Origin of the sequence: Gardnerella sp. DNF00497B (assembly GCF_049262725.1) — a bacterium.
Taxonomy (GTDB): Bacteria; Actinomycetota; Actinomycetes; order Actinomycetales; family Bifidobacteriaceae; genus Bifidobacterium; species Bifidobacterium leopoldii.
In genome coordinates this window covers 115,343-173,013 of sequence record NZ_CP058400.1, presented here as the reverse complement: position 1 = coordinate 173,013, position 57,671 = coordinate 115,343, and the positions used below count along the sequence as shown (strand labels likewise).

45 protein-coding genes, 1 other RNA gene and 1 riboswitch (2 of these 47 running past the window's edge) are annotated in these 57,671 nt (G+C 43.4%); of the genes, 11 read left to right on the top strand and 35 right to left on the bottom strand.

The features are described from left to right. From HXT26_RS00685 to HXT26_RS00665, 5 genes are all read right to left on the bottom strand, one after another. Positions 1 to 902 carry the beginning of an ABC transporter ATP-binding protein gene (locus tag HXT26_RS00685; protein ID WP_012914498.1) on the bottom strand. The gene continues 913 nt to the left of window position 1, outside the view, so only the first 902 of its 1,815 coding nucleotides appear in the window; its start codon is at positions 900 to 902; the stop codon falls past the left edge of the window. A 179-nt stretch (positions 903 to 1,081) separates the two neighbouring features. Beyond that, on the bottom strand, positions 1,082 to 2,824 hold the full coding sequence (locus HXT26_RS00680) for an ABC transporter family substrate-binding protein (protein WP_004104709.1): 1,743 nt from the start codon (positions 2,822 to 2,824) through the stop codon (positions 1,082 to 1,084). Positions 2,825 to 3,147: 323 nt separating this feature from the next. Beyond that, positions 3,148 to 5,037, bottom strand: coding sequence for an ABC transporter ATP-binding protein (locus HXT26_RS00675; RefSeq protein ID WP_012914499.1), 1,890 nt, complete (start codon positions 5,035 to 5,037; stop codon positions 3,148 to 3,150). Between the two features lie 21 nt (positions 5,038 to 5,058). Continuing rightward, positions 5,059 to 6,006, bottom strand: a complete 948-nt coding sequence (locus HXT26_RS00670) for an ABC transporter permease (protein ID WP_004104713.1) — start codon at positions 6,004 to 6,006, stop codon at positions 5,059 to 5,061. A 24-nt stretch (positions 6,007 to 6,030) separates the two neighbouring features. Then, a complete protein-coding gene (locus tag HXT26_RS00665) occupies positions 6,031 to 7,014 on the bottom strand; it encodes an ABC transporter permease (protein WP_012914500.1) in 984 nt (327 codons plus the stop codon). 561 nt (positions 7,015 to 7,575) lie between these two features. On the opposite strand from HXT26_RS00665, the gene HXT26_RS00660 reads away from it, so the two are divergent. Then, entirely contained in the window at positions 7,576 to 9,018 is a 1,443-nt protein-coding gene (locus HXT26_RS00660; RefSeq protein WP_012914501.1) for an aminopeptidase C, read from the top strand. Positions 9,019 to 9,362: 344 nt separating this feature from the next. On the opposite strand, the gene metG is transcribed toward HXT26_RS00660, so the two are convergent. After that, positions 9,363 to 11,234 (bottom strand): methionine--tRNA ligase, encoded by a 1,872-nt coding sequence (gene metG, locus HXT26_RS00655; RefSeq protein WP_422112008.1) that lies wholly within the window; start codon positions 11,232 to 11,234, stop codon positions 9,363 to 9,365. A 304-nt stretch (positions 11,235 to 11,538) separates the two neighbouring features. On the opposite strand from metG, the gene HXT26_RS00650 reads away from it, so the two are divergent. Beyond that, entirely contained in the window at positions 11,539 to 12,165 is a 627-nt protein-coding gene (locus tag HXT26_RS00650) for a hypothetical protein (RefSeq protein WP_064340685.1), read from the top strand. Next, positions 12,156 to 12,419: a hypothetical protein gene (locus HXT26_RS00645; protein WP_004104722.1), complete on the top strand. Its 264-nt coding sequence runs from the start codon at positions 12,156 to 12,158 to the stop codon at positions 12,417 to 12,419. The genes HXT26_RS00650 and HXT26_RS00645 overlap by 10 nt, the downstream gene beginning before the upstream one ends. Positions 12,420 to 12,450: 31 nt before the next feature. Here HXT26_RS00645 and rsmI read toward each other — a convergent pair whose 3' ends face one another. Next, complete coding sequence (gene rsmI / locus HXT26_RS00640) at positions 12,451 to 13,353, bottom strand: 16S rRNA (cytidine(1402)-2'-O)-methyltransferase (protein WP_004104736.1); 903 nt, start codon at positions 13,351 to 13,353, stop codon at positions 12,451 to 12,453. 129 nt (positions 13,354 to 13,482) lie between these two features. On the opposite strand from rsmI, the gene HXT26_RS00635 reads away from it, so the two are divergent. Further along, positions 13,483 to 14,325 carry an alpha/beta hydrolase gene (locus HXT26_RS00635; RefSeq protein WP_415688426.1) on the top strand — a complete coding sequence of 281 codons (843 nt, stop codon included), beginning with the start codon at positions 13,483 to 13,485 and terminating at the stop codon, positions 14,323 to 14,325. 215 nt (positions 14,326 to 14,540) lie between these two features. Here HXT26_RS00635 and HXT26_RS00630 read toward each other — a convergent pair whose 3' ends face one another. The 7 genes from HXT26_RS00630 to ptsP form a co-directional block, all read right to left on the bottom strand. Continuing rightward, positions 14,541 to 16,058 carry a formate--tetrahydrofolate ligase gene (locus tag HXT26_RS00630; RefSeq protein ID WP_415688464.1) on the bottom strand — a complete coding sequence of 506 codons (1,518 nt, stop codon included), beginning with the start codon at positions 16,056 to 16,058 and terminating at the stop codon, positions 14,541 to 14,543. A gap of 228 nt (positions 16,059 to 16,286) precedes the next feature. Then, complete coding sequence (locus tag HXT26_RS00625; protein WP_064340312.1) at positions 16,287 to 17,894, bottom strand: C69 family dipeptidase; 1,608 nt, start codon at positions 17,892 to 17,894, stop codon at positions 16,287 to 16,289. A 111-nt stretch (positions 17,895 to 18,005) separates the two neighbouring features. After that, positions 18,006 to 18,557: a YbhB/YbcL family Raf kinase inhibitor-like protein gene (locus HXT26_RS00620; RefSeq protein WP_004104740.1), complete on the bottom strand. Its 552-nt coding sequence runs from the start codon at positions 18,555 to 18,557 to the stop codon at positions 18,006 to 18,008. A gap of 223 nt (positions 18,558 to 18,780) precedes the next feature. After that, on the bottom strand, positions 18,781 to 20,313 hold the full coding sequence (locus HXT26_RS00615; RefSeq protein WP_004104741.1) for a PTS ascorbate transporter subunit IIC: 1,533 nt from the start codon (positions 20,311 to 20,313) through the stop codon (positions 18,781 to 18,783). A gap of 116 nt (positions 20,314 to 20,429) precedes the next feature. Next, on the bottom strand, positions 20,430 to 20,699 hold the full coding sequence (locus HXT26_RS00610) for a PTS sugar transporter subunit IIB (protein WP_422112007.1): 270 nt from the start codon (positions 20,697 to 20,699) through the stop codon (positions 20,430 to 20,432). A 63-nt stretch (positions 20,700 to 20,762) separates the two neighbouring features. Continuing rightward, on the bottom strand, positions 20,763 to 21,212 hold the full coding sequence (locus tag HXT26_RS00605) for a PTS sugar transporter subunit IIA (protein WP_422112006.1): 450 nt from the start codon (positions 21,210 to 21,212) through the stop codon (positions 20,763 to 20,765). A 104-nt stretch (positions 21,213 to 21,316) separates the two neighbouring features. Further along, on the bottom strand, positions 21,317 to 22,975 hold the full coding sequence (gene ptsP / locus HXT26_RS00600; RefSeq protein ID WP_422112005.1) for a phosphoenolpyruvate--protein phosphotransferase: 1,659 nt from the start codon (positions 22,973 to 22,975) through the stop codon (positions 21,317 to 21,319). Positions 22,976 to 23,248: 273 nt separating this feature from the next. Here ptsP and HXT26_RS00595 point away from each other — a divergent pair, with 273 nt between their 5' ends. Next, positions 23,249 to 23,515: an HPr family phosphocarrier protein gene (locus HXT26_RS00595; RefSeq protein WP_004104751.1), complete on the top strand. Its 267-nt coding sequence runs from the start codon at positions 23,249 to 23,251 to the stop codon at positions 23,513 to 23,515. Between the two features lie 99 nt (positions 23,516 to 23,614). After that, positions 23,615 to 24,694 (top strand): LacI family DNA-binding transcriptional regulator, encoded by a 1,080-nt coding sequence (locus HXT26_RS00590; protein WP_004108041.1) that lies wholly within the window; start codon positions 23,615 to 23,617, stop codon positions 24,692 to 24,694. A 12-nt stretch (positions 24,695 to 24,706) separates the two neighbouring features. On the opposite strand, the gene HXT26_RS00585 is transcribed toward HXT26_RS00590, so the two are convergent. The 6 genes from HXT26_RS00585 to HXT26_RS00560 all read right to left on the bottom strand — a co-directional run bounded on the left by HXT26_RS00585 (position 24,707) and on the right by HXT26_RS00560 (position 32,304). Further along, positions 24,707 to 25,885 carry a DNA polymerase III subunit delta' gene (locus tag HXT26_RS00585; protein ID WP_004118461.1) on the bottom strand — a complete coding sequence of 393 codons (1,179 nt, stop codon included), beginning with the start codon at positions 25,883 to 25,885 and terminating at the stop codon, positions 24,707 to 24,709. Between the two features lie 54 nt (positions 25,886 to 25,939). After that, positions 25,940 to 26,644, bottom strand: a complete 705-nt coding sequence (tmk, locus tag HXT26_RS00580; RefSeq protein ID WP_004118459.1) for a dTMP kinase — start codon at positions 26,642 to 26,644, stop codon at positions 25,940 to 25,942. A gap of 48 nt (positions 26,645 to 26,692) precedes the next feature. Next, a complete protein-coding gene (gene topA, locus HXT26_RS00575; RefSeq protein ID WP_422112004.1) occupies positions 26,693 to 29,548 on the bottom strand; it encodes a type I DNA topoisomerase in 2,856 nt (951 codons plus the stop codon). A gap of 131 nt (positions 29,549 to 29,679) precedes the next feature. Continuing rightward, the gene (locus HXT26_RS00570; protein WP_421789039.1) at positions 29,680 to 30,978 is read right to left on the bottom strand and encodes a phosphatase PAP2 family protein; all 1,299 of its coding nucleotides are present in this window, start codon (positions 30,976 to 30,978) and stop codon (positions 29,680 to 29,682) included. 45 nt (positions 30,979 to 31,023) lie between these two features. Then, positions 31,024 to 31,120, bottom strand: an RNA gene (gene ffs, locus HXT26_RS00565) — signal recognition particle sRNA small type. Between the two features lie 41 nt (positions 31,121 to 31,161). After that, positions 31,162 to 32,304, bottom strand: a complete 1,143-nt coding sequence (locus HXT26_RS00560; RefSeq protein WP_004118456.1) for an inositol-3-phosphate synthase — start codon at positions 32,302 to 32,304, stop codon at positions 31,162 to 31,164. Between the two features lie 172 nt (positions 32,305 to 32,476). Here HXT26_RS00560 and HXT26_RS00555 point away from each other — a divergent pair, with 172 nt between their 5' ends. After that, positions 32,477 to 34,801, top strand: a complete 2,325-nt coding sequence (locus tag HXT26_RS00555) for a transglycosylase domain-containing protein (RefSeq protein ID WP_422112003.1) — start codon at positions 32,477 to 32,479, stop codon at positions 34,799 to 34,801. 116 nt (positions 34,802 to 34,917) lie between these two features. On the opposite strand, the gene HXT26_RS00550 is transcribed toward HXT26_RS00555, so the two are convergent. The 13 genes from HXT26_RS00550 to HXT26_RS00490 form a co-directional block, all read right to left on the bottom strand. Further along, entirely contained in the window at positions 34,918 to 35,661 is a 744-nt protein-coding gene (locus HXT26_RS00550; protein WP_421789043.1) for an HAD family hydrolase, read from the bottom strand. Between the two features lie 150 nt (positions 35,662 to 35,811). Continuing rightward, positions 35,812 to 36,408, bottom strand: a complete 597-nt coding sequence (locus HXT26_RS00545; protein WP_004104765.1) for a heat shock protein transcriptional repressor HspR — start codon at positions 36,406 to 36,408, stop codon at positions 35,812 to 35,814. 87 nt (positions 36,409 to 36,495) lie between these two features. Further along, entirely contained in the window at positions 36,496 to 37,548 is a 1,053-nt protein-coding gene (locus HXT26_RS00540; protein ID WP_004118453.1) for a DnaJ C-terminal domain-containing protein, read from the bottom strand. Positions 37,549 to 37,674: 126 nt separating this feature from the next. Further along, a complete protein-coding gene (gene grpE, locus HXT26_RS00535) occupies positions 37,675 to 38,358 on the bottom strand; it encodes a nucleotide exchange factor GrpE (RefSeq protein ID WP_174191660.1) in 684 nt (227 codons plus the stop codon). Further along, positions 38,358 to 40,241, bottom strand: a complete 1,884-nt coding sequence (dnaK, locus tag HXT26_RS00530) for a molecular chaperone DnaK (RefSeq protein ID WP_004104772.1) — start codon at positions 40,239 to 40,241, stop codon at positions 38,358 to 38,360. The genes grpE and dnaK overlap by 1 nt, the downstream gene beginning before the upstream one ends. A gap of 267 nt (positions 40,242 to 40,508) precedes the next feature. Continuing rightward, positions 40,509 to 41,240 carry a HesA/MoeB/ThiF family protein gene (locus HXT26_RS00525; protein ID WP_422112002.1) on the bottom strand — a complete coding sequence of 244 codons (732 nt, stop codon included), beginning with the start codon at positions 41,238 to 41,240 and terminating at the stop codon, positions 40,509 to 40,511. Positions 41,241 to 41,276: 36 nt separating this feature from the next. Then, a complete protein-coding gene (locus HXT26_RS00520) occupies positions 41,277 to 42,089 on the bottom strand; it encodes a thiazole synthase (protein WP_004104776.1) in 813 nt (270 codons plus the stop codon). An 89-nt stretch (positions 42,090 to 42,178) separates the two neighbouring features. Beyond that, positions 42,179 to 42,385, bottom strand: a complete 207-nt coding sequence (gene thiS, locus HXT26_RS00515; protein WP_004104778.1) for a sulfur carrier protein ThiS — start codon at positions 42,383 to 42,385, stop codon at positions 42,179 to 42,181. Between the two features lie 122 nt (positions 42,386 to 42,507). After that, positions 42,508 to 43,578 (bottom strand): glycine oxidase ThiO, encoded by a 1,071-nt coding sequence (gene thiO / locus HXT26_RS00510; RefSeq protein WP_004104781.1) that lies wholly within the window; start codon positions 43,576 to 43,578, stop codon positions 42,508 to 42,510. Beyond that, positions 43,571 to 43,674, bottom strand: a riboswitch (TPP riboswitch). It overlaps the preceding gene by 8 nt. 202 nt (positions 43,675 to 43,876) lie before the next feature. After that, positions 43,877 to 46,624: a TIM-barrel domain-containing protein gene (locus tag HXT26_RS00505; RefSeq protein ID WP_217431411.1), complete on the bottom strand. Its 2,748-nt coding sequence runs from the start codon at positions 46,622 to 46,624 to the stop codon at positions 43,877 to 43,879. Between the two features lie 126 nt (positions 46,625 to 46,750). Continuing rightward, positions 46,751 to 47,557: a carbohydrate ABC transporter permease gene (locus tag HXT26_RS00500; RefSeq protein WP_032835185.1), complete on the bottom strand. Its 807-nt coding sequence runs from the start codon at positions 47,555 to 47,557 to the stop codon at positions 46,751 to 46,753. Between the two features lie 101 nt (positions 47,558 to 47,658). Then, positions 47,659 to 48,594: a carbohydrate ABC transporter permease gene (locus HXT26_RS00495; protein ID WP_004118448.1), complete on the bottom strand. Its 936-nt coding sequence runs from the start codon at positions 48,592 to 48,594 to the stop codon at positions 47,659 to 47,661. Positions 48,595 to 48,641: 47 nt separating this feature from the next. Continuing rightward, positions 48,642 to 50,027 carry an extracellular solute-binding protein gene (locus HXT26_RS00490; protein WP_004118447.1) on the bottom strand — a complete coding sequence of 462 codons (1,386 nt, stop codon included), beginning with the start codon at positions 50,025 to 50,027 and terminating at the stop codon, positions 48,642 to 48,644. A 273-nt stretch (positions 50,028 to 50,300) separates the two neighbouring features. Between HXT26_RS00490 and HXT26_RS00485 the strand changes: the two genes are divergently transcribed. Next, positions 50,301 to 51,326 carry a LacI family DNA-binding transcriptional regulator gene (locus tag HXT26_RS00485; RefSeq protein WP_004118431.1) on the top strand — a complete coding sequence of 342 codons (1,026 nt, stop codon included), beginning with the start codon at positions 50,301 to 50,303 and terminating at the stop codon, positions 51,324 to 51,326. A gap of 148 nt (positions 51,327 to 51,474) precedes the next feature. Here HXT26_RS00485 and HXT26_RS00480 read toward each other — a convergent pair whose 3' ends face one another. Together HXT26_RS00480 and HXT26_RS00475 are read right to left on the bottom strand one after the other, a co-directional pair. Continuing rightward, positions 51,475 to 52,311, bottom strand: a complete 837-nt coding sequence (locus HXT26_RS00480; protein WP_004119097.1) for a TraX family protein — start codon at positions 52,309 to 52,311, stop codon at positions 51,475 to 51,477. A gap of 77 nt (positions 52,312 to 52,388) precedes the next feature. Beyond that, positions 52,389 to 54,089 (bottom strand): alpha-amylase family glycosyl hydrolase, encoded by a 1,701-nt coding sequence (locus HXT26_RS00475; RefSeq protein ID WP_004104790.1) that lies wholly within the window; start codon positions 54,087 to 54,089, stop codon positions 52,389 to 52,391. Positions 54,090 to 54,347: 258 nt separating this feature from the next. Here HXT26_RS00475 and HXT26_RS00470 point away from each other — a divergent pair, with 258 nt between their 5' ends. The 3 genes from HXT26_RS00470 to HXT26_RS00460 all read left to right on the top strand — a co-directional run. Continuing rightward, a complete protein-coding gene (locus HXT26_RS00470) occupies positions 54,348 to 55,577 on the top strand; it encodes an extracellular solute-binding protein (protein WP_064340169.1) in 1,230 nt (409 codons plus the stop codon). A gap of 159 nt (positions 55,578 to 55,736) precedes the next feature. Continuing rightward, complete coding sequence (locus HXT26_RS00465) at positions 55,737 to 57,143, top strand: carbohydrate ABC transporter permease (RefSeq protein ID WP_004104794.1); 1,407 nt, start codon at positions 55,737 to 55,739, stop codon at positions 57,141 to 57,143. Beyond that, positions 57,140 to 57,671, top strand: the 5' portion of a protein-coding gene (locus HXT26_RS00460; protein ID WP_004104797.1) for a sugar ABC transporter permease. It continues 392 nt past the right edge of the window; the window shows 532 of its 924 coding nt (coding positions 1–532); it begins with the start codon at positions 57,140 to 57,142; its stop codon lies off the right edge, out of view. Before HXT26_RS00465 ends, HXT26_RS00460 begins: the two co-directional genes overlap by 4 nt.

Below are 57,671 nucleotides of genomic sequence, written 5' to 3'. Positions count from 1 at the left end.
ATTCTAACCGGCATATGAAGCATCCAAAGGAAGCTGTTAAAAGTAACGAATGTTCCTAAAGTCATGCTGCCATTTAGAACAAGCCATCCGCCGAAGCCAACTGTTATAAGCTCAAGCACAAAACCCATGCCATCAAGCCAAGGCATGTATTTTTGAGTATTTTTTGCAAGCGTAATATTGCGATTAAAGTAGTCTTCGTTGCACTTATCGAATTTCTTAGTTTCGTAATCCTCACGCACAAAAGCTTTTACTACGCGATTCCCTTCGATATTTTCTTCCACCATTGAATTCATGCGCGCAAAGGATTCACGAATTGCAAGGAATTTCGGTCTAGCTTTTTTGCCCATAATTTTTGCGAGCAGAAACAAAAATGGCGTAATTGACATAAGCGCTAAAGCGAGCTTCCACTGAATTGAAAACATTATAACCAGCGCTAACACGAACATTACTACACAATCTAACGCCATATACGAAACCCAACTTAAAATATGGCGAATCGCGTCAGTATCCGATGTCATACGACTCATAATGTCGCCTGTGCGAGTGTGATTAAAGTACGTAAAATCGAGAGAATGAAGTTTTTCGTACTCGTCGCTCACCAGGCGATACACGGCATTTTGACCAAACTTTTCCATTAAAAGCTGGTAAATATACCTTGAGCCAACGCGAACAATCATCATTGCTACCATCAAAACGCATACGCTTATAAGCAAATTATGCTGTTTGCCAATAATGATTTTGTCTACAATAAAGCCCGAAAGCAACGGCATTGCCATTGCCATCGTGTCATTGATAATAAATAGAAAAATAGCAAGCCAAACTTTCCACATATCCGGCTTACAGTATTGCAATACCCAGCGCACGTTACTCGCATCTTTGCATTTATTTGGATTCACATACATGCGCCAGCTTCTCCTTTGTTTCCGATTTTGCTTTTTGAGACTTAATTTTAAATTTATACTATTTTCTCACATTAGCATACACAAAAAGATGTGGCGTGTAGCCAAAAGACTACACGCCACATGCTATAAGTTAAGCAATCAGCTTAGTAAACTTGCGCGAATTATCGCTACAAATTTACTTACTTCTGCCAGCCCATATCCTCTGGGTAGGTGCTTGCGTAACCAGCAGGGCCGTTGTTAGCAAAGCCCTTCTTGAACACCTGGTAAATAGGAGGAGCAGAAACTGGAAGAGTTCCGTAGAGTGCGAGAGCTGCAGACTCTGCCTTGTTTGCATAATCAGTCTGTTCCTTGTAATCGTAGGTCTTGCCAATCTTGTTGAGCATAGCATCAATCTTCTTATTGCCAACGAGACCGAGGTTGGAATCGCTATCAGACTTGTAAACCTGGCTTGCTGCAGACAAGAAGCTCAATGGAGATGTGGACTGCCATGCCAATGGAAGCACCTGGTACTCGTGCGAAGCAACAACCTCGGAGAACTTAGCAACAGCATGGTTCACAGTCTTGCACTTAATTCCAGCCTTCTTCATCATGGCCTGGAATGCGTTAGCAAGAGCTGCCTGAGTAGAATCATCGCCGAAGAAGGTGAAGGAAATCTCAAGAGTCTTGCCATTCTTGGCGTAGTAGCCATCCTTGCCCATCTTGTAACCAGCAGCTTCAAGGGTCTTCTTAGCGTTTTCGGTGTTGTACTTGCCGTCAGCAGGAAGATTGTTCTTGTAGCCAGCCTGGAACATGGAGAGAAGCTCAGAACCTGGCTGCTCGCTCTTCCAGTTCATGCCCTGGAACTGAATCTTGTTGTAGGTAGCAACGTCGAATGCCTGAACAACAGCCTTACGAACTGCAAGCTCGTTAAGTGGCTTGGACTTAGCGTTGAAGTTAAGCACGCGAACCTTGGTGCTGTAGCCGTAACGCAGCTGAGCACCCTTAACGCTACGAGCAGACTTGATTGCGTCCTTAGCAGAAATGCTATCGGTTACAGCATCGATTTCACCGTTCTGGAAAGCGTTCAAAGCTGCAGTATCTTCCATACGCTTTACAACAACCTTATCGAGCTTTGCCTTCTTACCCCACCACTTTGGATTGCGGGTGAAAACAACCTGATTTTCGGTTGCGGATTCAATCTGGAATGGACCTGCACCCCACTCGTTGTGAGGATTGTTTACCCAACCCTGGTTGAAGGTCTTAACGTCACCGGCCTTTGGATGAACCAGTGGAGCGAAAAGCATTTCCCATGTTGCGCATGGCTTCTCATAAGTCACTACAACCTGCTTTGGAGTGGAACCTTGTTCAACACTCTTGATGCAGTCATAGCCTTCAGTACTTGGGACGGAGTAATCCTTGTTCTTTCCGTTCAAAGCCTGCCAAGTAGCCTTAAATGCAGTGTAGTCAAAATCAGTGCCATCATTCCACTTGGCCTTTGGGTTCAAGTTGTACTGAACAACAAGTGGCTTATCGCTAACCTTCTTAACGGAAGTGATGTAGTCAGGGTTGTACTTAAGCTTTTCACCCTTAACGGTGTCATAAGCCATAAGATTTGGCTGGTAGAAGCCCCACAAAGTATTCATGTAACCAGAGTTACCGTCGTTAGAAGCGTAATTCCAGTTTGGACCGAGAACAGGAAGAGCAACGGTGTAAGTGCCGCCGTCCTTAACGTTGTCACGTGACTGTGGATTATCGTAACGCTTGTTGACATCTGGCATTGGAAGTTCGCCAGTGTAAGAAGTGTCAACACCAGCAGCTGGCTCTTCAGTCATACCTGCTTTACCAGCATTGTTAGTAGCACCGCCGCAAGCGCCGAGCAGCATTGCAACAGAAAGTGCAGCTGCGGCAAATACAGTCAGTTTACCTGCATTTGTATTTTTCATGATTCCTCTCATTCCCCGGATGATGTCCGTCTTCCGGTATGTTGTATGAGTATATACAACTCTATGACATTCGACAAATCGTTTTCACAAAATATTGATTTTTTTCTTTTCAACTTTATGAAAATTAGGCAAAAAAGAATAATTTATTATCTATAATGAGCAAAACAGAAAATTTTTTAGTTTATTTTGGCTAAAAAACAAAATATATTACGTTTTTTAAATTTATGTTACACAATAAAAAATCGCGCATGTTGTAATAAACATGCGCGACTAAGTAATTTATTCAGATTGATGAAGATTAACTAAAATCAACAAGTCATGAATTACCTAACATCGTCAAAATTATCTTCTTCAGAAAGAATAATACGCTTACGGTTCTTCTCAATTGTAGGATCCGGAATTGGCACAGCGCTAATCAAAGCCTGAGTGTAAGGGTGCTTTGGATTATCAAACACCTCATCCGTTTCACCAGATTCAACAATTCGACCGTGATACATAACAGCAATTCGGCTAGAAATATGTCGAACAACAGCCATGTTATGCGCCACGAACAAGTAAGCAACACCCAACTTGTCTTGCAAATCTTCAAGCAAGTTAATAATTCCAGCCTGAATAGAAACATCCAAAGCCGAAACTGGCTCATCAAGAAGCAAAAGCTTAGGATTCACAGCCAAAGCGCGAGCAATAGCGATACGCTGACGCTGGCCGCCGGAGAACTGCGTTGGGAAGCGATCAACTTGATCAGGATTCAACTCAACCAATTGCATAAGCTCAGCAATACGCTGGCGAATTTCTTCCTTCGACTTCTTTTGCACAAGCAAAGGCTCGGCCAAAATATCGTAAACAAGCATACGAGGATCAAGAGAACTCATTGGATCCTGGAACACGTACTGAATCTTAGAACGAAGTTCGCGACGCTGCTCACGAGTCAACTTATCGTTCAACTCAGTACCAAAAACTGTAATAGAACCAGACTCAGGCTTCTTCAAGCCCATAATCTCCATCAAAGTCGTGGACTTACCAGAACCAGACTCGCCAACCAAAGCCACAGTTTCGCCTTCACGAACCTCAATACTCACACCATCAACCGCGCGAACTTCGCCAACCTTACGTCGCAAGAAGCCGCCGCTAGTAATTGGGAATGTTTTAACCAAGTTCTTAACATCCAAAACAACTTTTCGTTGCTCACGAGGAATGCCTTCAAACATTGGCTTAATTGGCTTTTCGGTTTCCGCATGAAGCAGCGAGCGAACAGTTTCGCTTTCCGCTTCAAGACCAATCATAGTGCTGTCGTCGCCGCTCTCTTCTTCAGCCATAAGCATATCCATAGTCGGCTTAGAAATTGGAGTCAAACGACGAGTGCGCTTTTGATCAACGCGAGGAACAGCGCCCAACAAGCCAATAGTGTACGGCTGAGTTGGGTGAGCAAAAATCTCCTCAACGCTATTATGCTCAACCAAATGGCCCGCGTACATAACAATAACTTCGTCTGCAACGCCAGCAATTACGCCCAAATCGTGAGTAATGAAAATCATTGCAGCGCCGGTTTCGCGCTGAGCTTTCTTCAAAACTTCCAAAACCTGAGCCTGAATAGTCACATCCAAAGCGGTAGTAGGCTCGTCTGCAATAATAATATCCGGATTGTTAGCAATTGCCATAGCAATCATCACGCGCTGGCGCATACCACCAGAAAACTCGTGAGGGAAAGCCTTCAAACGCTCAGCCGGCTTAGTAATACCAACCAAATCAAGCAATTCAATAGAACGCTCGCGAATCTGCTCTTCGCTCATGTCCGGGTTATGAATAACCAAAGCTTCCTTAAGCTGATCACCAATAGAGAAAACTGGAGTTAAAGCAGAAAGAGGATCCTGGAAAACCATGGCAATATTCTTGCCACGAATCTTACTCATCTCAAGATCAGTTTTAGTAAGAAGCTCCTCGCCCTTATACTTAACCGAACCTTTAACACTAGCATTCTTATCGAGTAAGCCCATCACAGCCAAAGAAGTAACCGACTTACCGGAACCGGACTCGCCAACGATACCAATAGTCTTTCCGCGGTACAAATCAAAATTCATTCCGCGCACAGCATGCACAGTACCAGCTTCAGAAGCGAAGCTAACTTGCAAGTCGCGTACTGAAAGCAACGGTTCGTTGTTTTGATCTTCCATCGTGGTTTCTTCCTTAATAGCGTTATTTGCAATATCAGTCATGTTTATCACTCCAAACGCTCGTTAGTCGGCCTTACCAACAGACCTAGAATATGGATCAATGGCATCACGCAAACCGTCACCAATAAGCTGCACGGAGAAGGTTAGCAAAACAAGCACTGCAGACGGCACCAAAAGCACCCACGGAGAAGTCTGCACAACGCTTTGGCCAGCATTAAGCAAAGTACCAAGAGAAGTATCCGGAGCCTTAATACCAAGGCCCAAGAAGCTCAAAGCAGTTTCGCCGTTAATCGCACCAATAACACCAAGAACCGTGTTAATAATCAATACAGAACCCAAGTTTGGAACCAAGTGGCGCACAATAATGCGGAACGAAGAAACGCCCTCGAACTTAGCTGCACGAACATACTCACGTTCGCGCAAGCTCAAAGTCAACGTACGAAGAGTACGAGCGTAACCAATCCAACCAAAAGCTGTTAAGCCAAATGCCAACCACAGCCAATCGCTACCACCACTAGAAGCACTAATGATTAAAGCAATCAGCAGGAAGGAAGGAACAATCAGCAGCATGTCCAAAAGCCACATACCAACCTGCTCAAACCATCCTTCGAAGTAAGAAATGGCAGTACCAACCAAAGCAGCAATAACTGTAATGGTAATAGAACTAACAATACCAATGGAAAGTGAACGGCCAAGTCCGCGCACAACCATTGCGTACATGTCTGAACCGCCTGGCGTAGTGCCAAGCCAATGCTCTGCAGAAGGAGGAGTTGCTAGAGAAGAAAAGTCTGGTTCGTCGTAGCTCCACTTTGAAATCTTTGAGCCAAACAAAGCAAAAAGAATCAAAATTACAAGCATAACCAAGCCCACAACTGCAGACGGGCGACGGAAGAATCGACGCGTATAAAGCGTCATCTTACCAGTGCGTTTAAAGTTGCCCCAGGCACCAGCAGTAGCTTTTCTATCTGCAGCAGACTCTTGAGGTTTTGAAGATACATCTTTTTTATTCATATCAAATTCACCTACACTGTTCTGCTAGTTCAAACGAATACGTGGGTCGAGCCAAGCAGAGAAGATATCTGCAAGCAGAGCACCAACTAAGGTACATACAGCACCAAACGCTGCAATAGCAACAGAACCGTTAATATCGTTCTGCATAATGGTCTGAACGAAGTAGCTACCAAGACCGTTAATAGCAAACACGGTTTCAGTAATCACAGCACCCGTAAACACGCCTGCAATAGAGAAGGCGACGTCAACAGCTGTTGGAATCAAAGAAGTACGCAAAGCGTGGCGGCGAATAGCCAAATTCAAAGGTAAGCCCTTAGCGCGAGCCGTACGAACGTAATCAGCATTCATAGTATCGAGAAGATACGTGCGCTGCGTTAAATGATACCCAACCATGCCAGGAATTGTCATAACAATCGTCGGCAAAATCAAATGCTGAAGGAAGTCAAGAAGGAACATGAACGGGTCAGAACCCTGGTAAGAGTGCAAACCAGTAACGTAGAAAAGTCGCACGCCTGTTGCGCGGTTAATGCTAATAGCAGCAAGCACAACCATCAAACCCAAAACTGCTGCAGGAACAACCAGCAGGAAGGTTGCGGTGGAATTAAGAACTCTATCTTGCCACTTGTACTGACGGATAGCAGTGTAAACACCAACGCTAACACCGAGAACAATGCCAAGAATTGTAGCGCCAGTAACCAGCTGAACAGATGCGCCAATACGAGACATAATTGCCGGACCAACTGGAGCCTGATCTGGGCTCAATCCCCAATCCCACTTAGTAAAAATGTTGTAAATCCAACGGCAATAACGAGTAAACACTGGAGTCTGGTCGTTAATATTTGCCAAATCCAAAGAACGGTTGATTGATGCAATAGGTGGATGCGGATGCCTAGACATGTAGTTCGAACGCGGTCTCATAAAAGCACTTGTCAAGAAATACGTCATGGATACGGCAACAAACAACATCACCACATAATTCAGGCATCGTTTAACGATGTATCGTATCATTGTGACTCTTTTCTACGACTAGCCATTTTTTACCTCCATTCGGCATCCATAAATCTTGTGATTTACAGTATTGCCGATCTAACACTCGACCTTGAAAAGGGCGTGTTTGAATCGACCCTTGTCAATCCGGACACATAATTAGTATATTTTTAGCCAAGCTATGTACAAAGAGACAAACAGAAAATATTTTTGCACAGCACTTTTCTCAATATCCAAGGGAAAAATTTCGTATATATAAGTTACATTATACATATCTAAACATGCAAAAAAGCGCAAAATATCAGTGATTTCTAGCTATATTTTTACACAAAGATATGTATTTTAAAATCAAAAAGTATTTTTATACATACAAAATACGTTTTATAAGCAAATATAATAAATTCAAAATTTAATTACAAAAACTGAATATTTACCGAAAAAATTGTAGTTTTACTAAAATAATTAATAGTATTCAAGCAAATGCCGAAAATAGGCATAGACAAGAAACACACGCGAGACATTGAGCAGTATACAATATTTTTTATTCGTACTTTCAACTCTAAAAGGAGAATGAATAAGCTCATGGCTGAAAACATCAAAGCCGTAACTCTGGAACATGTAAAAAATTATTCCAAACATTTTAACGAACAGCGCGCAAATCTTCTCGCCGCGAATGCAGCAGTAACAAATGGTGTGCTTAAAGCCGCAACAAGCTACCAAGGCAAGCGTGCTCTTCCTCGCGAATTCTCAATAGAATTAAAACAAGGCAGCATTACCAATCAGAAGCGCTCCGGACGCTGCTGGATGTTCGCCTCACTTAATACTTTGCGATACGAAGTAATGCATAAGTGGAATTTAGACGACTTTGAGTTTTCAGAAAGCTACCTATTCTTCTGGGACAAGATTGAAAAAGCAAACGCTTATTTGGAAAATGTGCTTTCAACACTTGATGAAGATGTTAATAGCCGACTTTTTGAGAGCATTAACTATGGTCCAATCGATGACGGCGGCTGGTGGCAAATGTTCGTCAACTTGGTAAACAAGTACGGACTTGTGCCAAAGAGTGCATATCCAGATTCACAGAACTCAGTCGACTCTGATGCATTCGTACAGTACATCAATACCAAGTTGCGCGAGTTTGCATACGAATTGCGTGAAGCTCATAAGAACGGAACTTCTTTGGAAGAATTGCGCGAAATGAAAGTTCGCGATTTGGAAACCGTTTATCGCATGACAACTATTGCCCTGGGTGAACCACCTGCACAGTTTGACTTCTTCGCACGAACTAAAGATGATGATGACGATAAGAAGGACGGCGAAAAAGACGAAACCAAGAAAGATGGCGAGAAAACCGGCAAAGATAACAAGCCAAAAACCGGCAAAGATGAGCGTCCAATGATTTGTGAATACGGAATTACTCCACTTGAGTTCGCAAAGAAGTACGTCCCAGTTGACGTAAACGACTTCGTAACAATATGCAATGCACCTATGGAACGCACACCATTCAACAAGCTCTACCAATTCAAGTACAGCACCAACGTAGCTGAAACAAAGGAAATGGAATTTGTTAATGTGCCTCTCGATGTATTCAAAAAAGCAGCTGTAGACCAATTAAAAGATGGTCATCCAATCTGGTTTGCATGCGATTGCACACAGTTCTCCTTGCGTGACAGTGGATTCTTCGATCCTGCAGTTGTGCGCGTAGATGAATTGTTTGATGTGAAGTTTACATTCGATAAAGCTCACGGTTTGGAATATATGGATTGCCCAGGAAATCACGCAATGACATTCACTGGCGTAAATCTTAATAAAGATGGCGATCCAGATCGCTGGAAGATCGAGAACAGCTGGGGCAAGGATGCTGGCGAAGACGGCTATTATGTTGGCTCAGCAGAGTGGTTCGATCGTTATGTGAACGAAATAATCATCAACAAAAAGTACCTTGACAAAGAAACTTTAGCTGTATTGGATCAAGAACCAGTAATGCTTGAACCATGGGCGCCACTTTCGAAGCGTTGCCGTTAAATAGTTACCATTAAAATTAAGTTTGGTAACCGTGTGAGCGCAGATTGCTTTTGCAGTCTGCGCTTTTATTTTTGTTTTACTTTTTATTTTTTATTTTTCACAAATTAAAAAGAAGCCCGGCGGGAAGAGAAACCCGCCGGGGCAGAGAGAAAGAGAGAAGAAGGTTTCAATTATGGGGTTCGAAAACGAACCTCGCTAATGGCGAACCATTAACACATGTTAGTATAGCTAAACATTCGTCCAAAGAAAAGAGTTTTTCCTTAAAATTTCCTTAAAATATTTTCTTTTAGAGAACCATTTGCTATGTTTTCTAATTTTATAATTTATTTATTGAAAATTTCAACCTATTTCTCACTATTTTCCAAAGATTTTTTTGCTGCAGCAAGTCTTTCTGCCTCGACACGCTGACGCTCGGACAAAGCAGATGCGAAACGCTCAAGCTCCTCCTCAACTGCTTCTTTTGGAATTTTGGCAAAAATAGGACTTGGCTTAGGCACAGGCGTACCTGCTACCAACTCCTCACTCTCCCAAGGATGAACAGTTTCCCCCAAGCGATAATCGCCCGTAATAATCGGATACTTGAAGTCTGGATTATCCAAATCTTCAACTTCTTCAATATGAGGCAAAGGCGAGAATACGCCAGTGCCACCAAGTGCTTCCCAAACTTTTTGAGCTGCATGAGGCAAGAATGGCGCAAGCAGATGATTAGCATCCGAAACAGCCTGAGCTGCAACATGCAACACAGTACCAAGGCGAGCCTCATCATCTTTAATTTTCCAAGGCTCAGTTGCAGAAATATATTTATTAATATCCGCAACTACTCGCATTGCTTCAGTAAGAGCATTCTTCTGACGATGACGCTCAATCAAACTACCGACCAAAGCAAAAGCATCAGAAGTTTGATCGAGAAGAGCGCGATCCATCGCAGTCATAGAATCTTCGTCAAGAGGAGGGATTACACCAAAGTTCTTATTAATAAGATTTGCCACACGATTGACAAGATTACCCCAGCTTGCAGCAAGCTCTTCGTTATTATGGCGAGCAAACTCAGCCCAAGTAAAATCAGCATCAGAATTTTCTGGACCAGCAATAGAAATGTAGTAACGCACAGCATCTACAGGGTAACGCGCCAAAATATCCTTCACATAAATCACGATTCCGCGCGAAGAGCTGAACTTCTTGCCTTCCATAGTCATGAACTCAGAAGCAACAACCTGTTCAGGCATGTTCAATGGACCATAAACGCCAGCCTCACCACCTTTAGAACCAGCACCGTTGTAGGCAAGCATTTCCGAAGGCCAAATCTGAGAATGGAAAGTAATGTTATCTTTGCCCATGAAGTAGTATCCAGGAGACTTAGGATCACACCACCAATCACGCCAAGCGTCTGGCTTGCTTTGTCGACGAGCCCATTCAATAGATGCAGACAAGTATCCAATAACAGCGTCAAACCACACATACAAACGCTTATTCGGATTATCAATCCATCCTTCAACAGGAACAGGAATACCCCAATCAATATCACGCGTAATAGCTCGCGGCTTTACTTCATTAAATAATCCAAGCGAGAAATTAATAACATTCGTGCGCCAACCTTCGCGAGAATGAAGCCAATTAACATTCGCCTCAGCCAAAGCAGGCAGGTCTAGGAAATAATGTTCAGTTTCTTCAAAGCGCGGAGTTTCACCATTAATTTTAGAAACTGGATTAATAAGCTCATCCGGATCAAGCTCGTTTCCACAAGCATCACATTGATCGCCACGAGCACCATCTGCGCCACACAATGGGCATGTGCCTTCAATATAACGATCTGGCAAAGTACGACCAGTGGAAGGAGAAATAGCAACCTTCTGAGTGCCCTTGTAAATATAGCCGTTCTTTAAGCACTGACGGAACATTTCTTGCACAACATGCTCGTGATTTGCAGTAGTAGTACGCGTGAACAAATCGTAGCTCAAACCTAAATCGCACAAATCCTTAGTAATCACACGATTATAACGATTAGCAAGCTCTTGCGCAGAAACGCCTTCCTTATCTGCTTCAACCAAAATAGGTGTGCCGTGCTCATCCGTGCCAGACACCATTAATACGTCATTACCTTTCATGCGCTCGTAACGCGCATACACGTCCGACGGAACCCCGAAACCTGCAACGTGACCAATATGACGAGGGCCGTTAGCATACGGCCAAGCAACATTCACCAAAATATGACTCATAGACAATTATTATCTTGTTCAACGCGGACAGTACATAAGAACATTGCAAAAAGAATCCCAAAATATACGAGAAAACACGCTGAATAACAAGCCTCACACGAGTTCATCCACATATCCACAAGTTATAAAACCAGCCTGGAATTGAAGCAAATATAAACATAATCTCAACTTATGCATTACGAAACTTATTCACTACAAAGCATGAATTACAAAATATGCGTTAGAAAAACAACAATATGTGCGATACACATTGTAAATAGTCGCGCTAAAAAATAAATATGCAAAAAGAAAGGATTGAGGAAAATTGAAAAAACAACAAAACATACGCGATTTATTGGATATTTGCGAAGAAACACAAACACAATTCCCGGAATTACTTGACGACAACCATTTACCAGGCCCAATGTGCATGAAAAAACTTTCTCAAATTGGCGTATTCAATAGGCTTGATTTAAATGCAGGATATTCAAATAAAGCAGCTATTTCCACTCAAGGAAGAAGTAATATTGTGAGCAATCTTATACCTACAGAAAGCATAGCCTGCTTATTTACTGCAGCATGGGTTTGGATAGGAGGCAATTTTCCTGAAAATATAGATGTTATTGATTATGGGCATAGAAGAAAAAAGCCGCACGGCCATGCAATCCGAGCATTTCGAAGACACTTAAACAATGAAGAATACGTAATACTTGGAAAAATTAGAATAACAACGCCAGAACGAACAATTTGCGATTTAGCGTACACTCCAAGCGAAAACGAAGAGTACGAACCTTATAGAAAAGATATTGCTCACTTATTGATATCTAAATACAGCATTGACTTGCGAAAATGCAAACGTACTATTGACGGAAACCCATATTTCCCAGGCTCAATACATGCAAGAAATTGGATACGAAACATTGCGAAAGAAGCAAACAAACCATGGAAATAAAGAACTCTTATGCAACTAAAACAAGCAGCCCTCCAAAACCACCTATAATACTCACGCCATCTGTTGCTATCGACCCTGCAACAAAAACGGAAGTGCTATGGTATATCGCGCAAAAAATACCAGAACTTCGCAAATGGATTATTGCAAACCCTTCGGCAGACGCGCAAATCTTAGAATATATTTCTCAACAAGGCGGGCCTGACGTTCGTTACAGTTTTGAAGTGCTATTTTCTGCGTATGACAGCAATGAATAGAAAGCAAAAAATAGTAGCAAAAGCAGAAATCTTACTTTTGATCAGGTTTGTGCTCAAGACAAGACGCGTAAACTTGCTTACGATTAGCAAAAGATCCGTCAGCAAACGGATGCTCTTTTACTACTTTTGTAATGGCTTCTTTTATGCGCAAACCTTCGGATTCTGCACATTCAAGCGAAAGCTTTGCAAGAGCATCAATGCTTAAATCTGTGCTTTCAGACTGCACTTCTTCGTCACTTGCACCACCGATAACTAAAACTATTTCACCTCGAGGAGGATCCGCTAAAACACCATCGTGAATACTTTGCACAGTTCCACGACGAATTTCCTCAAAATCTTTTGTAAGTTCACGGCATAACGCCATTGGACGATTAGAGCCAAGTACTGCCAATATATCTTCCATAGCTTCTGCAATACGATGTGGAGCCTCATAAAATACTATTGTTCGTCGCTCGGCTTTAAGCGAGCGCAAATGCTGTTGACGCTCACCAGATTTACGAGGCAAAAAGCCTTCATAACAGAAGCGATCAGTTGGCAATCCAGAAAGAGCAAGCGCATCTAAAACTGCACTAGGACCAGGCGCGCAAGTAACAGGCAAATCGCGCTCTATTGCACGTCGAACAACAGCAAGACCCGGGTCGTTAATGGTAGGCATACCTGCGTCTGAAACAACAAGAACAGTGCTGCCCTGCTCAACTTTGTCTAGCAAACCATCTGCCTTGTTGCGCTCATTATGATCGTGATATGCGATTACGCTACCAGAAACATGTACGCCAAGGCGATTCGCTAAATCATAAAGCCTACGCGTGTCTTCAGCAGCAACAATATCAGCAGTTTCAAGAAGATTAATTAATCGTGCAGAAGCGTCTGCCATATTCCCAATAGGCGTAGCAGCTAAAACAACCTTACCTAAATTATCTTCTTCATCACACATCTTGAATCTCCTTATAAAACTTCTTAAAACTCTACACGAATTTATAAAAGAACGCACTTACAAAGCGAGGTATTTGATTAGAATTATGCTTAGTGTAATTGCAATATAAGCGAAACGAAAAGAGACACTATGAAGATTATAAATCAGAAAATAAAAAGTACAGATGGAAGCGATGCGCAGCTTATTGGATATATTTTAGACGATAATTTAGATAGCGAAGGCTTACAAAACCGTCCTGCAATTTTAATCTTGCCAGGCGGAGGTTTCTTGCGCGTCTCGAATCGTGAAGCAGAGCCTGTTGCCATGAAGTTTGCTGCAGAAGGATTCCACACTTTTGTGTTGCGATACTCGCTTACTCCAAGCACGTACCCAACTCAGCTTTTAGAAGCCGCAGAAGCGATGAGCTTAATTCGCAAAAACGCAAAAGAATGGCACGTAGATGCGCAAAAAGTTGCAATTATTGGATTCTCCGCTGGAGGGCATGTGGCTGCAAACCTTGCAACTAGTGTTAGCGACGAAGTTGAGGAAGCAAACGGATATACGGCTGATGACGTGCGTCCAAATGCGCTTATGCTCGCATATCCTGTTATTTCTGCTGGAAAATATGCGCATAAGCCAACTTTCGATCGTCTATTTGGAGAAGTTAGCGACGAAAAGCGAACTGAACTCGTCAATAAACTTTCGCTGGAAAATCACGTGGATCGCAAAACTCCACCTGTATTTGTATGGCAAACTGTTACTGATCAAACAGTTCCAGTAGAAAATTCAATAATGTTTGTGAACGCTTGCGTTGAAGCTGGAGTAAGTGTTGAAGCTCACCTGTTCCCTAAAGGACCGCACGGCTTAGCTTTGGCAGTTAAAGAAACAGCAAAACGCGATGAAAATGGCGCAGTAATTCCTGAATTTGTGCAGCCAGAAGTTCAGCAGTGGGTTAAGCTTGCTTGCGATTGGTTGCATCGCACTTTTGCGTGATTTAACTTCAACACTCCCGCGTTTGTTCCCTTTTCGACCCATTTGGTAAACAAAACGCGGAAACAAAAAGCGGAAACAACAGACGAAACACAAGGCAAAAACAAAAACGTCGTCTACACGCCATAAGGGGCATGTTGACGACGTTTTGTTACTTGCTATCAATAAGTAATTTTAAGTAATCTCAATATTTAAGAGAAAATTACACTATTAATATTTCACACGATTTTTGGCATTGGAGTTGTTAGTGAAGATGTGAGATTTACCTGCACAACTCCAGCTCCAGCGTGAACTTCCACTTTCTTCAATGTCACAGTGCGAGAACCTTCAGGCGCATGATCATCGTCAGTCATAGTTGCTGGCGACTTTACAGCAACAAGCGCAAGGTCATCGAAAATAACTCCAGAATTTGCACACAAATCCTGCGCTTCTTTCAATGAATCAGCAAAACCTGCTTTGTCGATCACACGCTCAACAGGAACACCGTAAGCTTCTGCACACAACAAGTTAATTCGCTCCCTAAGCGTCTTTCCACGCCTACTTTCTGGAACTTTCGTTTCAACATCATCAGTTATTGCAGACACAAAATCGTCCAGCTGATTTGCCAAACCATCGCCACCATCGCGGAATAAATTGCCAACAATAGGCTTTCTGAATCCTAAAGACTTGGCTTGTTCCAACAATTCAGGCACTTGATCATCCTCGCCTTCCCACAAATTAATCAACGGGAACGTAGGGATATTAAGAGATTCCAAACGAGAAACATGGAATGGGTAACGCCAAGCCAAAGTTTCGTCATCTCGCCAAGTAGTTGCGCGAGTAACTACAACTGCAGCAGCAGGCCACTTTGCACCAAACTCGCGAGCAGCAATATCTAACCACTTTTGAGCACCAGCATCCGTGCCATAACCTGCTTCCACCACTACAACATCATGCTCAGCGCAAGCCATTTCAACGCTTACAAGGCTTGGAATACCAAGCGAAACGTTCGCAAACGGGCCGCAATGGACGTAGATTGGAGAACCATTAATCGTCTCAGTTTTAGCAGGCTTTACAGCGTCGGCAAGAATATTGGTGATTCGCCACAAATCCACAAACTCACCAAACTTAACAGGCTTACCGTCTTTTGTGCCAGCAATCATTGAAGAAACACGATGAGAAATCTCGTCCATACTGCGCGACAACACTACGATTTGCATAAGCTCGCAAGTTGGCGTCAAAACAACGCGCTCAGGAACAGTCCCCTTGCCAAAATCAACAGCAATGCTTCGCAAAGATCGCGAAGGAACTTCACTAACTCGAGGAACTAAAATAGTATCAAGAACACCCTCGTCGACTGCTTTTTCCGCAAACGACACAAGCAAATTCTGCGCGCAAGCAATAGCAGCCATTTCACCACACAGGCCCCAGTCAATCAACTCAGGGTGAGAAAGCGAAGACTTACCGCCACCACTTGCACCACCTTTAGAACCAGCAGCCGTAATGCCCATGCTTGGCTGACGAAGAACTGCAGCTGCGTCCACACCGCGCTCACGCAATGCATCAACTAACGCAATAGTTGTAGTTGTTTTACCTTCTCCACGAGAAGCTTTTAAAGGAGTATCAGCAGTAACAAGCAGAACCTTACCGCGCTTCCTAGGCTCCTCTGGATGTTGCTTTAAATAATCCAGGTACTCAAAGGCATCAATTTTTTTAACCAAACCGAATGTTGTAGTGTATGAATCAAGAATGCTCATGTACCCCTCTTTCATAGGCATATTGGCACAACTATGCATGCGGATAATGTTAATTACATGATTCATACTATACGATTGTTTGTTCGTAGCATAGCCACCACACGCAATATCTATACGCGTTATTATCAACGTCTATAGCAAAATAACAAAAGATAACAAAAATGCCTTCCGTGTGAAATAAAAAGTTCATTTCTTAGGAAGGCATTTAATTTTTAATAAAATTTAAATTTAGTGATCAGAACGATTAAAACCATTCTTCATACGCATGCTAGTGATGTACAGCACCGTGTCAAGCAAAGAATCGGTTTCTTTCTTCAGCTTTGCTGCCATATCGTCATTTGCTTCAGCCAAAGCCTCGCGCACTTTGTCGTTGCGAAGCTCGGCAATAATAGCTTCAGGATCGCGAACTAAATCATCGTAATCTTCGCCTTCATCACCTTCACGTTCTGGCTCGTAATCAGCCAAATCAACGCCAAGAAGATCTGCCACGGCAGCATCCGTAGACTTGACCATTGCGTGACCAAGGGAACCGACAACTTCTTGGTAGCGCTCAATCGCGTTTGCAGTGTCGTTAAATGCGGCATCCGCAAGAGCAGCAATAATGCGATTCTCCCAATAGAAGTTTTCGCTTGTTACGCGAGTAGTCGTATCTTCCAAATACTTTGGAGTGCGATTTACGTTTGGATAGAACGGAATCAAAGAATTGAAAGGATTAGAACCGTAAGTAATCCACTGAATTGCACGCATTGCTTCCGGCATGTAAGGGCGGATTTGCATTACAGCAAGCTCGCTTTGGCGATTAATTCCGATTGGACGCAACATATGACGAGTATGCTCATCTCCAAGATTGCCGTAAGGATCATACTCAGTGCCCTGATAGTGAGAGCTTAAAACGTACTTAATATCCTCAACAGTCACTTTACGCTCAGGCTGGCGAGCCCAAGGAATATCGTTGCTGTCCGGACGATGATCAGCGTCTTTACCATCCCACACTTCGTCATACGGATTCAAGAAGCGCTCCATGAACCATGCGCGAGGAGTGTTGTACACGTGGTCAGCATCCGAATGAGAGCCAAAAGCATCACGAGGGTTAAACGGAGAAGCGTTTTCCACCGACAAATCCAAGTGATTTTCTTCAATAAACTCAAGCAAATCAGCCGAGCACATATGCTCTTCTTGAAGATCAAAAGCATCATCTAAATCGAACTCGTCAATTCCGAGCTGGTTTGGCATAACAACATAAGCTTCATCCGGCACACGCTTAGCAATCCAATGATGACCACCGACAGTTTCAAACCACCAAATCTCGTTCACATCCGAAAATGCAACGCCATTCATCTCATAAGTGCCGTACTTTTCAAGCAATGCACCCAAACGCTCAACGCCTTCGCGAGCGCTACGAATATAAGGCAAAACAAGCGTTAAGAAATCTTCTTCGCCAATTCCACCCGGCACTTCCGGCTTGTAGTCAGCATCTCCAACTTTGCCTTGTTCTTTTTGAAGTTCAACCATTGGATCTGCGCCTAACACGCGCTCGTTGGACGTAAGCGTTTCAGTTGCGCTCATTGCAACATTTGCTTCGTTAACGCCAGCTTCTCCCCAAATTCCTTCGCGCAAGTCTGCATTTGGCACGCTTGTGTATTGCATTGGATTATCCGGCAACTCGACTGTTACGTGGCTAAGAACAGACTTATAAACGCGAGGTTGATCTTCCGGCTTTACTACTACTAAACGCTTCGGATTAAACTCGCCATTTGCTGAGTCTTCGTTACGCGCAATAAGCGTGGATCCGTCGTAACTTGCTTTTCTACCAACAAGAATTGTTGTGCATGCCATATTTGCATCCTCTGTTTTTAGATTTTATATTTTATTTTTAGATTTGTTACTGTTTGATTCTAACGCTTAGGCGTTAACTGCTAACCTAATTGGTTGCTCTCGTGCTCGCGTTTAGGCTTTACCAGTAAGGAACATTCCACCAGCATCTACACCTGAAGTTACATTTCTTACTTCGCGTAACAATTCATTCATGTAGAATCCCGGCTTAAGATTTGGCAAAGGCTTTTCTGTGCCAAAAACTTCAAACATGTATTCGTGATCTTTATCAGGAGGCTGAGGGCCGTTGTATCGCATAGTAATTGCTGAATCATTGCAACCAATAAATCTGCTTGCCTGCGAGTTGCGTCCTTGAAGAGCTTCCGGAATCATAGAAGTCATTGTACGAGAAAAATCTTCCGGTATTTGTAAAGCGTGAGAATCATTAAAATCAAACATTAACGCTTCAACAGGCACGTTCGCGGCAGTCCAGTGAATCCATTCAAAACCGCATACCGGTATTGCATCGTCGTCAACAAAACGCCAATGCAAATAATGCACGAAAGATGGCATATTATCAACGTAAAATGGGAAAGAAACTACTGGAACTCCGCTGATCTTATTCTGCTCCGGCGCAGCTTTAGAATAATCATCCGGAATGGTAGTGAAATCTGTAGAAATATTCATAATTTAAGTATCTACCATTACACAACACTAATCAACTGCGCGAGTAACAAATAAACGCAAACGTTAGCGCAATCTAATTGTTCAAGCAGATCGTGGCACTCAAGCAAAAACAACACTAAGAAACAACGCTAACTGCATAATTTGACGGTCAATATAAAACGTGCGCCCAGAAAAATCTAAACTGGGCGCATTAACTAAAATGTAATTTTTTACTGTACTCTATTTATTTTGTAGCAGCCTCCTCATGAGTTTCAGCAGCCTTAGCTGCCACAGCTGCTTTCTTAGCAGCACGCTCTTGCTTCTTAATTCCTTCAATGAACTCAGCATGCTTTACTGCAGGAAGCCAGCCAGTGTTAACAACCTTAACCTGCCATACCCAAGCCAAGGCAAACAGAATAACAGCAACAATAATCAAGCTTATAGCACCAACGCCTGCACCGAGGTGAGCGAAGTTACCAACAACAGTGCCAACCCAACCAAAGTCAGCATCGCCGAAGGTGGAGTTTGCCAAGCCGAAGGAACCCATAACAGTAAGCAATACTGCTGGAAGGAATGTAATAATTAAACCGTTAATAAAACCACCGAGAATAGCACCACGGCGACCACCGGTTGCATTACCAAACACGCCTGCACCACCACCATCGAAGAAGTGAGGCACCATTCCTGGGAGAATCAATGCCAATCCCCAAGCTGGACCCATCCAAATTGCAATAAGTCCGAGAGCTACAAGACCTCCAACGAAGGAAGACAAGAAGCCAATAAGAGAAGCATTAGCACCGTATGGGAATACGATTGGAATATCCAATGCTGGACGAGCGCCTGGAACGACCTTGTTAGCAATGCCCTGGAATGCAGGAACCAATTCACCTAAAATGATACGAACACCATAAAGGATGACACTAACACCAATTCCAAATTGCAAAGCCTGAGCAAAAGCCGCCATGTAGAAGGCACTATAGTCCGTAGGGTGAGACGCGAAAATCTTGAAGAGTTCCTTTACTGGCAACACAACCGAAGCCCACACTGCGAATACCAAATACAGCACAACCATCAACAAAGTCGTGGAGACCATTGAATCACGCAAGAAGCTCAAACCCTTAGGGAAGTTAATATCTTCAGTAGACTTAGACTTCTTACCAACAGCAGCACCAACAGCACCAGAAACAATGTAGCTTAAAGAGTTAAAGTGACCAATCGAGAGCTTATCGCTACCAGTAATACGGTTCATAAAAGGCTGCGCAAAAGCTGGCAGAACAACCATAACCGTTGCCATAATGACAGAGCCGACAATAACAATAAGCAACTGGTTGCCTGCACCAAAACCAACGGAAAGAACTAGAGCCAAAAGCATAGACATAAACACCATGTGGTGACCAGTCAAGAATATGTACTTCAAAGGAGTAAAGCGTGCAGCAAGAAGCATAAGAACGAAGCTGAGCACAATAATGTATGCAGAAGTAGCACCGTACTGACCTGCAGCCTGAGCAGTAATAACCTCATTCGTAGGTACAACACCATGAGCACCAGTAGACTTCAAAACCAAGTCACCAAATGGAGCAAGTGCACCAACAACAACGCCAGCACCTGCACCCAAAATGAGGTAACCCATAGCAGCTTTTAAGCCGCCTGCAATCACTTGTCCTGCACTACGTTTGAGTGCGATAAGACCGATTGCCGCAATAATACCAATCAAATAAGCCGGCACATTCAAAATCTGCTGACTTATGAAATTTAAAACCTGAACTACAATGTTCATCTTATTTCCTTCTTTTTATTTAGAAAAAGCGAATAGCGCATGAAATAACAGTACGACTATGCCAAAGCAGTAAGCACGTAATCAGCATAATCAAACGTTTATTTGTTACACATAATTTATGCGTAACGCTCAAGCACACCCTTCACCTCTTCAACATCCATGAAATTTTCAATTGTTTCTACAGGAGTGGTAGTGCCCTCAAGCTCTGGAGCAAGCTGAGGAGAAGTGAGCACAAGATCATTCATATTCGCAGTACCTTTTGCACTTCCCGCATCGGAAGTAGTAACTATAACATCAAGACCTAAGTCTGCTGCCGCAGCCTCAACATTGATTTTTAAAAGTACAGACGTGCCAATGCCGTTTCCGCATACACATAGAATATTCATAAATAACCTCTTTCGTTGAGTTGTATTTTTTTAATTTTGCAAAATTAATTAATTCTTTAGTATTTAACTTTTAAGAATTGCGCGAATTTCTTTAGCGTTTTTTGCTTGTGCAAGTTCTCTAGTCTTCACAGGATTAGACAAAGCTGCAGCAACCGCGGACATAACGCCAATATGCTCATTTTCATCGTGACCTGCAAGACCAATTACTAAAGAGACCGGATCGTTGGCAGTGTTACCAAATTTAACAGGCGTACTTAAACGAATCCAGCTCAAACCACTTTTTAACACTACTTCCGACGGGCGCGAATGTGCCAAAGCCAAGCCTGGGGCAATAACAATATACGGGCCCATTTTCTCAACTGTTTCAATCATCTGATTCGTATATTCATCAGTAGTAAAGCCAGACTCCTTCAAAGCATTGCCTGCAAGACAAATAGCATCACGCCAATCTTTCGCTGCAATATCAAGGTTTACTGCAGAATCCGGGAGAAGCTCATCAATATCAGCACTCATATTTTCTCTTTTCTAAGCATGTTAATTATTCTTGATTATTTCTGATTGGTAATCGAATTTTTAATGTTTTTCGTAACGATCATATTTTGAATTACTCCCTTGGCTTATTCTTGCATGATTGAGTGGTAGAACTTTCCAGCTAAAGCCTCATGAGCTTTAGCTTTAGCTTCATCAAATGTAGTTTGAGCAAGTTCTGCTCGAACATCGTCCAAAGCAACTGGCGTCATAGAAAGCGAGTTAATACCGAGACCTGTAAGAACAACCGCTAAGTCTGGATCTGCTGCAGCTTCTCCACACACTCCGACTGGCATACCATGTGCGTTACCAGCGTCTGCAATCATTTTGATCGCGCGCAACACTGCAGGGTGCCAAGCAGTTTGATAATTAGAAACAGACCCAAGGGTTCTATCTGCTGCAAGAGTGTATTGCGTCAAATCATTCGTTCCGATAGATACAAAATCAGCGACTTGAGCAACCTCCTCGGCAACAAGAGCGATAGAAGGCACCTCTGCCATAATGCCAACCTTTTTAAGACCTTTAGATTTACCAAGTTTTACAAAATATGCTGCTTCATGTTCGTCTGAAACCATTGGAGCCATCACCCATAAGTCAGCATTCGTCACAGCATCAGCACGAGATAATGCCTCCAGCTGACCATCTAGAACACCCATATGCTGTCTTAGAGTACGCAAACCTCGAAGTCCGAGAGCAGGATTTGGTTCATCTTCAGGAGTCAAGAATGGTAACGGTTTATCTGCTCCAGCATCAAGCAATCGAATAACAACTTTCTTGCCTTCAAACTGAGATAGTAACTCTGTATAAGATTCTGTTTGTTCTTCTATACTAGGCGGTTGCTCGTTACCAATAAACAGAAATTCCGTTCGGAATAGACCTACTCCTTCTGCTCCATACTCATGAGCAGTTACGGCATCTGAGGGCTTTCCTACATTTGCCAAAAGAGGAATCAAATGACCATCTTTTGTACTTCCAGGCAATCCACGCAATTCACGAGCGCGGCTTAAACGCTCACGAGACTCTTTAACATGCGCAATCTCTTCTTCACTAGGACTGCTTATAACATGACCATTAACGGCATCTACTACAACAATTTGATGATTCTTCAGCTGAGAGGCATCGTGTGCTCCAACAACAGCAACAATTCCACGAGCACGAGCAAGAATAGCAGTGTGACTTGTAGGACCACCATCAAGAGTGACAATTGCCTGAACCTTGCTTAAATCAAGTGAAGCTGTATCAGCAGGTGAAAGATCCCTAGCAACCAGCACAAAAGGCGAATCACTTTCCGGCACCCCAGGAGCTTCAACACCAATCAAAGATGCAATAACACGCTGGCCAACATCATGCAAATCTCCTGCACGCTCAGCCATGTAACCACCAAGATTACGCAACATGTCTTCAAATTGTGCGAATCCTTCCCAAGTGGCACGTTCCGCTGTTTTCCCCTTATCAATACCAGATTCAATTGCACTTATTAACGCTGGATCCGATGCCATCTGTGCAAGAGCTTGCATAATTGGTGCTGCTTTTCGAGTCCCCTCATCCTTTGCTTCAAGAGCCTCACTTGCACGATGGTTTAGGTCTTTATTTACTTCATTTAAAGCATTTTTAACAGCCTTTTTTGCATCCTCAGCCAACACACTAACAGCACGAGGAGAATCCTCTGGCTCATGCAAAGCAGGTGCCATACACAATACTTCACCATATGCCATCGAGCGCCCAATGCCAACACCAGTGATTACCATACTTAAAACCCTCCTTTAGGTTTAGAAACTTTATTACGGCCGCAACGCCGCATAAGCATTTCTTGTAGGTAAACGTTTCTTACTAATGAAACTATACACCATTAAAAACGTTGTTACAACAAGTGAAAACGTTTTCTGTATTTTTCAATTAATTATGCTACACTTAATGTTGAAAATAGCAAACAAAAAACCTTAAGAAAAAATATGGTTTGCTTTTATATGAAAAATAAAAATAAAAGCAGAATTTGTTAATTATTATTCAAAGGAGAAAAAATGGCAATTGCAACTCGTACTGTTACTATTGAAGACCCAGTTGGAATACATGCTCGCCCAGCGTCAGAATTTTCTCAAGCCGCGATGTCCTCAAATTGCATTGTAACGATTGCGAAAGGCGAAGGTGCCCCTGTAAGTGCGAATAGCATTCTTTCAATTATGGGATTGGGTATTACTAAAGGAGATTCAATCACAATTACCGTTGATGGTGAAGACGCTGAAAATGTAGCTAACAATCTTGTCGACGTAGTCACGAAAGGCGAATAATATAAATAAATAAGTGTACATAAACTGACAAATAAATAATATTCAATTTGCGGTGCTGTTTACCAACAATTACAGCACCGCACTTATTCGGGGGCAAATATGACAAATCAAACTAATCAAAACGCCTCCATAACTCATGTAGCAGCTCTTGCAAAAGTTTCAATTGCAACAGTATCTCGTGTACTTTCTGGTAGACGAGCCAAAGATGACGATATTGCAAAACGCGTAAGAAAAGCTGCAGAGCAGCTTAATTATTCAGTAAATTATGCAGCAAGCGCATTAAGAAGTGACACAACTAATACAATCGGCGTAGTAATAGGCACAAGCAACGTAGATGATTCATTCAGTGTAAATATGCTTTCTGCATTGGATGAAGCAGCTCATGAAATAGATAAAATACTTCTTGTTGGAACTGGAAAAGACGCAGAAGCTCAAGAAGAACGCATAGAAGAGCTTATCGGTCATAATGTTGACAGTCTTATTGTCATGCCATCTAACAATAGTGATTTAACAAAAACACTTGAAAACTACGTTGACAATCTTCCCATTGTGCAAATTGGTGGCACTGCTACTTCATTCCACGTCAATTGGGTTGGCATGGATCAAGAATCAATGATGGAAGCTGCTTTAATACATCTTTCGCATCACGATGCCCATAATATTGCTTATTTAAGTGGAAATGTTGACTCCACACAAAGCGCAAACCTATTTGCCAATTTTCAGACTGCTGCAAGCCGATTAAGTTTACTTTCTGAGCCAGATTGGACAACTTTTGGAGAACTTACTTATCAACGTGGATTCAAGGATACAATGCGGCTTTTTTCTGATTCTACCGCTAAACAATCTCGCAAACCAGACGCTGTTATTTGCGCAAATGACGCTGTCGCACTTGGAGCACTTCTAGCTTTAGATGAGCTTTCTTTGCAAGTTCCGCAGGACGTTCTCGTAATAGGTTACGGAGATAGTAGACAGGCAGAAATATCTGAGCCAAAGCTTTCTTCAATCCGTCCTCCGTACCAGCAAATTGCGCGCGAAGCAATCCGCCTAACCGCTGTTAACAAATCAGAGCAACATTGGTTACCTGCACATATGGAGTTTAGACCGGAAATCATGCGACGCGAATCAACAAATTCACCAAGAATAGGCACAAGCGATATGTCACTTCCGTGGAGGATATGATACTTTTGTATTTTATTGACTTTGCAAAAGTGAGCAAAATAGCGCTTCAAAAACAAGAGTTGCATTACCATTTCTCGAAAGCCGACGACGAGCAGTAGCAATGCTATCAACACAATCCAATGCACTACTTGCTGTCATGCTTTGTGCCAACTGGACAATTCTAGACTTGTATTCCTGATTTATAATCGGCGAAGACTTTTGCGCTTCGTTAATAACAACTAAAACATCTCTATACACGCTATCGATTGCGTCAAGAGAACGGCATAACACGTCACGACTTACACGAGTTACTTTACGTTTTATATCATCCTTTTTCCCAATTGCATTGTAGCTTGCGCGCAATTTGGGCGGAATGCGATCCTCATCGCCTAATCCGTTAATTCTGCGAAATTCTTTTTGTTGAGCCTCAACATTTCGCTGAACCTCATCTTCTGCTTGTGATTTTGCATCGTCAATAAGCATTGCAGCAAGCATAATTGCGTCGGCAGCATCATGCATACGGAGCAATCCTGCAATAAGCTCATCTCGCCTACTTAAAGCACGCTCATCGCTTGCGTAGATAAAAGCAGTTGCTATATTTCCTTGAGAAAGCCTGGCTGCACGATTTGCTAGCTTATTATCCGCATCCGTTTTTTTAGTAAGATATTCTGCTATAGACTGCTCGTTTGGAGTAGCTAATTGCACAAGTTGCGTACGCGAACGAATTGTTGGAAGCACATCCATAACACTTGAAGCGCATAAAAGCCAAATCGTATGCTCGCTTGGCTCTTCAATCTCTTTAAGAAGAACGTTTGTGCTACGTTCCAACATTCTGTCAACATCTTCAATAATTATGATTCGCCAAGGAGCAGTGCTAGGCATCTGCTCAGAAATCCCAATTGCCTCGCGTACATCGTCAATATTAAGAGTTACGCCTTTTGTTGCAAGCGTATGCACATCAGGATGCAATCCTGCTAAAACTTCTTTGGCAGTTTTGCTAAGCTCATTTTCGCCGCTAATTCCATCACTGCCTTCTCCATGATCCGGACTTTCGAGAGCTGCAGCGAAAGCGCGCGCAACTTGCGCACTACCGAAGCCAGCAGCTCCGCAAATCAGCCAAGATTGCGCTATTTTGCTAGCATCCGCACAAGCAATTTTTCGCAATCGCGAAACTACCTGTTCTTGCCCAATAACGCTATCCCACACACTCATCGCTTCACCCCCTGCATAGCTTCTTTACTTCTTCACTTTATAAAATTCGCCACTTTATTTAGTTTCAATTTCTTCAATTAAGTTATGTACGTCTTGCACAATAAGTTCAGATAATGATTTCGCTGAGAACGTTGCGTCTAATACGCGATAACGATCTGCAGACTCCTGCGCTAAATCTAAAAATGCTTCTCTAGTGCGACGTGCGAAATCTATTCCAGCTGATTCCATGCGATCTTGTTCACGATGCAAACGCTTAAAAGCATCTTCCGGCTGCATATCTAGCAAATAAGTGCGATTAGGCCACAGAGAATCCGTTGCCCACTCACTTAAAGTTCGCACATCATCCATAGTCAATTCGCGACCGCCTGCTTGGTAAGCAAGCGAAGAATCAATATAACGATCCGTTATTACTACTGCACCACGGCTAAGTGCAGGGCGAATTACTTGCGCGACATGCTGTGCACGATCCGCAGCAAAAAGCAAAGCTTCTGTTCTGGCAGATACACTCGTGCCATGCAAGAGTATTTCGCGCAAAGTTTTACCCAACTGCGTACCGCCAGGCTCACGCGTCACTACAACTTCTCGCCCCAAAGATTGCAAATAATCCTTAAGAGCCTCAACTTGCGTAGTTTTACCAACGCCATCAATGCCCTCAAAAGAAATAAATAAGCCTTTATTTGCATAAGATTGCTCACTTCTGCAGCCGCAGTTTCCTCCGCAAGCGCAGCCACCAGAGAAATCGTCATTCTTAGATGCCATATTTTTTGACTCCATATGCAAGGTTTATTTAATCTTTAGATTTCATTCCTATGCTTTTTTAGCGGTAGATTTCTTTGAAGTAGTCTTCTTTGTAGAAGTTTTCCTTGCGGTAGATTTTTTCGCAGTAGACTTCTTTTCAGAAGATTTTGCAGTGCTCTTAGCCGCTCGCTTTTTGCGTTTTACAGGACCTGCGGCACGCTTTTGCGCCAAAAGTGCAAATGCATCCTGCGGATCAATCGATTCAGGCGTATACTGCTTTGGCAAAGTGCGATTCGTTTCGCCATCAGTAATATAAGCTCCGTAGAAACCATCCTTAATCACTACTGGCTTCCCAGTTTCAGGATCTGCACCAAGCTCACGAAGAGGCGGCTTGGCGGCACCACGAGTACGCTTACCGTACTTTGGTTGCGCAAATAAATCTTTCGCTTCCTGCAAAGTAACAGTAAAAATAGCATCTTCACTAGAAAGAGATCGCGTATCCGGCTTAGATTCCACAGTTTCTCCAGCAGAAGTATCTACAGCAGAATATGTTTTAGTTAAATATGGACCGTAACGACCATTATTTGCTTCGATACGAGCTAGTTTTACAACACCTTCTGCGTCAACTTCTTCATATTCGCCAACAAAACGTGGCAAATTCAAAAGTTGCAACGCTTCTTGCAAAGTCAAAGTCGCTGGATCCATGGTTTTAAACAAAGAAGCCATTTTTGGACGAGCCTTAGAAGACTTAGAAGCCTTAGAAGATTTAGAATCTTCCGCATTATCCTGCTCTTCTACCAGTGCCACGTACGGCCCAAAACGACCATTGCGCACTTCTACATTCCCACCCGTTTCTGGATCTACTCCAAGCACACGTGGACCCTCAGCATTATTCTCAAGCAATTCTCGAGCAGCATCAACAGTTAACTCATCTGGAGCTAAAGTTTCTGGCAAAGAAGCATGACGAGGGTTGCCTTCAGCATCAAGATTCTTAATGTCTTCCAAGTAAGGACCATAGCGTCCAATACGCACATGCAAACCATCGCCAATGTCTATGGTATTTATTTCACGCGCATCAATCTCACCAAGCTCTGCAACCTGCTGTTGCAAACCAATATGAGCTTCATCAGCGGAATTAGCGGCACCTTCACCAGAACCGAAATAGAACCTAGTTAACCAATCGCGACCGGTTTCTTCACCGTGCGCAATTCTGTCCAAACCATTTTCCATATCAGCAGTAAACGCGTAATCAACATACTTCGGGAAATTCGCTTCCAAAAGCTTAATTACAGCAAAAGCAAGCCAAGAAGGAATTAACGCACGTCCACGCTCATAGACGTATCCGCGATCAATAATTGTGGAAATAATCGTTGCGTAAGTAGAAGGGCGGCCTATTTCCTTAGCTTCCAAAGTTTTAACTAAAGAAGCTTCAGTATATCTTGCAGGAGGCTGAGTTTCGTGAGAATCCGCACTAACACTTTTAGCTTCAAGAATATCCCCAGCTTGCATTTGAGGAAGCGCCTTATCGCTTTCACCTTCAGATGCATGTGCATTGCCAAAAACCTTCATAAAACCAGCAAAAGTAATTACTGTTCCAGAAGCTTGGAACAAAGCTTCTCCATATTCTCCAGCAGAAGCATTTAACTTAACAGTTGCTGTAAAACCTGTAGCATCAGCCATTTGTGACGCAAGGGTTCGTTGCCAAATAAGCGTATACAATTTCAGCTGATCCGCAGGTAATTTATCTGCAAGCTCGTCCGGGCTTAAGAAACGCGCTCCAGCAGGGCGAATACATTCATGAGCTTCCTGCGCTCCTGCAGACGTAGTTGCATACTGCTTAGGAGATTGCGAAACATACTCGTCGCCAAACGCTGCACGAGCGGCACTACGCGCAGCTTCGATAGCTTCTTTGGAAAGCGTTACAGAATCCGTACGCATGTAAGTGATATAGCCGTTTTCGTATAAAGATTGCGCAGCTCGCATAGTTTGGCGAGAGCTCATTGAAAGTCGGTTTCCAGCAGTTTGCTGCAAAGTTGATGTAGTAAAAGGTGGCAAAGGACGACGACGATACGGCTTCGTTTCCATAGAGTCAACTACAAAATCTGAATTTTCAAGAGCTTTAGAAAGCTTAGATGCAAAATCAGCATCAACATGCAAAGCTTTTTGTGATTCATCTTTTGTAGAAACCAACTCACCTTTTGAATTGAAATCTTTAGAACCAGCCAGACGGCGACCAGAAAGCTCGCTCATGCGCGCTTCAAAATCGACACTTTCACCATCTGAGCCTTTAGAACTTAAAATCGCGCTAATATCCCAGTAAGACGCCTTAGTAAACGCCATACGCTCGCGTTCACGCTCAACAATCAACCTAGTAGCAACAGACTGCACGCGTCCAGCAGAAAGACCAGGACCAACTTTTCTCCACAAAACAGGAGAAAGCTCATATCCATACAAACGGTCTAACACACGACGAGTTTCTTGCGCGTCAACCATATTGTCGTCAACATTTCGAGTATTACTAAGCGAGGCTTGAATTGCATCCTTAGTAATCTCATGAAACACCATGCGCTTTACTGGCACAGTTGGCTTCAATGCTTCTACCAAATGCCACGCAATAGCTTCACCTTCGCGATCCTCATCAGTTGCCAGATATAATTCGTCAGCTTTTGCGAGCGCAGACTTTAAATCGGAAACAGTTTTCTTTTTATCTGAGCCAACTACGTAATATGGCGCAAAACCATGATCGACATCTACACCAAACTTACCAAACGCCGCTTTGCGTGAGGCTGGAACTTGGCTTGGCTGAGCGAGATCGCGAATATGCCCAACTGAAGCCATGACGGTATATCCATTGCCTAAATACCCGCCAATTTTTCGCGCTTTCGTGGGAGACTCCACAATGACTAGCTTATTCTGTGCTGCCATATTCGCTCCTTTCCTAACACAATCGAACATATAATTCCGAACTATATGTTTCACGCTAACTGTATCGCAACTTAAGTTATACGTCCATTACATTCCACCTCGGTGGATAAAAGCAGATAGAGTAGACAATATTACTTAGAAGCAGATGGAGGCGTCGGCGGAGCGCCTACTAATCCAAGCCTACTCAACGGCGAAGCTGTAGAGTGACGCATTACCATAATTACGCCAAAAACAAGCAAAGACACGCCTATAATCAGCCAATAAGTTGCTACATAAGATACGCTTGCAGCCCATTGAGCAAAAATATCAACACCAGGAAGAATTTGCCATATTAAATAAAGTGCATACAAACACGCCAACACACCAATCGTAATCATAGAGCTTCCTACAATTTGAACGCTAATTGAGGAACGTCGATAAGCTGGCATATCCATTCCACTACTGCGAGTGCATGCGAGCATAATAAGCGTTACAGCACCAACGATAAGTAATGACATAAGAACGTCAGAAACTCTATGCCAATGTGCTGCAACCAAAGAAAGTTCCACAAGAATGCTTATAAAAGCTGCAGCTACCGCTGCCCATGCGCGCCAAACACGCGAAACTGCGCAAATAAGCAACGCACATGATGCAGTAATAAGTAGGGTATGACCTGAAGGTGCTGAATTTGCAGACAAATATTCAATACTTATAAGCATTGGGCGCGGAAGAATTTTTTTCAATGGTTCAGCAGCAGCCGAAAGAATAATAATCCCAGCACATTGACCAAGAAGCCACCAACGTTTACGAATACAAACTACTATGAGTGAAACAAGAGCAATTATTATGCCAGTAACTATAACAACCATAGAAACGCTTATAGGTCGCAAGCAAAATGCAAGCCAAGACGGCATACCATGAGAGCCAAATCCATCAATTACCATTTCTTCATAGCTTTGACCAAGTACTGTTTGCACACTAATAAACCATATGAACGCAGCAGAAGCCAGGAAAACAATTGCAATAGCAACACACCACAATATGGTAGATATTCGAGGACGCTTTACGAGCGGATCAAGCTGATCAATATCATCTGCATCCGATGAAGAATCTTCAAAAGATAACTGATTAGTTGAATACGACAAATCAGACAAATCAGATTGACGTTTAGTTTGTTTCACAAACTGTTTTACAGACTGTTTAGAAGATTTCTCTTCAGTATTTTCTGGAAATAAAGGCGATATTTTTTCGTCATTATCCTCAGATGAGATTGGAGAAAATGGCGTAATCGTATTAATCGAATCCAAAGGATGCGAATAGTCACTACCTTCACTGTTGCGATTAATATCTTGCGAAGTTCCACCTACCGGCAGCGCATCATTTTCCCCAGCAGAATCATCATGCTGATTGTCAATGCTATTGGATTGAATTCCTGCAAATTCTTCACTCATACTTTAGACTTTACGACAGTATTTACGACCGCGCTAGTTTTACGCATAATAAAACCTCCGCGCACCCACCAGAGGCCACTTACCCTTGCTGCATTTCTGCCCTGGGGGGATTGGGTGACTTAGTGCCACACGGAGGCTTTATCTATATTACACGATTTTCGCTACATGTCGAGTAGTAATAAATTATGCGCGCCACACACTCTTGCCATGTTCTTTTGCAAATTCAGTATCTTCATCAAGCTGAGACTCGTTAGCTTCAACATCACCAGCAATATAGCGTTCAACTAATTGGCGAGCTTCACTATCTTCATGCTGAACTGCAGGAGACTTCATAAAGTATGAACTTGGGGCCAAAACCGGACCAGAAAGCTTGCGATCCAAAGCAATTTTTGCGGCTCGAACAGCATCGATAACAATTCCGGCAGAATTTGGAGAATCCCAAACCTCAAGCTTGTACTCCAAATTCAAAGGAACATCACCAAAAGTAGTACCTTCCAAACGCACGAAAGCAAACTTGCGATCATCCAACCAAGCTACGTAGTCTGAAGGCCCAATATGAACATTATGCTCATCCATTTCATGAGGCACGATTGAAGTTACTGCACGAGTCTTAGAAATCTTTTTAGATTCAAGTCTTGAACGCTGAAGCATGTTCATAAAGTCCATATTTCCGCCAACATTCAGCTGATACGTGCGATCCAAACGCACACCGCGATCCTCAAAAAGTCGAGCCATAACGCGGTGAGTAATAGTTGCACCTACCTGACTTTTAATGTCATCGCCAATAATAGGAACTCCTGCATCACGGAATTTTTGTGCCCACTCAGGATCAGAAGCAATGAAGACTGGCAGGCAGTTTACAAATGCACAGCCAGCTTCCATCGCAGCAGTCGCATAAGCTTTATCGGCTTGCTCAGATCCTACTGGAAGATAAGAAACAAGCACATCCACATGCTTATCTCGCAAAACTTGAGCAACGTCAACAGGTTCAGCCTCGGACTCATCAATCATTTCACGGTAGTAATCACCAAGACCGTCATAAGTTGGACCACGCAATACTTCTACACCCAAATTTGGTACATCAGCAAAACGAATTGTGTTATTTTGTGAAGCGCCAATTGCTTCACTTAAATCATGCCCAACCTTTAGAGAATCAACATCAAACGCCGCAACAAACTCAATATCGCGCACACGATACTGACCAAATACAGCGTGCATCAACCCTGGAATTTTCTCACCGTCATCAGCGTTTTTGTAATATTCAACGCCCTGAACCAGCGACGAAGCACAATTGCCGACACCGGCAATGGCAACGCGGATGCTCATATAGACTCCTTGCCCTGCAAAATAAGCGACATTACATTATGCCGCACCATACACATTTCATAATACTATTGCTTTAACAAATATGTACTAATATTCAATATTTTTAATCTTTTCTAAACAAAAACATGCTGTTTTGTAGAAAAATTCAACACCGGACGCTACGGTGGAATGTATGGTTGCACGTAAAGATGGAAGACGAGCGTCTACTTCGCATGAGAAAGCTACTCGAAGCATATCGTCACAATCACAAAAAAATACGAATATGCCTTCATCTGTCCCACCACGCGGACAAGACTCATACCGTCCACATTCGTATTCTTTTGAATCAAACAAAAGCAGCCGTAATTCGAGATTCGAACGTTCTCGCGCAGCAACACGCAGAAGGCGTCGTAGAACTTGGCGAGGCAGACATCCTATTATTTTTTGGGCACTTATTGTTATTTTTGTGCCAATTTTGCTAGGCACAATTGTTTTTGCTTATCTGTACGCAACTACAGATATACCTGCACCAGACAAAGTTGCTATGGCAGATAAGACGAAAGTGTACTATTCAGATGGCAAAACTGAATTAGGTTCTTTTGCTGAGCAAAATCGCGAAATTATCAATTGTTCAGTACTACCTAAATATGTTGGTAAAGCAATAGTTGCTTCAGAAAATCGTTCCTTCTACCACGATGGCGGAATAGATTTTAAAGGAATTGGACGCGCATTACTTCATAACGTTACAAAGCACGGGCGTTGGGGCGGCTCAACTATTACGCAACAATATGCGGAAAGATATTATCTCGGTGAAACAAAAACTTATTTTGGAAAACTAAAAGAAGCTATTTTAGCTTTGAAAATTGCGCAAACCCAAGATAAAGATACAGTACTTTGCAATTATATGAATACTATTTACTTGGGTAGAGGAGCATACGGAATTCAAGCTGCAGCTAAAGCATATTTCGGTATAGAAGCAAAAGATTTGTCACTTTCGCAAGCTGCACTTTTAGCAGGTATTATTCCAGCACCAAGTAGCTGGGATCCTGCAATTGGTCCAAAAGAAGCAGGCATTCGCTTTAAGCGCGTGTTACGCATTATGAAAGAAGATGGCTACATTACAGCTTCTCAAGCAGCGCAAGCAAAAATGCCTAAAACTATTACTCAGACGACTCAAAACATTTACGCAGGTCAACAAGGTTACTTATTGCATATGGTTCGCGACGAGTTAACTAGGAACGGTGCTTTTACGCAGGAAGATCTTGACAGTGGCGGATATCGCATTATTACTACTATCGATAAAGCTAAGCAAGATTTAATGTTCAAAGTTGCAAGTCCTTCTCAAGATGGACGAGGAATTGTGCCAGAAGGACTGCAAGTTGGCGGAATTTCAATAAACGCAAAAGATGGTTCAATCATTTCCGTTTACGCAGGAGACGATTATCTAAAGAAACAGCTTAATAACGCCACACAAGCGCTTTATGAGCCAGGTTCTACTATGAAGCCTTTTGCGCTTATGGGAGCAATTCAGGCTGGCACTAGCTTGGATACAATGTTCAATGGCAATTCTCCACGCAAGTTTGATGGTATTGATAAGCCTGTTGGAAACTTTGCAAACATGAGCTACGGCACCATTAACTTATACAGTGCAACTGCAAATTCTGTGAACACAGTATATATGGATTTGCAAAGTAAACTTGGTGCTAAGAAAGTTGCTCATACTGCAGTTATGGCAGGTTTAAGCCCTGAACGAGTCAATGGTAAGAATCCGTTTACTGTGCTCGGAAACGATTCTGTGCATGTAAGCGAAATTGCGCGCGCATATGCAACATTTGCAAACCAAGGAAGACGCCCAGATTTGCATATTGTTGCCAGCGTAAAAAATCCTGACGGTAAGGAGTTCTACCGTGCACCAACAGCCGGAAAGCAAGTATTCTCACCAGCCGATGCCGCTCTAGCTACAAAAGCAATGATTGGCGTAGTGCAACATGGTACAGCAACTGAAGCTCGCGCTGTAGGTAGAGAAATTGCAGGAAAGTCTGGAACAGCAAACGATGAAACTGCTGGTAGCTTTGTAGGATTTACGCCAAATATTGTTACCGCATTTGCCATATGGAATCCAGACGCTAAAGGTAGCCCACAAGTAATTAAACCGTTCCACGGATATCTTGGCGGAAGCGACTACCCTGTGCACTTGTTTACAAGATACATGCGTCAAGCGGTAATAGGAACCCCGAATACTAAATTCCCTGAAGCAAAAGACACAGGCAAAATTGGTGGACCTGATGGAAAATGGGGATTAGGCGAACAACATACATTCACGCATATAAAAACTGAGAATGAGGGTAAGGATAAAAACAAGGACAAAGATAAAGACAAGGACAACGACAACGATTTAGACCTTGATAGTCAGCTGTATGGTCGTGACGATTCATCATCGGGCGGCGTTGGCAGCTACGATAATAATTCTGGCGGTCATGGTTATGACAATAACTATGACACAACTGGAGGAAACTAGTAAATCAACTGTAGCTATTTATAAACAAAACTGTAGCTAATTTACGAACAGATATGCGAATAGCTAGCTAAGTAAATAGCTAAATAGTTTGTTAATTAGTTTTGCTAGTTTATTAATTAGTTTCGGCTCAAAACAATGTTCTCAAGCATTTTAGCAGTAACATTTTCATAACCGTTAAGTTCTGCATGATGCTTGCTCTCAGATATGTTTGCGCGCGAAAAACCTGTTTGCGCAATTACAGTTGCTCCGGAATTAATTGCAGCAGTAAGACCAGATAGAGAATCTTCTATGGCAATGCAATTAGCCATCTGCTTTGCAACTTCCTCATCCGCGCCCTCAATGCCAACCATTTTCCCTGCAGCAAGATAAGGCTCAGCACTAGGCTTCGGCTTAAATCCATCATCTCCACACACGTACCCAGCGAAAGCACCTTCTGGAGCGTGATTCACAATATTTTCAACCAAACAACGCGGCGAATTGCTCACCAAAATTGAAGGAATGCCGGCATCCGTAAGACTTTTAAGTACATCTAAAACTCCCGGAACCCACGGCACGGATTCAGCCTCACGAGCAGCAACGTAATCAACCATGCCTTTGCCAATTTCTTCTACTGTAAGTTTTGTACCAGAAGGAATCATCTTATTGGCAACAGTTTCAAGGGATCCACCGGAACATTCCCAAGCTAAATCTTCATCCCAGTATCCACCGTATTTTTTTACTAAATAAAATTCCGACTCATGCCAATACGGCTCGGAATCTATAAGAGTACCATCCATATCCCAGAAAACTGCACGCAACACATGTTTTTCTTCACTAGAGTTAAGAGTATTTGCACACATATTCGTCGTCTGTTCAGCCATTCACAATCCTTTATATTGCATATATTTGCTTTAGCTTTTGTAGCACATCATTTTCGCACTAATTCTGCATTACTTTTCGCACTATTAATTCTTCTCGTTAATTCTCACTAATTTCTCACTTAAGCACAATAAGTAGCCATACCTACGTTACTATATGCTCCACGCTCTCCACAACACCACAGATTTTTCATCCGAGGACTTTCGATTTTTATAATTACTGTTATAGCTTTCCGAAGAATACGACGAAGGTAACGCTCGCCTCTCTGTAAGAATATCCCGCCTCCAGCGACGCGCATTGCGAGAACGCTGCATTTCCACAATGTCACCATCTGCATTTGCAGCAAAAATATTGCGTTCTGAAGACTCTGCAGAATCAAGCAAATGCCTTACTTGTCTTTTAAGCTGTCGATTTTCTTCTTGCAAATCAAGTATTTGCATGATGCCAGCAAGATTGATACCTTCATTTTGGCTTAAATGCTGAGTTTGCACAATCCTGTCTATATCTCGCAAAGAATAGCGGCGAGCGCCACCTTCAGTTCTATTCGGCATTATTAAATGAAGCCGATCATACTGTCGTAAAGTTTGCGGGTGCGTATTGGTTAGGCGTGCCACATGGCTTACGGTAAATATTGGCAAATCAAGAACAAATCCTACTTCATCTGCCCCGTCAAGCGTTGCAGTACCACGCACTAAAGCAACTGCACACATTTCATACAGTGCTTTAGTTTCACGCGTTATTGGTGTCATAGCACGCCTTCCTTTGCCCTTTTTAGTATGTTTAAAGCACTGTTACAAGCAATTCAACAGTGTTTAACCTACTAAATTATTGTTAACTTAGTTTTGTCTTAATTTTTTAATTTCTTCAGCATAAGTTTCGCCAGCAGTTTTATCAAATTCTTTTGCAACGCGTCTAAGAGACATGCTCGAACGCTTTGGCAAACGAATCTGCACAACACCAACAAAATCGCCATTCTTTCCGGGCACTCCAGCACCTTCTATACGAACTTCATCACCGCTTGAAACACAAGCTGGAACTTTGAAAGTAACAGGATTGCCGTCTAGGTCGTTTATACTAACTTTTGCACCATGCACTGCTTCACTTAACGTTAGCGGCAATGTAGAAATCAAATCGTCGCCTCGCAAAGTAAATTTATCTGATGCTTCTACTTGAACATGCAAGTACAAGTCACCTGCAGCACCACCGAACTTGCCTGGCTTGCCTTTTCCTTTCAAACGAATTTTCTGTCCGGTTTTTACACCAGCTGGAATATGCGTTTTAAAAGTTTCACCAGCCGCACGCAACGATACTGTAGCGCCTTTAAAAGCTTGCTTAAATGTGAGCTTTATATCGGTTGTTATATCTTCGCCAACTTCAGGCACGTCAGCTTCCTGCGGTTGAGAATACCTCTCACCGCCAAAGCCACTCGTACCTTGGAATCCTGCTGAATCTTGAGAGCGCTGACCTCCACCAAACATGGAGAAAATGTCGCTCATATTTGGTCCAGCACCGTTGGATGTAAAGCGAATGCGCGAACCGTTTCCGCCCATACCACCCATGCCAGAGCCGCCGTTGAACATGGAGAAAATGTCCGAGAAACTCGACGCATCGAAACCGCCAGCACCACCTGCTCCTCCAGCGAAACGAGCACCACCAGCACCAAATTGGCGGATAGCATCGTAACGTTGACGAGTTTGACTATCTTTTAATACGTCATAAGCTTCAGAAACATCCTTAAATTTTTCTTCAGCTTCTTTTGTTTTGTTTAAATCAGGGTGATATTTACGAGCAAGTTTGCGATACGCTTTGGTAATCGTTGCCTCATCTGCGTCTTTGGAGACACCGAGAACCTTATAAAAATCCTTAGCTAACCATTCATTTTCAGCCATTTGTGCCTCCTTTCTTCACAAGCACATTGGCTATTTCGCTTTTGACCAAATATAGGCTGCTCGTGCCAACTCTTATGAGTCAGCACGAGCAAGTTATGCAATAAAGTCACGAAAGAGTTTCGTTAGTCATTGCTGTGGTGAAGAAACGACCACACGAGCGGCGCGAATAACGCGATCTCCTATTCGATATCCTGCTTCAACTACAGCATCAACAGTTTCTTTTGTAGAGTCTGGATCTGGTCTGTGCAAAATTGCATCATGCTTGGTCGGGTCAAAATCTTCGCCCTTTTCACCAAACTTTTCCACACCAAACTTTTCAAAAGCCTTATCTATCTTAGTTGCAACAGCCTTGAACGAATCATCCATTTCGCTATGCTCGCGAATGCGGTCAATATCATCCAATGCTGGAAGCAATGCTGTCAGAACGTCAATAATTCCATGCTGTCTGAAACGATCCTGCTCTTTGGCAGAACGATTTCTGAAGTTTATAAACTCAGCACGCTCTCGCTGTAACGCTTCCAAGTACTCTGCAGCTTCTTTCTTAGCTTTACCTAAGGGAGTTAAACTGCCGCTATCTGCGTCTTGGCTGTCTTTCGATTCTGAAGATTCAGCGGAATTCGCTGTATTCTCAGAATTTGCGGAATCCGCAGAAACGTTAGCGTCAGCTTTCGTTTCTGCAGGATTTGCACCTTCAGCAACTTTCGATGAAGATTGCGCAGACGATTTCGCAGAATCACCTGTAGCTTTTACATCCAGCGAGTCAGCATCTTCCATATCTTGCAAATATTCGTTGGCGTTAAAGTCGGACATTACTTGTTGTCCTTATCGTCCTTGTCGTCGTCCACCACTTCGGCGTCAACTACATCATCATCCTTAGCTGCAGAGCCAGCCTGAGCACCAGCAGCAGACTGAGCGCCAGCTTCGGCACCAGCAGCACCCTGCTGAGCGTAAAGCTGCTGACCGATCTTCTGAGCAGAAGTCATCAACTCGCTTTGAGCAGACTTAATCTTCTCAACGTCGTCACCCTTCAAAGCTTCCTTCAAAGCATTAACCTTGTCGGTAACTTCCTTAGAGATTTCATCGGAAAGCTTGTCTTTATTGTCGTTCACGAGCTTTTCAGTCTGGTAAGCAAAGGCTTCTGCTTGGTTGCGAACTTCAGCTTCTTCCTTACGCTTCTTATCTTCAGCTTCGTGAGCTTCAGCTTCCTTCACCATGCGGTCAATTTCGTCCTTTGGCAAACCAGAACCACCGGTAATAGTCATGGACTGTTCCTTACCAGTGCCCTTATCCTTAGCGGAAACGTGCACAATGCCGTTAGCATCAATATCGAAAGTAACTTCAATCTGCGGAACGCCACGAGGAGCTGGAGCAATTCCAGTCAACTCAAAAGTACCAAGAGGCTTGTTATCGCGAGCAAACTCACGTTCGCCCTGGTAAACCTGAATCAACACGGATGGCTGATTGTCTTCAGCAGTAGAGAATACTTCCGAGCGCTTCGTAGGAATAGCAGTATTGCGATCGATAAGCTTTGTCATAATTCCACCCTTGGTTTCAATACCCAAGGAAAGTGGAGTTACATCAATAAGCAGAACGTCTTTGCGATCTCCCTTAATAACGCCCGACTGAACGGCTGCACCAACTGCAACAACCTCATCTGGGTTCACGGACTGGTTAGCTTCCTTACCGCCTGTAAGTTCCTTCACCAAATCCTTCACAGCTGGCATACGAGTTGAACCACCAACAAGAACCACGTGATCGATCTGGCTTACTGAAATACCAGCGTCAGAAAGAACGTTGTTAAATGGAGTACGGCAGCGGCCAAGCAAGTCGGAAGTCATTTCCTCAAAGTGAGCACGAGTCAAAGTCTCATCCAAATGCACTGGAGTGCCGTCAGGAGTCATTGCCAAGTACTGCATAGAAATTGAGGTAGAAGTAGAAGAGCTAAGTTCCTTCTTTGCCTGCTCAGCAGCTTCCTTCAAGCGCTGCAAAGCAATCTTATCCTTGCTCAAATCAACGCCATACTTGTTCTTAACTTCGCCAACGAGCCAGTCGATAATCTTCTGATCCCAGTCGTCGCCACCCAAATGGTTATCGCCGTTAGTTGCTTGCACCTGAATTGTGGAGAATCCGTCGTCATCCTTACCAATTTCAAGCAAGGACACATCGAAAGTACCGCCACCCAAGTCGAATACCAAAATGCGCTCGTCTTCCTTGCCTTTTTCAAGGCCGTAAGCCAAAGCTGCAGCAGTTGGTTCGTTAATAATACGAAGCACGTTCAAGCCTGCAATCTTACCTGCATCTTTAGTTGCCTGACGCTGAGCATCGTTGAAGTATGCTGGGCATGTAATAACGGCATCGGTTACCGGCTCACCCAAGTAAGCTTCAGCATCGCGCTTCAACTTCATCAAAACCTGTGCAGAAATCTCTTGTGGAGTCCACTTCTTGCCGTCGATATCAACAGTCCAATCAGTGCCCATGTGGCGCTTTACTGAGCTAATCGTGCGATCAACGTTTGTTACAGCCTGACGCTTAGCAACTTCACCAACCAAGATTTCGCCAGACTTGCTGAATGCCACAACAGATGGCGTGGTACGTGCGCCTTCAGCGTTTACAATAACTGTTGGGCTGCCACCTTCAAGAGTAGCAATGCAAGAGTTGGTTGTTCCCAAATCAATACCTACTGCGCGTCCCATAATTTCTCCTTAACTAGGTATTGCACCTTTTGTGCAATTACGCTTTCCTTCAAGTTTTGTAGTTACGTAAGCTGAACCTTATTTAGATTCCTTGTTGGAAACTATGTAAAGCATCAGCTTTTTTACTTTCCAAAACTTGAGTCTATTACACTCAACTTATAAAAGTCAACTTTTATTCCCAAAAATTACAAAAAACTTTATACAACTAGACTCAAGTTTTGCAATTTAAGCAAAATTAATGGGAAATTCTGAAAAATTCAGTAGGATTCACGCGCTGAACTTAAAGTGGCGAAGTGAATTATTAAGCGCATTGTAGCGCGCTAAAACGCCAATAAGCGACGTGCCAATACCGGTTATGAGTTTAATTGCTTCAGTTGCCATCATTGCGCCAACAATAGCTGCAGTTGCACCCAACACAGCCGATTTTGGCACTTTTTCTTTAGGCGGAGGGCACGCATACAAATCACGCAAACCAGGACCTTTTCCTGGCACGAAAACGCTTACTTGACCTTCATAATAAAGCACCGAACCGTAAACTTCCGGCGTACCAGCACTCCAAGCAGCATCCGCAATCAAAAAGCGCGTATCAAAATTATCACAACCGTCGATAACAATATCGTGACTTTCTACAAGCTGCTTTGCGTTGTCTTCATTAAATCTATTTACAAGGTTGATTTTTAAACCTGGAGATAACGCTTGCAGACGATTAGCTGCAAGTTGCGCTTTAGATTTGCCGCACTGATCGACAGTATATAAAGTCTGTCTTTGCAAATTAGAAAGCTCAACAACGTCGTCGTCACAAATTGTGATTTCTCCAACTCCTGCAGCAGCAAGCGAAAGCAAGCACGGCGAACCAAGTCCACCTGCACCGACCATGCAGATTTTCGCATCGCGAAGTAACTGCTGATGTTCATTAGTAAAGCCCGGCAGGAGCAAGTGACGGCTAGTGCGTTCCGCCTCAAGCTCCTGCAGGTTGTCGTAAATTTTATTAATCGTCATGTTGAATAATATGCCGAAAAATTACAGTACAGAAATTTACAGTACAGAATCAGCCCAAGCGCGACCTTCAACAGGCGAAGAAGCGAGTGCATGTTCACGCTTAGGAATACGGCCAGCATCGTGAGCAAGCTTTCCAGCAGTTACAGCAGCAGCCATTGCGCGGCCCATCTTTACAGGATCTGGGCAGCGAGTTACAGCACTTGCAAGAAGCACACCAGAGCAGCCAATTTCGAAAGCTTTAACAACATCGGAAGCAGTTCCAACACCAGCATCCAAAATTACAGGAACGCCAGCTTCCTTGCATTCTTGAACAATCAGCTCAATGTTTCGAGGATTCAAAATGCCAAGACCAGTTCCAATTGGAGCACCACCAGGCATAACAGCCTTCACGCCAAGCGAAACCAAGCGACGAGCCACAATCGGGTCGTCATTCGTGTAGCAAAGCACGCTAAATCCTTCTTCAATAAGCTTTTCTGCAGCAAGCAATACTTCACGAGTATCTGGGAGCAAAGTATCGTCGTCTGCAATTACTTCGAGCTTAATCCAGTCAGTTCCAAGCGATTCACGAGCCATTTTTGCTGTAAGAACAGCATCATGCGCAGTTTTGCAACCAGCAGTATTTGGCAAAACGTTAATATTGTGGCGCTGCAACATGCCGTAAATATCCACGCCAGTTTTTGCGTGACGACGCATGGCAACTGTTGCCACTTCCGCACCCGAAGCAACAAGCGACTTTTCCATAATATCAATGCTCGTCATGCCGCCTGTACCAAGCAAAAGCCTTGAGTGTAAAGTCTTACCGCAAAGCTGCCAAGTATCGGCACTTTCTTCTGTATTATTTTCTGTCATTTTAAGCCTTTTATTTAATATTTAATATTTAAACTTAATTAAAATTAAATAATTAAGCGCACTAATTTCACGCTTAATTTTGTGGTGTTTCAGCCGCCTTGAACTGCGCTAAGAATTTCGACTTGATTCCCATCACATATGACTGCTGATTCCCATTGCGCGCGAGAAAGCACATCGTCGCCAATTGCGACCGCTATACCAGGTCCTGCATCCGAACCATAACGTTGCGCAATAAGCTGAGCAACAGTTAATCCGTCTTGCACTTCAACAGTTTCACCATTGACTACGATTTGCATAATCTAACCTTTACTAACTAAAAGCTGAATTACTAAAAGTACTTTCTGCATCACACTTACGTCTATATTTGAACGCTTCACAAATTCGCAGCGAAATATAGCAAATTCACCGAAATTAGCGATTAGAAGCGTGCAGGATTGCAGCTTTCCAAGAATCCCTTTTCCTTCTCAGTCAACTCTTGCTCAAGCACGAGTTTTGTGGTCAAAGAAGAGCCTAAAGCGGTGAGCAAAATTCCGTGACGGAAGTAACCGGTGGAAATCGTGGTGTGCGTCTTAGGATCAATGCCAATGAATGGCAAATCATCTGGAGTTCCAGGACGACCGCCAGCAGTAACCTCAGTAATCGAGCATTCCTGAATGCCAGGAAGCACGCTTGCGGCATCGCGAAGCAAGTCAAGCACGCCACCGACCTTTGGAATATCGCGGTCATCTTCGCGAGAAGTAGCACCGAGCACAAGCTCGCCTGTTTCCTTAGCGCGAGGCACCAAATAAACTGGGCGGTCATGCACAAACCCACGAACCACGGAACTCAAAATTGGGCGCAAAGGCTCTGGAATAGTCATACGAATCATATCGCCCCACACAGCGCGAAGCTTAAGCTGAGGAAGCATATCCTTAGCACCCAAGCCGGATGCCAAAACTGTGTCTGGACCCAAATCGTCTGGAGTGCTTGCGCGACGCTCAATAACAACACCGCGCTTTTCAAGTGCATCAATCATTGCTGCAGTGAAAAGACGAGGGTTGATTTGATGGTCGTCCGGCACGCTTACAGCGCCTGCAATCGTCGGCGAAAGCGCAGGCTCAATTTCACGAAGCTTACTCACAGAAATATGCTCAGCTCTACGTCCATAACGGTGCTGCAAGTTTAGCAACTCGTTCACGTGCTCGTTATCTGCAGCGTCACCACCGATTACGTAAGAGCCGCACTCTAAGTAGCCGGTTGGCTTATCGGTGTACTTTGCAACCGAATCAACCAATTCCTTATACATAGTTGCAGACTCAAACATAAGAGGATACAACGCTTCTTGCTGATATTGCATTTCTGCGGTAGGAGCTAGCATGCCGGCAGCATGGTGAGAAGCACCGGAGACTGGATCTGGATCAATTATGCTAACTTTTACGCCAGCTTCCGTAAGTCTCCACGCTGTTGCTAAACCAATAATACCTGCACCAATAATACGAATATTTCGCATATATACTCCTTCCCTACGGCGGCATTACCCGCATCAGGTTTACGGTCGGCTTTCGCCCTCTCAGCCTGTGTAGAACAGGCTCCCGCGGTGTAACCTTGACTTTCAAGAATTACAAATGCAGAACGTTTCAATATTGCTAACTTAGCAATATGCAAATGCTGCAGGTAGATGTAACAAAATTATGTGAATTTCATCACACTACCGTGCAGCATTTTAACACTTCTACAGAAAATCTGTTAATTTATCCGGTATGTCAAGCTGTGAAACTAAGCAATTTTTGTTACTGACGCAGATTAAATCACTCAACCGAGCGCAGCAAAATCTCCTCAAGCGCATGCTTCACAGAAACAGGCAGAGTGCAACGCCATTGCGCCCACTTCACTACGGAAGGCTGATCAGTTGCGTAAGCGTTAAGCATATCAACATTGTTGCGATACTTTTCTGCTTCCGATTCGTTTTCGTATTCAAGAGTTGAGATTGCAGCAATAGCGCCTGCACTTCCGTTAGCCTCGCTCACTGCATCAAAAGCCATTTCCTTACCGCGGTACGGCACTTGCGCTTGAAGCAGGAATCGGTAAGCGTCACCAACTTTAGGATCGGCAGCAACTTGCAATCCTCCGTCAACAATTACGCGAACTTCCGAACGAGCCGGCACGTCTTTTACAAAAACTGACAAGCTCAAAGTCGACTCTTCACCTTCGTAAGAAATCGCAAACTCGCCTGTGTTAAGCTCTTGGCTCCCCACAAACACGCGCACGTGAGCAAAATCTGCGCAAGCAACTCCTCTAAATACAACGTTCCAGTTGCGTTTTTGCGGTACAGATTCTACGGCAGCATCGTATCCTGCAACACCGGAAATAATGAATTGCGAAGAGCCATTGCCGTCTCGCCACACAAAATTCATACGTGTATCTGCAGTGTTTCCAGCAGACGCTGCAGCAAAGTCACCGTTATCTTCTCGCATTACGAACTCGCCGTCAGCTCCAGGGAATGCAAGAATTCGCAAAGCCCGCGGATTTTCAATGCTATTAACCGATTCAGCAGCATCAGCACTACGCTCGCAATCTGCAACTTCTGGCAAAACTTGCAGAGGCACAATTGCTCCAGCACGCGCAAAAGCAGGCACGCGATCAAGCGAGCGCCATGCTTCAAATCTGCGACCATTCAAGCCGCGAGACACATACCTGCGTCCGTCAAACAAATCGTACCAATCACCTTCCGGCAACCAAACTCCAGCACATCCGCGCAAAGCAGCCGCATCATTAGGCGAAACAATCGGCGCTACTATAAGCTCACTTCCAAAACGGTACTCGTTAGGAATTTCGTAAGCCATGCCGACTTCCGGCGACTGCCAGTACATTGGCTCAACAATCGGTCTGCCTTCAAAAGCTGCGCGATAATTCATCGTATAAACGTATGGCAAAAGTTCCGCGCGCAAACGAAGCATTTTCACCATTGCTCCGCGAGTTTCCGGAGGGAAATTCCACGGCTCTTTTCCAGCAAACGGCGAACAAGTCGAGTGCAAACGATTAATAGGACTAAACGCGCCGAAAGCGTACCATCGCGCTTCCAGCTCGTTATTTCTAACGCCAAGCATGTGTCCGCCAATATCGTGACTCCACCATCCGTAGCCAATATTGGAAGCTGTAGCAGTAAAGTAAGTTTGGAAAGCAAGCGAATCCCAAGTAGTAACGGTATCTCCCGAGAATCCAACTGGGTAGCGATGCGAACCAGGCCCAGCATAACGAGAGAATGTAAGCGGCCAGCGACCTTCGCGCGCAGCATCCTCATAATGCATGTGATTTAGCATCCAAAGAGGATCCAAACCAGGCTCGCGCGTCACGCCTCCCTGCTGCCAGTCAATCCACCAAAATCGCACGCCTTCATCTTCCATACGATGATGCATATTGAAGTAAGCTTCAACAAATTGCGGATTTGTTAAATCAAATTCCACAGCTTCACCGCTTGCAGGATCAATTCCCATCTCTCGCGCAACTTGCGGATAATCTTTTTCAAACGCACGCACGCCGTCGCGCGGATGCAAGTTCAAAGTTGGAGCCAAGCCAGCAGCGTTAAGTTTACGCAAAAAAGCGCGATGATCCGGGAAAAGTTCCTCATTCCACGTGTAACCAGTCCAACCGGAACCATATTTTGCATCAACATCCGTAACATGCCAATCCATGTCAATAACAGCTGCACTGAAAGGTATGCCTTCGCGTTTAAAACGATTATGCAATTGCAAATATTCGTCTTGATGGTAGCGATAGTATCTGCTCCACCAATTGCTTAGCGCAAAACGTGGAAGCAGCGGCTGAGCACCTGTGAGCTTATAAAGGTCTTGAATTGCTTGAATGTAGTGGTGTCCGTAGCCGAAGAAATACAAGTCTTTATATCTTCCAGCTTGCTCACTAACCTTGTGCGCACGCGACTTAACCCAAGCCCCATACGGGTTTGATTTACCATTTATTTCCTCAGCCGGAGCAATTTCGCAAGTTGCAGAATCATCTAAAATAGACCATCCATCGCGCGAAAGTATGCCTTTATCGAGCTTTACTGGGCCGTTCGCCTGATCCAAAGTTCTAAAAGTTCCAAGAAGATTTCCCGGGCAATCGTCGCCATAATGCCACGTATTAAACTGCGTACATGGCACTCCGCGCACAACAATACTTAAGCCTTCTTTGCTAAAAGCTTCGCAGTTATAAGTAAGGTGAAGCTTTTCAGTTTCTACTTCCAGCCATCCATTTTCGTTTTTATGCGCACTAAATTGTGGCTGAGCATCCGCGCTCTTCTGAGCAAAATTGCGACAAATCACAGTTTGCGTAGGATTGTCAACAAACTCTCCATCGTCACTCCACTCAAGACGCAACAGCGAATCTGTAATAACTGTAATTCGCCACTTTTCGCCCTTAATTACCTGACTATCCTGCGCCTTTGCATACTGCGAATTTGCAAGGTCAGCAAAAATTTGAGATTGCGAATCCGAATACGTCACAGCTTCACCGATAATTTGTGATTTATCTTGATTGCTTATATTTATCACACTCATAGCAGCACCTTTACTCAGTACGCAATGCCACACTGCAACATTTGTCACACAACATTTGTCATACAACACTTGTTGCACCACGCTTTCGCGCACAACACTTACGTATCTTCTCTTCACTTATGCGGGTTACTTACCGCTACCAGTGGAAATACCTGCAATAAACTGCTTTTGGAAAATTACGTACACTATAATAACTGGCACAATCGCCAAAGAAGTCGCTGCAAACAAGCCACCATAATCAGTGCCATATCGCCCAGTAAACACCTTCAAGCCCACTGCGAGCAGCTGCTTCTTTTCGTCCGAAATCATCAAGAACGGCCACAGATAGTCCTCCCAGTTCCACAAGAAAGTAAAGATGGCGAGCGCCGCAATCGTGTTATGGCTCATAGGAAGAATAATACTGTGGAAAATACGAAAATCAGATGCTCCGTCCAGTTTTGCAGCTTCAATGAGTTCGTCAGAAATACCTGTTATTGACTGACGGAAGAGGAAAATGCCGAAAGCGCTAATTAATCCCGGGACAATTAAGGCTCGGTACGTATCTTGCCAACCGAAACTTGTCATCATATCGTACTGCGGAATAATAGTTACAGCCCACGGAACCATCATGGTGCTCATCACTATACCAAAAAGCAAATTACGGCAACGGAAACGCATTTTTGCAAATACATATCCCAACACTGCGCTGGTATAAATGGCAATTACCGTTTTTGCTACAGCAACAAACAACGAGTTGCAGAATAATCTCAAGAAATCAAATTTTTCCTGAATACCAACGTAGTTATCAAACGTACTAGGCATAGGAAATAGTCCACCATCGACACGCACAATATCACTATTTGGTGCAAATGAAGAAATGAACATCCACACAAATGGAATAATTGTTAGCGCAGAAAGCAGAAAAAGAAAAATAGTAAGCGACCAACTCAACACAGCATGACGAGTGCTGCTTCTTGCACAGTTACGTAATTTTTTCACAATACCCCCCTTAGCCGGCACCGTAACAACAACTCCAGTCGTTTCCGTTTTATTGCTCACACCAACTCACCGTCCTCAGAAGCTTTGAACATGATTATCGTGAGTACGCCAGTAAAGATAAAAAGCACTACGCTCATGGCTGACGCAATACCAAAGTTATACTTTTGGAAGGCTTGATCAAAGATCAAGTAGCTAATAGTGTAAGTTGCTGTTCCTGGGCCACCGTTAGTCATAACTAAAATCTGCACGTAGGCTTGCAGGTAAGCAATCATTGACGTGATCACAATGAATAACGTTGTAGGTTTGAGTAGAGGCAAAGTAATGCGGAAGAATTTTTGCACACTGTTAGCACCATCAATATCGGCTGCTTCATACACATCTTTGGGAAGGTTCATTAAGCCTGCTAAATATAGCACGGTTGCGTAGCCAAAATCTTTCCAAATGGTCATGATAATAATTGCCGGCATGGCCCAAGTAGAACTGTGCAGCCAATTAATATTCAATCCCGTAACTTTATCAATCATGCCAAACTGCGGATCAAACATCCACATCCACACGAAGCTTACTGCGACAAGTGGTGTAATCGTTGGCATATAAAATAGGCCACGCAGCGAATCTTTGCAATGCACGAGCTTGGAGCTGAGCAACATTGCCAAACCCAAACCGAGAATAATGCGGAAAATTACGGATATTGTCATGAAAATAGCTGTATTACCGATTGACTTCCAAAATAGGCCGTCGGTTAAAATCTGTTTGAAATTATCGAGCCCAACCCAGTTGTACGTTCCAACCAACGGATTCCACTCGTGGAAGCTGCCGGCAAACGCTTTATAAATAGGATAGGCAAGGAAAATCGCGAAATAAGCAACCAGAAATGTCACTGCCACATTGCGAAATGAGAAGGTTCGAGACAACGCAGCGGTTACTTTTGCTATACCACCAAATTTTTTCCCTAGAGGAGTTGAATGAGATTTCTGATCTAATTGTTCCATGATTTCCCTTGCCTTACTTGAAAGAACACACTTCAGTTTATGAATCTTTACTTGTGTTCTTTGAAGAATTCATACTTGCTTTCTGCAGACTTAAAGTTGGAATTCTTCATGTCTTTTACCATGGTCGCCTGTGCTTCTTTTACTGCGGAATCAATAGATTGACCATTTTGCATAACGTTTTGGAACGCTGCCTTGCTGCTGGTTTCCACCGTAGAAGGAGTGATGCCTGGCCAAATCAACCTATTCACGCGAGGCTGAATAGCCGCCATTACCGGGGCCTTAAGAATCTCTGGATCGTTCTGTAGCGATTTCTTCGCTGGGAACGAGTTCAGATGTTTCACTGCAGAGCGAATAAAAGCGTCGTTAGCGAGAATGAACTTGATAAAGTCTTGTGCCACGGCCTGCTGTTCTTTACTTTGGTGAGCGTTGATTCCTGGAGTAGATTCGCCATTGTAGCGATCATAAGCGAATGGCGTTTCTTTCGTGAATGTTGGAGTTGGGAAAATACCGTATTCTACGTTCGGATATTTTTCTTTCAGTAGGCCTTCAAGCCAACCCCAAGCGTATACCATTCCGGATTGTCCGTTGCCAAAACTTTGCGTGTAATCAGTACCGAAGTCTGTTGCAATAACTTTGTCTTTGTCGTACAAATTCTTTAGGAATTGCATGTTTTCGCGCGTAATTTTGTTGTCAAAATTAGGCTTTTTGCCACTTTTATCGAACGCAAGTTCGCCACGTTGATAGTTCAAGCCTTGGTTGATTGCAGCGTATGCATCACCATTAACATTGAAACCGGCTTGTACCATTTTGGAACCGTTCCACTTGGTAAGTTTCTTTGCCACCTCGCGCAACTCGTCCCAAGTCGTAGGAATATCTGCTTCTGTTAAACCGGCTTCTTTCCAAAGCTTTTTATTGTAGTAAATATTGCCAGTATTGATGACCGAGTCAATATACTTTACTTTTCCGTTGGAATCTTCGTGTGCAACAGAAGAGCTGTAGTCAGCTTCCATTGCTGCCTTGTCAACGTTGTAGTCGGCAGCGTATGGGCGTATAAGCTCATCCTTGGAATTGTGAATATTGAACAGAGCTGGGCCGCTTTTGCCTTTGAGTGCTAACGGTAGTTTTGTCCAATAATCGTCCCAAGCAACGTTCTTCGTTTTGAACGTTACGTTAGGGTAGATTTTCGTATACTGCTTGATCATATCGTAGATTGGGTCGGTACTACTGTCTCCCCAGCTCCAATATTCCAAAGCAATTGGCTTGCCTTGATTAACAAGATGGTTAGGGTTATATTTCAATGCTTCACCCATTACCGGCAAACCTTTATCTTTTTTTGTGTCGGTTACACCGGCAGAATTGCTGCCACACGCGCTAACACTAGCAAGCATGCCTAAAACAGCGACACATGAAATACATATTTTTCTAATGTTCATTGTTACTCCACTTCTTCGTGAAATTAATGGGTAAAATCTATAATATTGCGAAAAGTTTTCACTGGTCAAACAGAAAAAATGTGAATGTAAAGGTTTTCATTTCGAATCCGTTAAACTGCACCATTTTTGCGAAAATAAATACTTTTTTACCCGCGTGTCTAAAAATGTAAACCTTTACATTTATTGTATTTACATAACACTTATATGTTCTTTTTGAAGGGTATATATAACACTCTTCATATTTGAGCAAAAACAAAGAACAGAAGAAATAAAATGTCAAAAAACAGTATTAGCGATGTAGCTACGCTAGCAGGGGTTTCCATAGCCACTGTCTCTAGAACTTTCGCTCACCCAGACAAAGTAGCGCCAGCAACACGAGCAAAAGTTACGCAAGCAGCAGAACAACTCGACTTTACTGTATCAAGAACCGCAGGAGTACTGAAATCAGGCAAATCATACCGCATAGCACTACTTATTGGTAGCAGTCGCATAGAATGGTTTAGTGCTTCTATTATTGAAGGATTAAACGCTACGTTGCACGCAGCCGGATATGATCTAGTAATTTATTCAGTAGATGGTATCGAACAGCGTAAAACTTTCTTCAAAGAACTACCTTTACGCGGTAATACTGATGCCGTAATCGTATCTTCTTTCGATATCAGCAACAATGAGGCAGAGCAACTTCAACGCATAAAGGTACCTATTGTGGGCATTAATTGTGTAGCGTCTAAAATTCTTTCTGCAGCAATCAGCATTGACGATACTGCAGGAATTAAACTTGCAGTGCGCCATCTCACTACTTTAGGCCACAAAAAACTACTGTATGTTTACGAACATTTTAATTCACCACTTCGCTTCAGTTCTTCGAGACGAATTACCAGTTTTGAAACGATATGCAACGATACACCAGGAGTTCAAGGGAAAATCTTACCAATTGACTTTGGAGACAATCCCTTAGATGCCACTATTTCAGAACTATTTTCAAGCAGCAACCCTCCTACTGCACTGTGCTTTCACCAAGATTCCACAGCTATACCGTTCCTGTTTCGTTTACAAAAACTAGGCATACGAGTGCCAGAAGATTTGTCTATTATTGGTTTTGACAATAGTACTTTTGCAGAAGCATTAGGCTTAACTACCATTCGACAAAATCCATGTCTGATGGCTCAGCAAGCCGCAAATATTGCTTTAGCACTTATTAACGAGCAGCCAATTACAAGACGCCATATTACAGCTCCGCTTCAGCTTCTAATCCGAAACTCAACTGGTCCTGCCCCAGACATTACATCTGCAAACTGATTAGCGAATCAGATTAGAAAACTAGGTTTAAACGCTATGCAAGGCGTAGTACCAAACTCGCTTTATAGCAAACCCTGATTTGCTATAAACCCTGATTTGCGGTAAAACTCGCCTTACAAACAAATCCAAAAACTGCTACGAAATGTTTTCAACGCAAGAATACTGCAAACACTGACGCAATGATCAACATCAGCGGATACCACACATACATAACACAACGGAATGTCGTCGAGTTTTTAGGACCATCACCATAAGCGCTACGATAATGCAACACAGCCACACCAATACCAGGTGCAAGCATCGACATAGCACCGAACATTCCTGCAGTCATCTCCATAGTAATTTCGCGCTTTTTTAATAATTCAAAAAGAAGTACGAAAATAAGCAAAGTTACACCGCCGAAGAAAATTCCATGCTGCACAAAAACTTTTCCTATCAAATTCCAAAGAAGACCCGCAATGATAAGCACAGTAATAGCAAAACCTTTACTAAATCCGCTTAAACGCTCCCTAATTGTATCTATACTCGAAAGTACAAATAGTGCGATAACCATTGCAAATACAGGATTTTGCGAACGCATGTCGAACAAACATTTTGAATTCACCAAATCGTATGGAACTTCGCAGACCACTGCTAAAATCAGCAATCTTAACATGTAAAGATTCAAATTATGAGTATTGTGATATCCGCGTACTAATATCCACGCATACCATGGCACTGCAGTCCAGCTTATAAATTCGCAAACTAATATGACTGTCAATGCAAACATATTATTGGTTACTGTTCCGCCGAACATTCGTGCAATTACTGTGTTACTAAATGCGCCTAGCATAAGCATAAAAGCGCCGAGCATTTTAAGTTTATTGAGCGTGATTCCAGTTTTTATGTTACGGTCAGCACGAATTGGTTTGCCGTTTGCGTCAAGCATTTCCTTATTCGCGTTACCGCTATCACGCATTATTGCTTTACCACTATTAATACCCATTGCACGTCCTTGTTTATTTGCGCATACCTAGTTTATATAAACTTTATCTGTAGTTACGTATCTAACTAACCTGTAATTTACATTCCAAACACTGCAAAACTTTGAGCGCCGAGTGTTAAGCAATCACCATTAACTGATATTTCTCCAATTTTCAGTAATGGATTGTAAGCAGATTCTTGCGTAAGATTCGCTAATGCTTCTAATGAAACTGTTTCGCTATTTACACCTGGGTTCATAACCACAATGCTTCGTTCCACAGCTGATTCTCCTACGTCACCTTTTGCGCAACGCTCGTAAGCAAAGCCGCGGCCGTCAACCGGAGCATACAAAACTCTCCAAGACGCGTCAGCTTGCAAAGATTTGCGACTATGGCGAAGCGCAATAAGCGAGCGCACCCACGAAAGGAAGGAATCTTCGCAATTAATTTGCGCAGAAACAGTTGGAATTTCACCACTTTCCACTGCTTGTTTTCGAGAATTTGCGCAAGTTCTTCCGTCTGCTCGCGCTTCAACAGGCAAGTATAATTTAGATTTTGCAGCCATCGAGAAGCCAAAATTCTTTGCATCGTCCCATTGCATTGGCGTACGAGTGCCCGTACGAGCGTAGCCGCCTTCTTTTGTTGGAATATCGCGATATTTCATGCCAATTTCGTCGCCATAATACACGAATGGCACGCCTGGCATAGTGAGTATCATGCCGAAAGCCACGCGACGCTCACGATCGCCAAGACGCGGAGCAAGACGCGGCGTATCGTGATTGCACGTGATGAAACTAAAGTAACCTTGCGAATGGGTTGACTCATATTGTGGGCAATAATCGTCTAAAAATGGGCAAATACTGCCGCCGCCGTGCGCATTAAAGTAGCTGTGATCATGCTCAGGATTGCCGTCTAAAGCATTATCAACATCACGAGCTAAACGTGCGTAACCGTTAGGGTTTCCATCCCAGCGCCAATTCAAATAGAAGTCCATGTCGAATCCTGCAGTAAGAGCCTGACGTGGTCTGCCCCATTCGGACACAAAAGCAGCCTGCGGATACTCTTCTTTCACAGTGCCAAGCATTTCCTGCCATGCGCGAATTGTATTGTCTTTGCCAAGGCTTCCTTCGCCATTATTGTCATCGTTTTTTACAAGCGAATCAGCCATATCAACTCGGAATCCATCCGCACCAAGCGAAAGCCAAAATCGCATAATATCAACCATTGCAGCGCGAGTTTCTGCCGCTTCTTTGGAATCTGGAGCGGATTGCCAAGCTCGATCCCTATGTGCAAAACCGTAGTTTAATGCAGGCTGACATTTGAAGAAGTTTAGAATATAAGTGGCGTCACGCTCAGTTTCACCGCCAATAAACGGCATAGAATAGCCGCTAAACGCACTGTCTGTCCAAATATATCGCTTGCTAAATTCGTTTTCTTCAGCTTTCGAACTTTCCTTAAACCACTCGTGTTCTTCACTCGTATGACCCGGCACTAAGTCAAGCAATATGCGGATTCCTCGATTGTGAGCTTCACTAAAAAGCTGCTTTAAATCTTCGTTCGTTCCGTAACGCGCAGCTACTTTTTTGTAGTCGCGCACGTCATAGCCCGCATCTTTAAAAGGCGAGTCATAGCAGGGATTAAGCCAAATTGCGTTGCAACCAAGCGATTTTACATAGTCTAACTTTTCGATAATTCCTTGAATATCGCCTATGCCATCGCCATTGGAATCACAAAAACTTTGCGGATAGATTTCGTAAAAAACCGCGTCTTTAAGCCACTGAGCATGATCGTATAATGCCATTATTTCACCCTTCTAGCGTTGTGCTACTTAGTTTACACACAACCACTTGAAAAAATTTATAGGGCAAAATATACAGACTAACCCGCCACTCATTTGCAAACGACACGATATCCGTGTATACTACACAGTGCTTACGAACGGATTTGTGAGACTTGTGACGCTGCTCTACGCAGCAATCGCGATGTTGCGCCACAACGGAGTCCGTTACTACGCCACCAAATGATATGCCGGTTTTTGGCATGATATAGGAGGTCAAGGATGACGAATATTAAGAAGATGCTGGGTGCAGGTCTTGCAGTTGCTACTTTGTTTGGATTTGCAGCTTGCGGTTCAAGCACTAACAATAGCGATAAGAAGGCTGCTGATTCAGCACCTGTTCAGCTCACCGTTTGGGGTTCTGCTGACGATCAGAAAGATGGCGGCTGGATTAAGACTGTTGAAGCAGAATTCAAGAAGGAAAATCCAAACGTTACTTTCAAGAACGCTGTTGTTGAGCCACCAGACGCTGCTAAGGCTGTTAAGCAGGATGCTAAGGCTGCTGCTGATGTGTTCCTCTTCCCTAACGATCAGCTCGGCGACTTGGTAAAGGCTGGAGCAATCGGCGAATTAAGCGATGACGCCACAAAGCAAGTTAAGGAACAGAACGAAGATACTTTGATCAAGTCTGTTACCGCTCAGGACGGTAAGCTTTACGGCGTTCCTTACACCGGCAACACTTGGTTCATGTACTACAACAAGTCCAAGTTCTCCGCTGATGACGTTAAGTCCCTCGACAAGATGCTTGAAAAAGGCAAGGTTTCATTCGATCTTGCTAATGCTTGGTATCTCCCAGGCTTCTACCTCGATGGCAATATGACTCTCTTCGGCGAAAGTGGAAACGATGCTAAGGCTGGCATGAAGCTCAGTGATAAGGCTGCTGAAGTTACCAAGTACATTGCAACAAAGCTCGTTGGAAACGAAAAGCACTTCGTACTTGATGGAAATGGTCGCGGCTTGGCTGGCTTGAAGGACGGCTCCGTTGATGCAATATTCTCCGGTTCTTGGGATGCAGCCAAGGTTAAGGACGCCTTGAAGGATAACTATGCTGCAGCTGCTCTTCCAACCTTCAAGACTGAGTCTGGCGAGCACCAGATGAAGTCCTTCGCTGGTTCTAAGGCTGTTGCTTACAACACCAACACCAAGTCTCCAGAGATGGCTGCTAAGTTCGCTGCATTCTTGGGCTCCAAGAAGTCCCAGCAGATTGCTTTCGAAAAGGAAGGTGCAATTCCTTCTGACAAGTCCCTTGCTGACAGCGTAAAGGCAGAGCCAGCTGCTGTTGCTCAGATGGAAACCATTGCTAAGACTTCTGTCTTGCAGCCAGCAATTCCTGAAATGGGTAAGTTCTGGGATCCAGTTCAAGCATTCGGCACTTCTATCTCCACCGGTAAGATTACTGGCGATAATGCTGCCGCGCAGACCGCAGAATTTGCTAAGGGCCTAGAGAAGTAAGTAAACAAAACTTACTCTAGCCAACAAATCTAAATAGATGCATAAGCAGTGTTTTATGCACTTTGAGTAAAACAATGCGCCCCAGCCCCCGCTCCGGCAAGGGGTGGGGCGCATTGTTTATCTTCTACAAAATAATTTTGTTTACATGAAAGGCATGTCATGACTGGCACGACATCCACAAAGCGAGAAAGACGCCAGAAGAAGACGTCAACTGCAGAACGCTTTGCTCCTTCACCTTATTCACTGAAAGAGGCTGCAAAACATGCGGACATTCTTTCATGGATTTCTGTTGTTATATTTGGCTTTGGCAATTTTGTCCGCAAGCAATACATCAAAGGCGTTATATTCTTAGCGTGTGAAGCAGCTTTATTCGGATTCTTATTTACAATTGGATTGGATTATCTTCCAAAAATTAACACTCTTGGCACAGTAGAACAGGGCAGAGTTAAAGTCAACGGATTCTGGCGATACAGTGCGGGCGATAATTCTGTAGAAATTTTACTGTATGGAGTTATGTCGATATTAGCGATTGTATTGCTTGTATATCTGGCAACTCTCGCTCTTCGCAGCGCGTACAAAGCGCAATCTGTAATGGCAGACGGCAAGAAGCCACTTAATTTCATTGATGATGCTAAGACTCTTCTTGACGAAAAAGCACACGTCGGTTTTATGACTCTTCCAACTGCTGGCATTGTGTTATTCACAATTTTGCCATTGTTCTTCATGATTTCTATGGCTTTCACAAGCTATGATGAGAATCATCAACAAAAATTCAGCTGGATTGGGTTAGACGTTTTTTCTCAATTCTTAACCGGAAAAAGTGATTTAATTAAAGCTGACGTATTCTTTGACGTATTAATCTGGACTCTTGTTTGGGCATTCCTTGCAACCTTCCTGAACTTCTTCCTCGGCATGTTCATTGCAATGATAATCAATAGAAAGTCCACTCGTCTTAAGGGATTGTGGCGAACTTGCTTCTCACTTACAATTGCAGTTCCACAGTTTGTTTCATTGCTTATTATGAACAATATGCTTAGCCAGAACGGTGTTATTAACATTGTCTTTAAGCAAAACGGTTGGATACATCAAGAGCTTCCTTTCCTTACGGATGTAACTTGGGCTCGAGTGACGGTAATTCTTATCAATCTTTGGGTTGGTATCCCATTCACCATCATGCAGATTACAGGTATCTTGCAGAACGTTCCTGCAGAACTTTACGAAGCTGCAGAGCTCGATGGCGCAGGTTGGTGGCAACGTTTCATGAACGTCACAATGCCATACATCATCTTTGTTATGACTCCATATTTGATTACTACCTTTACTGGCAACATCAATAACTTCAACGTTATTTACCTCTTAACAAAAGGTGGCCCAGCAAGTAGCAAAGTCAACAGTGCAGGCGGCACCGACTTGCTTATCACATGGCTCTACAAGTTGACTGTTGACCAGCAAAACTACAACGCAGGTGCAGTAATTGGTATTTTGACATTCATGGTACTTGCCGTCGTAGCACTGATTACGTATCGCAACTCTGGATCTTACAAGAATGAGGAGGGATTCCGGTGAGTGATAAAACTACAACTAAGAACGAAGAAGCTGTTGTAAAGAGCACTCGTAGTGTTTCTTTCCTTAAAGATCAACATGTCAGAAGAGTAATTGGAGATACTTTCTCGCATCTGTTCTTGCTGGTGTTGTCAGTTATTTGGTTGATTCCAATCTTGTGGGTTTTGTTAGAAAGCTTCAACAAGAACACTGGTTCCTATCAGAAAACCTTCTTCCCAACTGAATACTCACTAAATAACTATATAAAGTTATTTACCGATACCGATGACATTAATTTCCCACGAATGTTCCTCAACACTTTGATCGTGTCAATTTTCGTGTGCATTATTTCTTTGGTGTTTGTGTTAGCAGTGTCCTTCTGCATGTCTCGTCTCCGTTTCAAAGGACGTAAGACATTCATGAATCTTGCTCTGATTCTTGGTATGTTCCCAGGTATCATGGCTGTTATTGCTATCTACTTCATTTTGAAGGCTCTTGGTTTAACAAAAGGTTCGATTGTATTAATCGCACTTATTATCGTTTATTCTGCAG

Coding starts and splice junctions, on each gene's coding strand:
- HXT26_RS00680 (WP_004104709.1), bottom strand. CDS start 2,824: ATGAAAAATACAAATGCAGGTAAACTGACTGTATTTGCCGCAGCTGCA.
- HXT26_RS00675 (WP_012914499.1), bottom strand. CDS start 5,037: ATGACTGATATTGCAAATAACGCTATTAAGGAAGAAACCACGATGGAA.
- HXT26_RS00670 (WP_004104713.1), bottom strand. CDS start 6,006: ATGAATAAAAAAGATGTATCTTCAAAACCTCAAGAGTCTGCTGCAGAT.
- HXT26_RS00665 (WP_012914500.1), bottom strand. CDS start 7,014: ATGATACGATACATCGTTAAACGATGCCTGAATTATGTGGTGATGTTG.
- HXT26_RS00660 (WP_012914501.1), top strand. CDS start 7,576: ATGGCTGAAAACATCAAAGCCGTAACTCTGGAACATGTAAAAAATTAT.
- metG (WP_422112008.1), bottom strand. CDS start 11,234: ATGAGTCATATTTTGGTGAATGTTGCTTGGCCGTATGCTAACGGCCCT.
- HXT26_RS00645 (WP_004104722.1), top strand. CDS start 12,156: ATGGAAATAAAGAACTCTTATGCAACTAAAACAAGCAGCCCTCCAAAA.
- rsmI (WP_004104736.1), bottom strand. CDS start 13,353: ATGTGTGATGAAGAAGATAATTTAGGTAAGGTTGTTTTAGCTGCTACG.
- HXT26_RS00635 (WP_415688426.1), top strand. CDS start 13,483: ATGAAGATTATAAATCAGAAAATAAAAAGTACAGATGGAAGCGATGCG.
- HXT26_RS00630 (WP_415688464.1), bottom strand. CDS start 16,058: ATGAGCATTCTTGATTCATACACTACAACATTCGGTTTGGTTAAAAAA.
- HXT26_RS00625 (WP_064340312.1), bottom strand. CDS start 17,894: ATGGCATGCACAACAATTCTTGTTGGTAGAAAAGCAAGTTACGACGGA.
- HXT26_RS00620 (WP_004104740.1), bottom strand. CDS start 18,557: ATGAATATTTCTACAGATTTCACTACCATTCCGGATGATTATTCTAAA.
- HXT26_RS00615 (WP_004104741.1), bottom strand. CDS start 20,313: ATGAACATTGTAGTTCAGGTTTTAAATTTCATAAGTCAGCAGATTTTG.
- HXT26_RS00610 (WP_422112007.1), bottom strand. CDS start 20,699: ATGAATATTCTATGTGTATGCGGAAACGGCATTGGCACGTCTGTACTT.
- HXT26_RS00605 (WP_422112006.1), bottom strand. CDS start 21,212: ATGAGTGCTGATATTGATGAGCTTCTCCCGGATTCTGCAGTAAACCTT.
- ptsP (WP_422112005.1), bottom strand. CDS start 22,975: ATGGTAATCACTGGTGTTGGCATTGGGCGCTCGATGGCATATGGTGAA.
- HXT26_RS00595 (WP_004104751.1), top strand. CDS start 23,249: ATGGCAATTGCAACTCGTACTGTTACTATTGAAGACCCAGTTGGAATA.
- HXT26_RS00590 (WP_004108041.1), top strand. CDS start 23,615: ATGACAAATCAAACTAATCAAAACGCCTCCATAACTCATGTAGCAGCT.
- HXT26_RS00585 (WP_004118461.1), bottom strand. CDS start 25,885: ATGAGTGTGTGGGATAGCGTTATTGGGCAAGAACAGGTAGTTTCGCGA.
- tmk (WP_004118459.1), bottom strand. CDS start 26,644: ATGGCATCTAAGAATGACGATTTCTCTGGTGGCTGCGCTTGCGGAGGA.
- topA (WP_422112004.1), bottom strand. CDS start 29,548: ATGGCAGCACAGAATAAGCTAGTCATTGTGGAGTCTCCCACGAAAGCG.
- HXT26_RS00570 (WP_421789039.1), bottom strand. CDS start 30,978: ATGAGTGAAGAATTTGCAGGAATTCAATCCAATAGCATTGACAATCAG.
- HXT26_RS00560 (WP_004118456.1), bottom strand. CDS start 32,304: ATGAGCATCCGCGTTGCCATTGCCGGTGTCGGCAATTGTGCTTCGTCG.
- HXT26_RS00555 (WP_422112003.1), top strand. CDS start 32,477: ATGGTTGCACGTAAAGATGGAAGACGAGCGTCTACTTCGCATGAGAAA.
- HXT26_RS00550 (WP_421789043.1), bottom strand. CDS start 35,661: ATGGCTGAACAGACGACGAATATGTGTGCAAATACTCTTAACTCTAGT.
- HXT26_RS00545 (WP_004104765.1), bottom strand. CDS start 36,408: ATGACACCAATAACGCGTGAAACTAAAGCACTGTATGAAATGTGTGCA.
- HXT26_RS00540 (WP_004118453.1), bottom strand. CDS start 37,548: ATGGCTGAAAATGAATGGTTAGCTAAGGATTTTTATAAGGTTCTCGGT.
- grpE (WP_174191660.1), bottom strand. CDS start 38,358: ATGTCCGACTTTAACGCCAACGAATATTTGCAAGATATGGAAGATGCT.
- dnaK (WP_004104772.1), bottom strand. CDS start 40,241: ATGGGACGCGCAGTAGGTATTGATTTGGGAACAACCAACTCTTGCATT.
- HXT26_RS00525 (WP_422112002.1), bottom strand. CDS start 41,240: ATGACGATTAATAAAATTTACGACAACCTGCAGGAGCTTGAGGCGGAA.
- HXT26_RS00520 (WP_004104776.1), bottom strand. CDS start 42,089: ATGACAGAAAATAATACAGAAGAAAGTGCCGATACTTGGCAGCTTTGC.
- thiS (WP_004104778.1), bottom strand. CDS start 42,385: ATGCAAATCGTAGTCAATGGTGAAACTGTTGAAGTGCAAGACGGATTA.
- thiO (WP_004104781.1), bottom strand. CDS start 43,578: ATGCGAAATATTCGTATTATTGGTGCAGGTATTATTGGTTTAGCAACA.
- HXT26_RS00505 (WP_217431411.1), bottom strand. CDS start 46,624: ATGAGTGTGATAAATATAAGCAATCAAGATAAATCACAAATTATCGGT.
- HXT26_RS00495 (WP_004118448.1), bottom strand. CDS start 48,594: ATGGAACAATTAGATCAGAAATCTCATTCAACTCCTCTAGGGAAAAAA.
- HXT26_RS00490 (WP_004118447.1), bottom strand. CDS start 50,027: ATGAACATTAGAAAAATATGTATTTCATGTGTCGCTGTTTTAGGCATG.
- HXT26_RS00485 (WP_004118431.1), top strand. CDS start 50,301: ATGTCAAAAAACAGTATTAGCGATGTAGCTACGCTAGCAGGGGTTTCC.
- HXT26_RS00480 (WP_004119097.1), bottom strand. CDS start 52,311: ATGGGTATTAATAGTGGTAAAGCAATAATGCGTGATAGCGGTAACGCG.
- HXT26_RS00475 (WP_004104790.1), bottom strand. CDS start 54,089: ATGGCATTATACGATCATGCTCAGTGGCTTAAAGACGCGGTTTTTTAC.
- HXT26_RS00470 (WP_064340169.1), top strand. CDS start 54,348: ATGACGAATATTAAGAAGATGCTGGGTGCAGGTCTTGCAGTTGCTACT.
- HXT26_RS00465 (WP_004104794.1), top strand. CDS start 55,737: ATGACTGGCACGACATCCACAAAGCGAGAAAGACGCCAGAAGAAGACG.